General features: G+C 66.0%; 47 protein-coding genes and 1 pseudogene. 29 read left to right on the forward strand and 19 right to left on the reverse strand.

Translation table 11 applies throughout. The features are described from left to right. Positions 1 to 176 precede the first annotated feature (176 nt). Together ACLQ7E_RS00890 and ACLQ7E_RS00895 are read left to right on the forward strand one after the other, a co-directional pair. On the forward strand, positions 177 to 1,292 hold the full coding sequence (locus ACLQ7E_RS00890; RefSeq protein ID WP_411730640.1) for an ABC transporter permease: 1,116 nt from the start codon (positions 177 to 179) through the stop codon (positions 1,290 to 1,292). A 71-nt stretch (positions 1,293 to 1,363) separates the two neighbouring features. Beyond that, positions 1,364 to 2,092 (forward strand): ABC transporter ATP-binding protein, encoded by a 729-nt coding sequence (locus ACLQ7E_RS00895; RefSeq protein WP_411730641.1) that lies wholly within the window; start codon positions 1,364 to 1,366, stop codon positions 2,090 to 2,092. A gap of 35 nt (positions 2,093 to 2,127) precedes the next feature. Here ACLQ7E_RS00895 and ACLQ7E_RS00900 read toward each other — a convergent pair whose 3' ends face one another. Continuing rightward, positions 2,128 to 2,649, reverse strand: a complete 522-nt coding sequence (locus tag ACLQ7E_RS00900; protein WP_411730642.1) for a MarR family winged helix-turn-helix transcriptional regulator — start codon at positions 2,647 to 2,649, stop codon at positions 2,128 to 2,130. Positions 2,650 to 2,699: 50 nt separating this feature from the next. Next, on the reverse strand, positions 2,700 to 4,415 hold the full coding sequence (locus ACLQ7E_RS00905; protein WP_411730643.1) for an AMP-binding protein: 1,716 nt from the start codon (positions 4,413 to 4,415) through the stop codon (positions 2,700 to 2,702). 229 nt (positions 4,416 to 4,644) lie between these two features. On the opposite strand from ACLQ7E_RS00905, the gene ACLQ7E_RS00910 reads away from it, so the two are divergent. After that, on the forward strand, positions 4,645 to 5,787 hold the full coding sequence (locus tag ACLQ7E_RS00910; protein ID WP_411730684.1) for an acyl-CoA dehydrogenase family protein: 1,143 nt from the start codon (positions 4,645 to 4,647) through the stop codon (positions 5,785 to 5,787). Here ACLQ7E_RS00910 and ACLQ7E_RS00915 read toward each other — a convergent pair. Genes ACLQ7E_RS00915 through ACLQ7E_RS00925 form a run of 3 tightly spaced genes read right to left on the reverse strand, consistent with a single transcriptional unit; the run spans position 5,774 to position 7,827 of the window. Next, the gene (locus ACLQ7E_RS00915; RefSeq protein WP_411730644.1) at positions 5,774 to 6,472 is read right to left on the reverse strand and encodes a peptidyl-tRNA hydrolase; all 699 of its coding nucleotides are present in this window, start codon (positions 6,470 to 6,472) and stop codon (positions 5,774 to 5,776) included. The two genes, ACLQ7E_RS00910 and ACLQ7E_RS00915, sit on opposite strands and share 14 nt — an antisense overlap. A 30-nt stretch (positions 6,473 to 6,502) precedes the next feature. Beyond that, a complete protein-coding gene (gene nadE, locus ACLQ7E_RS00920) occupies positions 6,503 to 7,327 on the reverse strand; it encodes an ammonia-dependent NAD(+) synthetase (protein ID WP_411730645.1) in 825 nt (274 codons plus the stop codon). 47 nt (positions 7,328 to 7,374) lie between these two features. Then, complete coding sequence (locus tag ACLQ7E_RS00925) at positions 7,375 to 7,827, reverse strand: MarR family winged helix-turn-helix transcriptional regulator (protein ID WP_411730646.1); 453 nt, start codon at positions 7,825 to 7,827, stop codon at positions 7,375 to 7,377. 163 nt (positions 7,828 to 7,990) lie between these two features. Here ACLQ7E_RS00925 and pyrE point away from each other — a divergent pair, with 163 nt between their 5' ends. The 9 genes and pseudogenes from pyrE (at position 7,991) to ACLQ7E_RS00970 (ending at position 15,995) form a co-directional block, all read left to right on the forward strand. Continuing rightward, the gene (gene pyrE, locus ACLQ7E_RS00930; RefSeq protein ID WP_264270545.1) at positions 7,991 to 8,548 is read left to right on the forward strand and encodes an orotate phosphoribosyltransferase; all 558 of its coding nucleotides are present in this window, start codon (positions 7,991 to 7,993) and stop codon (positions 8,546 to 8,548) included. 300 nt (positions 8,549 to 8,848) lie between these two features. Further along, a complete protein-coding gene (locus tag ACLQ7E_RS00935) occupies positions 8,849 to 9,151 on the forward strand; it encodes an urease subunit gamma (protein WP_411730647.1) in 303 nt (100 codons plus the stop codon). Positions 9,152 to 9,168: 17 nt separating this feature from the next. After that, positions 9,169 to 9,510, forward strand: a pseudogene (locus ACLQ7E_RS00940) (urease subunit beta); the annotation flags it as partial. A 242-nt stretch (positions 9,511 to 9,752) separates the two neighbouring features. Continuing rightward, positions 9,753 to 11,465 (forward strand): urease subunit alpha, encoded by a 1,713-nt coding sequence (gene ureC, locus ACLQ7E_RS00945; protein ID WP_411730648.1) that lies wholly within the window; start codon positions 9,753 to 9,755, stop codon positions 11,463 to 11,465. A 29-nt stretch (positions 11,466 to 11,494) separates the two neighbouring features. Further along, entirely contained in the window at positions 11,495 to 11,968 is a 474-nt protein-coding gene (gene ureE, locus ACLQ7E_RS00950) for an urease accessory protein UreE (protein ID WP_411730649.1), read from the forward strand. Continuing rightward, positions 11,949 to 12,650, forward strand: coding sequence for an urease accessory protein UreF (locus ACLQ7E_RS00955; protein ID WP_411730650.1), 702 nt, complete (start codon positions 11,949 to 11,951; stop codon positions 12,648 to 12,650). Before ureE ends, ACLQ7E_RS00955 begins: the two co-directional genes overlap by 20 nt. A 47-nt stretch (positions 12,651 to 12,697) precedes the next feature. Further along, positions 12,698 to 13,312 (forward strand): urease accessory protein UreG, encoded by a 615-nt coding sequence (gene ureG, locus ACLQ7E_RS00960; protein WP_411730651.1) that lies wholly within the window; start codon positions 12,698 to 12,700, stop codon positions 13,310 to 13,312. Positions 13,313 to 13,331: 19 nt separating this feature from the next. Beyond that, positions 13,332 to 14,216, forward strand: coding sequence for an urease accessory protein UreD (locus ACLQ7E_RS00965; RefSeq protein ID WP_411730653.1), 885 nt, complete (start codon positions 13,332 to 13,334; stop codon positions 14,214 to 14,216). Between the two features lie 726 nt (positions 14,217 to 14,942). After that, complete coding sequence (locus tag ACLQ7E_RS00970) at positions 14,943 to 15,995, forward strand: ECF transporter S component (protein ID WP_411730654.1); 1,053 nt, start codon at positions 14,943 to 14,945, stop codon at positions 15,993 to 15,995. Between the two features lie 28 nt (positions 15,996 to 16,023). Here ACLQ7E_RS00970 and ACLQ7E_RS00975 read toward each other — a convergent pair whose 3' ends face one another. Genes ACLQ7E_RS00975 through ACLQ7E_RS00990 form a run of 4 tightly spaced genes read right to left on the reverse strand, consistent with a single transcriptional unit; the run spans position 16,024 to position 20,990 of the window. Then, entirely contained in the window at positions 16,024 to 16,728 is a 705-nt protein-coding gene (locus ACLQ7E_RS00975; protein WP_411730655.1) for an ABC transporter ATP-binding protein, read from the reverse strand. Further along, on the reverse strand, positions 16,725 to 18,362 hold the full coding sequence (locus ACLQ7E_RS00980) for an ABC transporter permease subunit (RefSeq protein WP_411730656.1): 1,638 nt from the start codon (positions 18,360 to 18,362) through the stop codon (positions 16,725 to 16,727). The genes ACLQ7E_RS00975 and ACLQ7E_RS00980 overlap by 4 nt, the downstream gene beginning before the upstream one ends. Then, the gene (locus ACLQ7E_RS00985; RefSeq protein WP_411730657.1) at positions 18,352 to 19,365 is read right to left on the reverse strand and encodes an ABC transporter permease; all 1,014 of its coding nucleotides are present in this window, start codon (positions 19,363 to 19,365) and stop codon (positions 18,352 to 18,354) included. Before ACLQ7E_RS00985 ends, ACLQ7E_RS00980 begins: the two co-directional genes overlap by 11 nt. After that, positions 19,362 to 20,990 (reverse strand): ABC transporter substrate-binding protein, encoded by a 1,629-nt coding sequence (locus tag ACLQ7E_RS00990; protein WP_411730658.1) that lies wholly within the window; start codon positions 20,988 to 20,990, stop codon positions 19,362 to 19,364. Before ACLQ7E_RS00990 ends, ACLQ7E_RS00985 begins: the two co-directional genes overlap by 4 nt. Before the next feature lie 155 nt (positions 20,991 to 21,145). Here ACLQ7E_RS00990 and ACLQ7E_RS00995 point away from each other — a divergent pair, with 155 nt between their 5' ends. Continuing rightward, complete coding sequence (locus tag ACLQ7E_RS00995; protein ID WP_411730659.1) at positions 21,146 to 21,499, forward strand: ArsR/SmtB family transcription factor; 354 nt, start codon at positions 21,146 to 21,148, stop codon at positions 21,497 to 21,499. Between the two features lie 100 nt (positions 21,500 to 21,599). Here ACLQ7E_RS00995 and ACLQ7E_RS01000 read toward each other — a convergent pair whose 3' ends face one another. Beyond that, positions 21,600 to 22,700, reverse strand: a complete 1,101-nt coding sequence (locus tag ACLQ7E_RS01000) for an NADH:flavin oxidoreductase/NADH oxidase (RefSeq protein WP_411730660.1) — start codon at positions 22,698 to 22,700, stop codon at positions 21,600 to 21,602. A gap of 113 nt (positions 22,701 to 22,813) precedes the next feature. Here ACLQ7E_RS01000 and ACLQ7E_RS01005 point away from each other — a divergent pair, with 113 nt between their 5' ends. Both ACLQ7E_RS01005 and ACLQ7E_RS01010 read left to right on the forward strand, forming a co-directional pair. Next, complete coding sequence (locus ACLQ7E_RS01005) at positions 22,814 to 23,119, forward strand: ArsR/SmtB family transcription factor (RefSeq protein WP_411730661.1); 306 nt, start codon at positions 22,814 to 22,816, stop codon at positions 23,117 to 23,119. A 511-nt stretch (positions 23,120 to 23,630) separates the two neighbouring features. Beyond that, a complete protein-coding gene (locus ACLQ7E_RS01010) occupies positions 23,631 to 24,848 on the forward strand; it encodes an IS30 family transposase (RefSeq protein WP_411730685.1) in 1,218 nt (405 codons plus the stop codon). An 84-nt stretch (positions 24,849 to 24,932) separates the two neighbouring features. Here the strand turns inward: ACLQ7E_RS01010 and ACLQ7E_RS01015 are convergent, their stop codons facing one another. The 4 genes from ACLQ7E_RS01015 to ACLQ7E_RS01030 form a co-directional block, all read right to left on the reverse strand. Beyond that, the gene (locus ACLQ7E_RS01015) at positions 24,933 to 27,311 is read right to left on the reverse strand and encodes a glycoside hydrolase family 3 N-terminal domain-containing protein (RefSeq protein ID WP_411730662.1); all 2,379 of its coding nucleotides are present in this window, start codon (positions 27,309 to 27,311) and stop codon (positions 24,933 to 24,935) included. 387 nt (positions 27,312 to 27,698) lie between these two features. After that, positions 27,699 to 29,009: a TRAP transporter large permease gene (locus ACLQ7E_RS01020; protein WP_411730663.1), complete on the reverse strand. Its 1,311-nt coding sequence runs from the start codon at positions 29,007 to 29,009 to the stop codon at positions 27,699 to 27,701. 2 nt (positions 29,010 to 29,011) lie between these two features. After that, on the reverse strand, positions 29,012 to 29,521 hold the full coding sequence (locus ACLQ7E_RS01025) for a TRAP transporter small permease (protein ID WP_411730664.1): 510 nt from the start codon (positions 29,519 to 29,521) through the stop codon (positions 29,012 to 29,014). Beyond that, complete coding sequence (locus ACLQ7E_RS01030) at positions 29,518 to 30,423, reverse strand: TRAP transporter substrate-binding protein (protein ID WP_411730665.1); 906 nt, start codon at positions 30,421 to 30,423, stop codon at positions 29,518 to 29,520. Before ACLQ7E_RS01030 ends, ACLQ7E_RS01025 begins: the two co-directional genes overlap by 4 nt. Positions 30,424 to 30,721: 298 nt before the next feature. On the opposite strand from ACLQ7E_RS01030, the gene ACLQ7E_RS01035 reads away from it, so the two are divergent. The 5 genes from ACLQ7E_RS01035 (at position 30,722) to ACLQ7E_RS01055 (ending at position 36,521) form a co-directional block, all read left to right on the forward strand. Further along, positions 30,722 to 31,738, forward strand: a complete 1,017-nt coding sequence (locus ACLQ7E_RS01035; protein ID WP_411730666.1) for a LacI family DNA-binding transcriptional regulator — start codon at positions 30,722 to 30,724, stop codon at positions 31,736 to 31,738. A gap of 82 nt (positions 31,739 to 31,820) precedes the next feature. Then, positions 31,821 to 33,230 carry a glucuronate isomerase gene (gene uxaC / locus ACLQ7E_RS01040; RefSeq protein ID WP_411730667.1) on the forward strand — a complete coding sequence of 470 codons (1,410 nt, stop codon included), beginning with the start codon at positions 31,821 to 31,823 and terminating at the stop codon, positions 33,228 to 33,230. After that, positions 33,227 to 34,681 carry a mannitol dehydrogenase family protein gene (locus tag ACLQ7E_RS01045; RefSeq protein WP_411730668.1) on the forward strand — a complete coding sequence of 485 codons (1,455 nt, stop codon included), beginning with the start codon at positions 33,227 to 33,229 and terminating at the stop codon, positions 34,679 to 34,681. The genes uxaC and ACLQ7E_RS01045 overlap by 4 nt, the downstream gene beginning before the upstream one ends. 56 nt (positions 34,682 to 34,737) lie before the next feature. Beyond that, positions 34,738 to 35,967, forward strand: coding sequence for a D-mannonate dehydratase ManD (gene manD, locus ACLQ7E_RS01050; RefSeq protein ID WP_264270566.1), 1,230 nt, complete (start codon positions 34,738 to 34,740; stop codon positions 35,965 to 35,967). Next, a complete protein-coding gene (locus tag ACLQ7E_RS01055; RefSeq protein ID WP_411730669.1) occupies positions 35,964 to 36,521 on the forward strand; it encodes a gluconokinase in 558 nt (185 codons plus the stop codon). Before manD ends, ACLQ7E_RS01055 begins: the two co-directional genes overlap by 4 nt. Before the next feature lie 91 nt (positions 36,522 to 36,612). On the opposite strand, the gene ACLQ7E_RS01060 is transcribed toward ACLQ7E_RS01055, so the two are convergent. Continuing rightward, on the reverse strand, positions 36,613 to 38,100 hold the full coding sequence (locus tag ACLQ7E_RS01060; RefSeq protein ID WP_411730670.1) for a mannitol dehydrogenase family protein: 1,488 nt from the start codon (positions 38,098 to 38,100) through the stop codon (positions 36,613 to 36,615). Between the two features lie 53 nt (positions 38,101 to 38,153). Further along, the gene (locus ACLQ7E_RS01065; protein ID WP_411730671.1) at positions 38,154 to 39,491 is read right to left on the reverse strand and encodes an MFS transporter; all 1,338 of its coding nucleotides are present in this window, start codon (positions 39,489 to 39,491) and stop codon (positions 38,154 to 38,156) included. A 134-nt stretch (positions 39,492 to 39,625) separates the two neighbouring features. Between ACLQ7E_RS01065 and ACLQ7E_RS01070 the strand changes: the two genes are divergently transcribed. The 3 genes from ACLQ7E_RS01070 (at position 39,626) to ACLQ7E_RS01080 (ending at position 43,204) form a co-directional block, all read left to right on the forward strand. After that, positions 39,626 to 40,456: a DeoR/GlpR family DNA-binding transcription regulator gene (locus ACLQ7E_RS01070; protein WP_411730672.1), complete on the forward strand. Its 831-nt coding sequence runs from the start codon at positions 39,626 to 39,628 to the stop codon at positions 40,454 to 40,456. A 14-nt stretch (positions 40,457 to 40,470) separates the two neighbouring features. Continuing rightward, positions 40,471 to 41,859, forward strand: coding sequence for a xylulokinase (gene xylB, locus ACLQ7E_RS01075; RefSeq protein WP_411730673.1), 1,389 nt, complete (start codon positions 40,471 to 40,473; stop codon positions 41,857 to 41,859). A 139-nt stretch (positions 41,860 to 41,998) separates the two neighbouring features. Continuing rightward, a complete protein-coding gene (locus ACLQ7E_RS01080) occupies positions 41,999 to 43,204 on the forward strand; it encodes an amidohydrolase family protein (RefSeq protein WP_411730674.1) in 1,206 nt (401 codons plus the stop codon). Positions 43,205 to 43,271: 67 nt separating this feature from the next. Here the strand turns inward: ACLQ7E_RS01080 and ACLQ7E_RS01085 are convergent, their stop codons facing one another. Further along, the gene (locus ACLQ7E_RS01085) at positions 43,272 to 44,066 is read right to left on the reverse strand and encodes an HAD-IIA family hydrolase (protein ID WP_411730686.1); all 795 of its coding nucleotides are present in this window, start codon (positions 44,064 to 44,066) and stop codon (positions 43,272 to 43,274) included. 135 nt (positions 44,067 to 44,201) lie between these two features. Beyond that, positions 44,202 to 45,209, reverse strand: coding sequence for a magnesium/cobalt transporter CorA (corA, locus tag ACLQ7E_RS01090; RefSeq protein ID WP_411730675.1), 1,008 nt, complete (start codon positions 45,207 to 45,209; stop codon positions 44,202 to 44,204). A 164-nt stretch (positions 45,210 to 45,373) separates the two neighbouring features. Here corA and ACLQ7E_RS01095 point away from each other — a divergent pair, with 164 nt between their 5' ends. The 6 genes from ACLQ7E_RS01095 (at position 45,374) to ACLQ7E_RS01120 (ending at position 53,755) form a co-directional block, all read left to right on the forward strand. Continuing rightward, complete coding sequence (locus tag ACLQ7E_RS01095) at positions 45,374 to 46,048, forward strand: TrmH family RNA methyltransferase (RefSeq protein WP_411730677.1); 675 nt, start codon at positions 45,374 to 45,376, stop codon at positions 46,046 to 46,048. 289 nt (positions 46,049 to 46,337) lie between these two features. Further along, positions 46,338 to 47,738 carry a peptidoglycan DD-metalloendopeptidase family protein gene (locus ACLQ7E_RS01100; protein WP_411730678.1) on the forward strand — a complete coding sequence of 467 codons (1,401 nt, stop codon included), beginning with the start codon at positions 46,338 to 46,340 and terminating at the stop codon, positions 47,736 to 47,738. Between the two features lie 369 nt (positions 47,739 to 48,107). Continuing rightward, positions 48,108 to 50,084, forward strand: coding sequence for a peptidoglycan DD-metalloendopeptidase family protein (locus ACLQ7E_RS01105; protein ID WP_411730679.1), 1,977 nt, complete (start codon positions 48,108 to 48,110; stop codon positions 50,082 to 50,084). A gap of 154 nt (positions 50,085 to 50,238) precedes the next feature. Continuing rightward, on the forward strand, positions 50,239 to 51,261 hold the full coding sequence (gene fbaA / locus ACLQ7E_RS01110; protein ID WP_411730680.1) for a class II fructose-bisphosphate aldolase: 1,023 nt from the start codon (positions 50,239 to 50,241) through the stop codon (positions 51,259 to 51,261). Positions 51,262 to 51,263: 2 nt separating this feature from the next. Continuing rightward, positions 51,264 to 51,683, forward strand: a complete 420-nt coding sequence (locus ACLQ7E_RS01115; protein ID WP_411730681.1) for a DUF3151 domain-containing protein — start codon at positions 51,264 to 51,266, stop codon at positions 51,681 to 51,683. A gap of 98 nt (positions 51,684 to 51,781) precedes the next feature. Beyond that, on the forward strand, positions 51,782 to 53,755 hold the full coding sequence (locus tag ACLQ7E_RS01120) for a serine/threonine-protein kinase (protein ID WP_411730682.1): 1,974 nt from the start codon (positions 51,782 to 51,784) through the stop codon (positions 53,753 to 53,755). 25 nt (positions 53,756 to 53,780) lie between these two features. Here ACLQ7E_RS01120 and ACLQ7E_RS01125 read toward each other — a convergent pair. After that, a partial coding sequence (locus tag ACLQ7E_RS01125) for an FtsK/SpoIIIE domain-containing protein (protein ID WP_411730683.1) occupies positions 53,781 to 56,499 on the reverse strand: 2,719 nt, incomplete at its 5' end.

Below are 56,499 nucleotides of genomic sequence, written 5' to 3' on the forward strand. Positions count from 1 at the left end.
CTGGGAGATGTGTTTATGAGACAGGCTTTTGGTGGAATCGACGGGATCAGGCGTAGCGGCCAATCGACCATATGATCGATGTGCACCGAGGCGGGGAACTGGAGGATGGGAGATAAGAAGGGGGAAATTGCCGGTGGCAATCGCCTCCCACCATCCACTGAAAGAGAACCCCGATCGTGTTCCTTGCAATCCGAGACATCCGCTTCGCCAGGGGCCGCTTTATTCTCATGGGCTCGGTGGTTGCGCTCATCACGCTGCTGCTGGTCATGCTCTCCGGGCTGACCGCGGGCCTGGGTGACCAGTCAACCTCCGCCTTGAAGAACCTCGGCTCCGAGGCCAAACCCGTTGACACGATTGCCTTCGGTGCCGCCAGCGGCAACGACCCCAAGGCCTCGTTCACCGAAAGCCAGGTCGCCGCTGACCAGGTTGCCGCTTGGCGCAATCGCCCGGGCGTAGCGTCGGCCGAGGCCGTCGGCATCACCCAGACCCGCTTGCAGGGCTCGGCCGCGGGGTCGGAAACCAGCACCGGAACCACCAACGTCGCGGTCTTCGGCATCCCGGCGGGCAGCTCCCTGGCACCGTTCCCGGTTGCCGAGGGAGAGGTCGTCATCGGTGAATCCGTGGCCGAGGACCTGTCGCTGAAGACCGGGGACACCGTCTCCATGGCCGGGGTCGACCTGAGTGTCGGCGCGATTGCCCCAGACAACTGGTATTCGCACACCTCGGTCGCCTACACGGACCTGGACTCCTGGACCCGGCTCGCCCACCTGGGTGACGTCACCCAAGCCGGAACCGTCATCGCCATCACCAACCAGGATGGGGTCGCCGTTGACACCGACGCGGCGAATACCGCCGCCGCGACCGTCAGCACCACCCGCACCGGCTCGTACGCCGCACTGGGGTCCTACAAGAGCGAAAACGGCTCGCTGCTGATGATGCAGGGCTTCCTCTACGGGATCTCGGCCCTGGTGATCCTGGCCTTCCTCACGGTCTGGACCGTGCAACGCACCCGCGACATCGCCGTGCTCAAGGCCCTGGGCGGATCCGGCGGCTACGTGCTGGGGGACGCCATCACCCAGGCCAGCATCGTGCTGTTGCTCGGTGCCGGGATCGGCGGCGGCATCGGCATCCTCGGCGGCTCCCTCGCCGCCAATGCGGCACCTTTCCTGCTCAGCCCCGCCACCACACTGCTGCCCATCCTCGGGGTGGTCGTGCTCGGCCTGGCCGGGGCGGCGCTCGCCGTCTCCCGGGTGACCAAGGTCGATCCTCTCATCGCCCTGGGCGGCAACTAGCCCCGGGCCAAGGCGCCGTCCGCCCCACTTCCCCTCAGCCGTTACACCCACCCTCCCCGCAAAGGATTTCCATGACCACCCCTGCCGCCGGCACGACCGCCGCAACCGCCAACATGCCCCTGCAATTGATCGACCTCACCTTGGAATACCCGGACGGGCAGGGCACCATCAAGGCCCTGGACGCAGTCAACCTGGGTGTCGGTGCCGGCCAGATGCTCTCGCTGATCGGCCCCTCGGGGTCGGGCAAGTCCTCCCTGCTGGCCGCCGCTGCAACCTTGATCCGCCCCACCAGCGGGCTGGTCATCATCGACGGAACCACCGCCAGTGATCTGAACGATGCCCAGATGACCGCCCTGCGCCGGGAGAAGGTCGGCATCATCTTCCAACAGCCCAACCTGCTGGCCTCGCTGACAGCGGTCGAGCAACTCATGATCTCCGACCACCTGCGTGGCAAGCCGTTGAAGCCCGCCAAGACGCGGGCCCTGGAACTGCTGGAAATCGTGGGTTTGTCCGAAAGTGCCAAGAAGCGCCCGCACCAGCTCTCCGGCGGCCAACGCCAGCGCGTGAACATCGCCCGCGCCCTGATGGGGGAGCCGAAGGTGTTGCTGGTCGACGAACCCACCGCGGCGCTGGACAACGCGCGCAGCGAATCAATCGTGCGGCTGTTGGCCCAGGTGACCAAGGAGTTCTCGGTGGCCACCGTGATGGTCACGCACGACACCGAGTTCATCTCGCTCACCGATTCGGTCGCCGCGATGCGCGACGGCGTGCTTGGGCTTCCGGAACTCGTTGGGGTCTAACCGGCCAGGGGCGGGGGGCGGAGTCCCGCTCCCTACTAGGAAGTCGACTCGTCCCCGGAGAAGTCCCCGGCGTCGCGGCGGAACTTGCTGAAGATCCGGATCAGCGTGGCGACGTCGCGGTCCGAGAAGCCGGAGTCGGCAAAGACCTGGGCGTTGAGCTCAAGGGTGGCTGCTGCCGCCAGTTCGCGGCCCTGCGGGGACAGGGCAATGAGCGTGGTGCGCTTGTCGGTCGGATGCTTGGTGCGGGCCACCAGCCCGGCGCCCTCCAGCCGGTCGACGGCGTTGGTCACCGAGGTGGCATGGACCTGCAGCAACGCGCTGGCCCGATTCATGGCCAGCGCTCCGTCGCGGGCAAAGCTGAGCAACGCGAGCATCTCGTAGCGGGCGAAGGTGAGTCCGAATGGTTTGAGCACCGTTTCCGCGCGCTGCAAAAGGATCTGTTGCGTCCGCATCAGGGCGGTGATCGCGGCCATGGGCTCGGCGACTTCCTCCCACCCGTGGCGTTCCCAATTGCGTTGCGCTTCCAAGATCGGGTCGCGGGGTAATGGCTGGCTCAATTTTCCCTCCGGATAGAACTCGTGCCCTAGCTTATCCAAGCCTCCGGGGCTCAGGATTTCAAGGACGGGAAATCGTCGTCGCTGTACTCGACCCCTTGGACCTGGAGCCCCGCAGTTGCCTCGTGGCGTGCCACTTCGTTGTTCCGCAGTTCCACCCGCCGGATCTTCCCGGAAATGGTCTTGGGAAGCTCGGAGAATTCAAGACGGCGGATCCGCTTGAAGGGTGCCAGATGCTCCCGGCAGTAGCCCAGGATGCTTTCGGCCAGCTCCGCAGAGGGCTCGTGGCCCGCGGCTATGACCACAAAGGCCTTGGGGACCGACAGCCTGAGCGCATCGGGGGAGGGCACCACGGCGGCCTCGGCCACGGCGGGGTGCTGGATCAACACCGACTCCAACTCAAAGGGACTGAGCTTGTAGTCGCTGGACTTGAACACGTCATCCCCGCGACCCACATAGGTGATGACTCCCTGCTCGTCCATCTCGGCCATGTCGCCGGTGTGGTAAACGCCGTCACGGAAGGCGTCGGTGGTCTTTTCGGCATCGCCGTAGTACGACTTCATCAACCCCAGCGGGCGTGGATCCAGTCGCAGGCAGATTTCCCCCTCGCGGCCGGCCTCCCCCGTGGCGGGGTCAAGGAGGACCACGTCGTAACCGGGCATGGGGCGGCCCATGGCACCGATCTTGATGGGCATCCCCGGCGGGTTGGCGATCTGCACCGTGGTTTCGGTCTGCCCAAAGCCGTCGCGGATCGTTTGCCCCCAGGCGCGGCTGACCTGGTCGATGACCTCGGCGTTTAGCGGCTCGCCGGCCGAGACCAGCTTGGCCGGAGGGTTCTTCAAAGCCGTCAGGTCGGCCTGGATGAGCAGGCGCCACACCGTGGGAGGGGCGCAGAAGCTGGTGACGGATTCGGCATCCATCTGGGCCATGAGCGCCTTGGCATCGAAGCGTTCGTAGTTGTAGAGGAAGACGGTTGCCTCGGCAATCCATGGGGTGAAGAAGTTGCTCCAGGCGTGCTTGGCCCAACCCGGGGAAGCGACATTCAGATGCACGTCGCCGGGCTCCAGGCCGATCCAGAACATCGTGCTCAGGTGCCCGACCGGATACGAGGTATGCGTATGTTCCACCAGCTTGGCCTTGGACGTGGTGCCGGAGGTGAAGTACAGCAGCAGGGTCTCATCGGCCTTTGTCGGAACCTCGGGAACAAAATCCATGGGGTGACCGATGCTCTCGGTGTAGTCCACGCCGGCCTCCGGTGCGTCGCCGTCGACGTGGATCACCGTGTAGTCGCCCGCGACCCGGTCGAACTTTTGGGTGTCGCCGCGCCCGGCCAGGGCCCAGCGTGCCCCGCCCCGTTCAACCCGGTCCTGCAGGTCCACGTGGGTCATCTGCGTGGTGGTGGGGATCACGACCATGCCCAGCTTGATGCCGGCGAGCATGATTTCCCAGAGTTCCACCCGGTTGCCGAGCATGACGATCATTTTCTCGCCGCGCTTCATGCCGATCGCGCGCATCCAATTGGCGACTTGGTTGGAGCGGGCTGAGAGTTCGGCCCAGGTGCGGCGAGTGGACGAGCCGTCCTTTTCGACAATGATCAGGGCATTGGCCTCGGCACGCAGCGGGTCCTTGGCCACCTGGTCGAACCAGTCGAGACCGAAGTTAAACTCCGTGAACTCGGGCCACCGGAATTCCTTGCGGGCGCCGGTGTAGTCGGTGCGCAGTTCAAGGAGCCGGTCGCGTGCTGCACGGAATTCTTCGGTAACGGTCATTGCCGTCCTTTCGCCCGGACCCCAATTAGTAGGAAGCCCTAGTGATTTGAATCACTTGCAAATATACTTGGATATCCAAGGGTTTGGAAGGGCTCACCATCAACGAGCCAAACATTTCAACGGACAAGGAGTCACCCCTCTCATGCCATTGAGTGAGAACCAGGCAACAATCGCCGAAACCGGCACCAAGGGAGGCCTCCGGGGCCTGCCGTTTCCGGACGTCGACCTCATGCACATTTGGCAGCTCCTAGAGCCGTCCGAACACCGGCGCTTGCGGGACATCCGCTCATTCCTGCAGGACCGCGTGCGCCCCGAATCTCTCGAATACTGGAACCGCGAGGAATTCCCGCACCACCTTTTGCCGGAGATGGCGGCGCACGGTCTCGGCGGAATCCAGCTGGATGGAAGCAGCGAACTGTTCAAGGGTCTGGTCTACGTCGAGGCAGCTCGCGCCGATGTTTCACTCTCGGCCCTCGTTGGAATCCACAACGAGCTCATTGTCGGCATGATCCAGGAACTGGGATCGGCCGAACAACAGAAGAAGTGGCTGCCCGCGCTGACCCAATTCACGGCGCTGGGCGCCTTTGCCCTGACCGAGCCCGATCACGGCTCCGATATTGCCGGAGGGCTTGCCACCACGGCCACCCGGGAGGGCAACGAATGGGTCATCAACGGGGCCAAGCGCTGGATCGGTGCGGCCACCATGGCCGACTTCTCCCTGGTGTGGGCCCGCGACACCGAAGACCACGCGATCAAGGCATTCATCGTCGAGTCGGATCGCCCCGGATTCAGCACAACCAAGATCGCCAACAAGATCGGTTTGCGGGTCATGCAAAATGCCGACATCCGGATGGATGAGGTCCGCGTTCCCGAATCCAACAGGTTGCCCGGAGCCAAGAACTTCGCTGCAGCCAATGAATTGCTCAAGCACTCGCGTGCCTGGGTGGGGTGGCAGGCGGCGGGCGTGCAGCTGGGGATCTTCGACATAGCAAGGGACTACGCCCTGGCACGCACGCAATTCGGTGCGCCCATTGCCGGGTTTCAGTTGGTGCAGTTGCCGCTGGCCGAGATCCTGGGCAATGCCATGGCGAGTCTTTCACTCATGGCGGACCTGGCCAGGATCCAGGGGACAGGGGATCTTGAAATGGTCCAGGCCGCCATGGCCAAGTCGACCACCACCCGCCTGGCACGCGAGTCCGCGGCCAAGGGACGTGCCATTTTGGGAGGCAACGGCGTCACCAGCGACTACGAGATGGCCAAACTTTTTGGGGACGTTGAAATCCTTTACACCTACGAAGGCACGTACGAAATCAATTCATTGATCGTCGGCCGGGCCGTCACCGGCGTCTCGGCGTTCGTCAACCAACACTGACGAATGCGGTTGCGGAGCCCGGGGTGATTTCGGTGCGCCCGGCATCATGGATCACCGGGCCGTGGGCCGTGCGTGCGTTCTTCCTGAACATCTTGGCGTCAAGTCGTTCAATGGAAAGCAGGCAGCCTGCCGCACGCCAGGCATCAAGCTCTTCCGGTTTTCCCTCCAGCACCCAGGCAAACAATGCATGCGCCGCCTGGGCGGCGGACTTCCCGGTGCTCATCCCCAATGAATCGTTCAGCGCAATGCGAACCGTCGTCGGATCCATGGGCTCGCCAGGCGGCAGGGTCGTTCCGGAGACCTGGAGTTTGGCAAGGCGCTTGGGCAGCGAGTCCGCCTGCATCGGGGCAAAGCCCATGGCCCGTGCGGTCCCGATCTGTGCAAGTGTGTGGCCGGGGAATTCCGCGGCGACCTTGTCGAACATCTTGGCGTCGGCGCGGCGGACACTCTTGGCAAACGCGCCCTGCGCCCAGGGCCGCCAGTACGGGTGGCGCGGATTGGACAGCAGCGCGCTGACCGAGGCCAACGCCGCCACTGCAATGCCCTCGTCCTCGGGGCAGGGTTCCTCGCGGTCCACCAGCAAGATGATCGGCTGCACCAGCTCGCCGGTCGGTTCCGGGAATTCCTCGACAGGAGTTTCTGGCGCGTCGGTATTCGGGGATGGTTCGTTCAGGGTGCTTTCCACGGGATCCAGCCTAAGCGGTATCGGAATCGATCAGGCCTTCCACCACGTGTCAAAGATGGTGACAGGGGTGGTGCGCTTGTGGCGCGTACGCAGGAACTTGCCCTCGATCAGGGCTGCGGCTGCCTCCGGGATCTCGTGGCCTTCCAGGTAGGCGTCGATGTTCTCGTAGGTGATGCCCAGCTCGTCCTCGTCGGTGCGCAGCGGCTGGCCGTCGAGCAAGTCGGCCGTGGGGACCTTTTCCCACAATTGCCTCGGGGAACCCAGATGCCGCAGCAGCTCGCGGTTCTGGCGCTTGTTCAGTCCGAAGAGCGGAAGGAGATCCGCCCCGCCGTCCCCGAACTTGGTGAAGAAGCCAGTGACCGATTCGGCGCCGTGGTCGGTGCCGATGACCAAAAGGTTCTCCTCACCGGCCAGCGTGTACTGGGCGATCATGCGCATGCGCGCCTTGATATTGCCCTTGTTGAAATCCGAGATTGGTGTGCCCACGGCCTTGTGGAATGCGGCTTCGAGTCCATCGACGCCCGCCTTCACGTTGAAGGTCCGCTCCACGTCGGCGGCCACGAAATCCAGGGCGGCCTGGGCATCGTCCTCGTCGAGCTGGGTTCCGTACGGAAGACGCACGGCAACGAATTTGGCTTCGGTTCCTGCTGCGCGGAGCTCCTCGACGGCAAGCTGGGCCAGGCGCCCGGCCAGCGTGGAGTCCAACCCTCCGGAGATGCCAAGCACAAACCCGTTGGTGTGCGTGGCGGTGAGGTACTCCTTGAGGAAGTCAATGCGGGCACGGACCTCCGCGGCGGGGTCGATCCGGGGCTTGACACCCATTTCCTTGATGATGGCAGCCTGTAGTTCGCGCATGCCCCAAGCCTAACCTGTCACCGGGACGGGACCGCGTGGGGATTGCCCTATGCGTCGGCCGGCGGCTTGTGGGGATCCCAGCCAAGGTTGGTGGCCATCTTCTGCAGTGAATCGACGGTGGTGGAATACTCCTCGGAGCTGATCCCCGCGCTGGATTCCTCGCGCATCGCATCGACGATCTCGGTCAGGCGATCCAGCGACACCGCACCCCGCTCGGTGAGGGTAAAGGTGTGGCCTTCCTCGGCAACCCAGCCCGATTCAACGAGTTCGGATAGGTGCTCGGACGGGCTGGTGGGCTCGTCCTCGGCCTGGACCTCCCCGAAGAAGGGAGCCAAGGCTGCCGTGAGCTCGCCTCCGGTGGCAGGGCCGCGCGAGAGGACATTGAGTAATTGCCACTGTCGGCGCGTGACGCCGTGCTCTTCGAGGGAGTTGGCGAACTGCTCGGAAATGAGCGAGTCAACCAATTTAAGCCAGTAACCCAAAGGGCGAGAATCGGTCATGACCCCACCCTAACCCGGGGACCACCTGCCTGTCTGTAGCCGGGTCGGCCGCGCGCCGGGAGAGGGCCGGGTGCGGGTCGGCCGTGTGGCCGATGCCGGCTTCCCGATGACACAAAGCCGCTGTGATCGCAGGGAGGGCGTTGGCCAAACTAGAATTGAACCCATGACCAACACTGCCGCGCGCACCCGCCTGCTCGAACTCATCAAGGAACTCGCCGTGGTCCACGGCAAGGTCATCCTTTCCTCCGGCAAGGAGGCAGACTACTACATCGACTTACGCCGCATCACCCTGCACCACGAGGCCGCACCGCTGGTCGGCTCGGTCATGCTGGAAATGCTCGACGAGGCAGGCATTGAATTCACCAATGCCGGCGGATTGACCATGGGTGCTGACCCGGTGGGCACCGCGCTCATGCACGCGGCCGGCCACGCCGGACGCTCGATCGACGCTTTCGTGGTGCGCAAGGCACAGAAGTCCTACGGCATGGGCCGCCAGGTCGAAGGCCCTTCGGTCGAGGGCCGCAACGTCGTGGTTCTTGAAGATACCTCCACCACCGGCGGCTCCGCACTGACCGCCGTCGAGGGCGTGCGCAAGGCCGGCGGCAATGTCGTAGCAGTTGCAGTGATCGTTGACCGCGACACCGGGTCGAAGGAACGCATAGAGGCCGAGGCCGGAGTGCCGTACCTCTACGCCTTCGGCAAGGACGAGCTGGGCCTCTAGAAAGACCCGAAGCCGCAAGGCAAAACCAAGGCGTCCCGCCGGTTTCACCTACAGTGAAATCCGCGGGGCGTTTTGTTTTCCCCGAAGTCAGGTGTGGATTTGGAAGGTCATGAGGTCACCCCGCGCGGCCGCGAAACCACCTGCGGAGCGAGGTGCAGCGGTGCAGTCGAATGTCGCAAGTAGTTGCCGGTTTTCTTCTGCTATTCTTGCCCTATCCACGGACCTCCCGGCGCATCTTCCCGCCGGTTGCAGATAACGGGTGGCGTATTTTATTACCGCTGTTGAGAACTGGAGCCCTAGATGCATTTGACCCCGCGTGAGCACGAAAAACTCATGGTGGTTGTTGCCGCCGACCTGGCGCGCAGACGCCAGGCCCGCGGACTGCTGCTCAACCATCCCGAATCCGTGGCCATCCTTGCCTATGAACTCATTGAAGGTGCACGGGACGGGCGCACGGTGGCGGACCTAATGAGTTACGGAACCACCATCCTGACCCGCGAGCAGGTCATGGAGGGAGTTGCTGACATGATCTCGGATGTGCAGGTCGAAGCGACATTTCCCGACGGCACCAAGCTTGTCACCGTCCACAACCCGATTCGCTAGGCAAGGGAGAGAAGAAAATGAAACCGGGAGAATACATCCTGCGTGACGAACCCGTGCTCTGCAATTCGGAGCTCGAAACCCGAATCCTGAATCTGGTGAACCACGGCGACCGCCCCATCCAGGTCGGATCGCACTACCATTTTGCCGAGGTCAACCCTCAGCTGGACCTGGACCGGGTGGCCGCCCGCGGTTTCCGCCTGGACATCCCCGCCGGCACCGCCGTGCGCTTCGAGCCGGGCGACGCACGCACCGTGCACCTGGTCGAATTCGCCGGTCGCCGGCACGTCTATGGATTCCAGGACCGCGTCAACGGGCCCGTCGGCGAGACCATCCCCGCCAAGGAAACCGAGGCCATCGGCGGCTCCGCAGGCATCAACCCGGTCACAGAAGCCGAACTGGTCGCCGACTACGACATCGACCTGCCCAACCTGGGCCGCGAGTCCAAGGGCTTCCACACCGACTTCGGCGTTGACCCGGTCGACGAATCCCTGCCGCCGCACCCGGACGAGGTTCGCCGCGCCACCAAGGACAGCGACGAAGCCGCGACCGACGATACGGGCGAAGAAACCGTGAACGAGGATCCTGAAGCAGGGGGCACCAAATGAGCTTCGAGATGAGCCGCAAGCACTATGCGGAAATGTACGGTCCCACCACGGGCGACGCCATTCGCCTGGCAGACACCGAGTTGCTGGCCGAGATCGAGAAGGATTACACCAACTACGGCGACGAGGTCGTCTTCGGCGGCGGCAAGGTCATCCGCGACGGCATGGGCCAAAACGGCCAAATGACCCGCGACCAGGACATCCCCGACACCGTCATCACCAACGTGGTGGTGCTGGACTACACCGGGATCTACAAGGCCGACGTCGCATTGCGCGACGGCCACATTTTCAAGATCGGCAAGGCGGGCAACCCGGACATCACCAACGGGGTGAACATCACCATCGGCGCGGCAACCGACATCATCGCGGGCGAACACAAGATCCTCACCGCCGGCGCCATCGACACCCACGTGCACTTCGTGAGCCCCGACCAGATCCCCGTGGCGCTGGCCTCCGGCGTCACCACCATGATCGGCGGCGGCGCCGGCCCCTCGGACGCCTCCAAGGCCACCACCGTGACCCCCGGCCCCTGGCACATTTCCCGGATGCTGCAGGCCGTGGAAAACCTGCCGATGAACATCGGGTTCCTGGGCAAGGGCCACGCCAGCGCGCGCGGACCACTGGCCGAGCAGATCCGTGCCGGCGCCATCGGACTGAAGATCCACGAGGACTGGGGCGCAACCCACTCCTCGATCGACAACTCGCTGAAGATCGCCGACGAATTCGACGTGCAGGTCGCCATCCACGCCGACACCCTGAACGAGTGCGGCTTCGTGGAGGACACCATCGCGGCCATCGACGGCCGCGTCATCCACACCTTCCACACCGAAGGCGCAGGTGGCGGCCACGCCCCCGACATCATCCGCATGGCGGGCCTGCCCAACGTGCTGCCGGCCTCCACCAACCCCACCCTGCCTTACACGATCAACACCGTGGACGAGCACCTGGACATGCTCATGGTGGCCCACCACCTCAACGCGGACATCCCCGAGGATGTTGCCTTCGCCGACTCGCGCATCCGCGCCGAGACCATTGCGGCCGAGGACGTCCTGCACGACATGGGCGTGTTCTCCATGACCTCCTCCGACTCCCAGGCCATGGGCCGGGTCGGGGAGACCGTGCTGCGCACCTGGCAGGTAGCCGACGCCATGAAGCGCCAGCGCGGCAAGCTCCCGGAGGACCTCGAGGTGGGGGACAACTTCCGGATCAAGCGCTACGTCTCGAAGTACACCATCAACCCGGCCATCGCCCACGGCATTGCCGACACCATCGGCAGCATCGAGGAAGGCAAGTTCGCCGACCTGGTGCTCTGGGACCCGGCGTTCTTTGGCGTCAAGCCTGACATGGTCATCAAGGGCGGGTTGATCGTCCAGTCGCTGATGGGGGACTCCAATGGCTCGATCCCCACGCCGCAGCCGCGCACGCTGCGCGCCAACTTCGGAGCGCTGGGCACCGCGGTGCATTCCTCCTCCATCACCTTCCTGTCCCAGGCCGCGATCGAGGAGGGCGTGCCCGAACGCCTGCGGCTGCGCAAGGTCATCCGGCCGGTGTCCGGGATCCGCTCGCTGAAAAAGGCCGACCTGAAGTTCAACGGGGAAACCCCCGACATCCAGGTCGACCCGCAGACCTACCAGGTCACCGTCGACGGGGTGCTGGCGACCTGCGAGCCCTCGAGCGTGCTGCCCATGGCCCAGCGCTACTTTCTCTTTTAAACCGACGGCGAGCATTTCAAAGGAGTTCCATGATCATCGAGCAGCTTTCGGGCAACAAACGCGATGTTCCCGAGGCCGAGCTGGCGCAACTGCACGAGGAAAAAGTCGTGCTGCCCTCCGCCGCCCTGGTCAAGCGCATCCAGCGCGTCACCACCGACCACGGCCGGGAGCTGGGCATCCGCCTGGCACCCGGACCCGACCTTCAGGACGGCGACATCCTGCTGCGCAACGAGAAGGAAATCATCACCGTGTCGGTGCTTCCCACCGACGTGTTGGTCATTGCCCCGGGGTCCATCTTCGAGATGGGGCAGGTGGCACACGCCCTGGGCAACCGCCACCTGCAGGCCCAGTTCTTCGACACCGATTCCGGCTACGGCGCGGCGGTGATGGTGGTGCAATACGACCACACCGTGGAGGACTTCCTCAAGCACCACAACACGCCGTACCAGCGCCAGGAACGCGTGATGCCAGTGCCGTTCCGCCATGCCGAACACACCCACTAGGCCCGCGGCGGGCCACCTGCTCACGCTGCTGCAACTGACCGACTCGGCGCTGCCCACCGGCGCCTTCAGCCATTCGCTGGGGCTGGAAAGCTACCTTGACACCCGGGCCGTGCACGACGAGGCCAGCTTCACGTTATGGCTTGAGAAGTTCCTTTCCCAGTCGCTGGCCTACACCGACGGGTTGGCGGTCCGCCTGGCCCACGAGGCAGCCGGGGGTGCGGAGCTGGCCCGGATCGATGCGCTTCTCCATGCCGCGGCGGTGCCGCGGCAGATCCGCGAGGCCGGGGTGAAGATGGGCGCGCGCATGCTGCACGTGGCCACCAGCGTTTTCCCCACCGACGAGCTCGAGGACTACCGGGAGCAGGTGGCCTCCGGGACCTGTTTCGGGCACCCTGGTATTGCCTTTGCCCTGGGGGCGCGCGGAGCCGGGGCCCCGTGCGCCGACACCGTGGCAGCCTACCTGTTCTCCACCGTGACCTCGCTGACGCAGAACGCGATCCGCGGGATCCCCATCGGGCAGAACGCCGGGCAGCGGGTGCTGCGGGCCATGCACGCCCCGGTGCTGGCCGCCGTGGAGGCGATCTTCGAGCTGGACCTTCAGGACCTGGGGGCGGCGGCCCCGGGCCTGGAAATTGCGCAGATGCGCCACGAACACCTGCGCGCCCGCATGTTCATGTCCTAACGGGGCAACGGACACGCGGCGCGAGAAACCTACGACTAGAGGAGTGCATGATGGAACCGATTTGCATTGGCATCGGCGGACCCGTGGGAGCGGGCAAGACCCAGCTGATCGAACGGATCACCCGCAGGCTGAACGACGAGGTGTCGATGGCCGCGATCACCAACGACATCTACACCATTGAGGACGCCAAGATCCTTGCCGCCAACTCCGTGCTGCCATTGGATCGGATCATTGGCATCGAGACCGGAGGCTGCCCGCACACCGCCATCCGCGAGGACACCTCGATGAACTCGGCGGCGATCGAGGAACTGAAGGCGAAGCACCCGGATCTGCAGGTCATCTTCGTCGAATCCGGGGGAGACAACCTCTCCGCCACGTTCTCCCCGGAGCTCGTGGACTTCTCCATCTACATCATCGACGTGGCCCAGGGGGAGAAGATCCCGCGCAAGGCCGGCCAGGGCATGATCAAGTCGGACCTGTTCATCATCAACAAGACCGACCTGGCCCCGTATGTGGGCGCAGACCTGTCGGTCATGGCGCGGGACTCCAAGGAATTCCGAGGCGAGAAGCCCTTCTGCTTCACCAACCTCAAGACCGACGAGGGCCTGGACACCGTCATCGAGTGGCTCAAGCACGAGGTACTGATGCTGGATTTGGGCTAGGGAGGGGATGGCACCGACCATGGCCGAGCAGCCAGCCATCCAAGAGCTGGGCCCCTCGCCCTTCGCCGGGACCAGGCTCGTGGGCGAACTGCGCCTGCGCATCGGCACGCGCGCCGGCAAGGCTATCGCCACCCGGCAGTACCACGCCGGTGCCCTGCGGATCCTGCGCCCGCACTACCTCGATGACACCGCCCAGGTCTGCTACACCATCGTTAACCCCGGCGGTGGGTACCTGGGCGGGGACAGCTACGGCATCGAGGTCTCGGTGGACGAGGACACCTCGCTGCTGCTGACCACGCAGTCGGCCACCAAGGTGTACAAGACCCCCGGCACCCACGCACGCCAAGACATGGTGGTGCGCCTGGGCAAGGGCGCCGTGCTCGAATATGTGCCCGACCAGCTCATCGCCTACCGCGGGGCCAGTTACCGGCAGTTCACCACGGTGGACATGCACAAGGATTCCAGCCTGCTCTTCTGTGAGGTACTCACCCCGGGGTGGAGCCCGGACGGGAAGCTCTTCCGCTACGACGAGGTGCGGCTGCGCACCGAGGTTTGCGTGGACGGGCGCCTGGCGGTGCTGGACAACCTGCTGGTGAGACCGGGGGCGGACTCGCTGGATTCACTGCTCTTCCTGCAGGACTATACGCATGTGGGAATGCTGCTGGCCATCGATGCGAACATCGCCAGCGGCGACGTCGAGCGAATCCGCGAGCTGGCGTACCGGATCGGGGAGGCCCAGCGCACGCCGGTGCACCTGGGCATCAGCCAGGTGCCGGGCCCGGGGGTTGCGGTGCGGGCGCTGTCGAACTCCACCGAGGCCATCAATGCTGTCCTGATGGCGTTGGTGGACGATCTTCGCCACCACCTGCGGGGCCAAAAGCCGCTGAACCTGCGGAAGTATTAGGGCGTTGTCCCCACCGGGGTTCCTGCCGGAGGCCTGGCATCACGCCATCGGCGGCAGCCCGAACCCCTGGCGGTCGGTCCTGCATGGGGTCTTCGACTCGTGCCCGCCGTCCGTGCGCAGATTCGACAGCAGACCGGCCTCTGTGCTCGGCACGCCCCCAAGTTTGGTCGTGCCGAGTACACAGGAGACGGTCGCGAAACCGTCTTGGGTCTGCACCCGGGCCGCTGCGATCCGGGCAGTGTTCATACACTCGCCGTCGACCGGTGCTCCCGGGTGTATCGTGCTGCTCTTCCGGGTATCAGATTCCAAGTGAGGAATGTATTGAAACGCCGGCGATGTGATGATGCGGGTCGGGTACGGCGGGCCAAGGCCGACCGCAAGAACCCGAACGGCTATTGCGGTTCCCGGTCAGGGCCCCGCATAATTCGTTGTTCTTTCTGGCAGTAACCCCTCGCTGTTCCACGGGTGCAATGAAAAGAGTCGAAGATTGGGACGCTTCGCTCCCGGTCTCCGGGTGAACAAAACGTAGCGCTCGGGCGACGTCCAATAATCAAGATAGCTGACGCGACAAGCGAAAAGACAAGGTTGGCGAGTTCTCGAACAACCCCGAACAAAGCCGAATATTCCGAACGGCCCGTAACGACCTTCCTGGTGGGCCCGCGGGGTGCCTATGATTCAGGTGGGGCCTTGTGCGGCATGCGCGCGGCAGTAGTTGAAGAGGACTGAATGATTGACCAACCTCGTGCTGCGGAGCGACCTGGGTGTTCGTATGACGAAATCGCCCAGGGCTTGCAGCAATTGCGCTTCGCCGGCGGCGATATTTCCTATGCCGAGATAGTTCGTCGAATTGCGACCCACAGGGAACGTGAAGGTGTGGACGCCACTAATGCCCGACCCGCACGCACGACTGTCTATGACGCCTTCCGAACGGGGCGGGCGCGAGTCAACCCCCAACTTGTCGGCGAAATCGCCCGCGTTCTCGGAGCGTCCGAAGTTGAGGTTGCCCAGTGGGAAGAGCGCTGCCTTCAGGCCAGGCGGAATCCGCAAGCGGCCCCTGCCCCGATACTGGAAGCTTCGCCCGGACCGGCCGTCCCGCAGCCCATTGTGGTTGATGCGGCGGCTCCGGCAAGACGCCGAAAACTCATACTTGTTCTGGCATGTATTTGTTTGAACGTACTCGGCTTCACCTTGGTGGCCACGTTGGGACTGCCACTTTATTTCGACATGGTGGGCACAGCCATAGCCGCAATCGCGCTTGGTCCCTGGGCGGGCGTGGCCGTGGGGCTGTCCACCAACGCGATTGGCTTGGCCATCACCGACTCTTCGTCAATTGCCTTTGCGCTGGTCAACATCGCCGGTGCGTTGGTGTGGGGATATGGAGCGCGGCGCCTTCGACTGTGCCAGACCTTTCCCAGGTACTTGTTGCTCAATGTCCTCGTTGCACTTAGCTGTTCGCTGGTCGCAACGGCCTTGCTGGTTCTGCTGTTCAATGGTGGAACCGGCCACGCATCGGAGACGACAACCCGGAACCTCACGGAGATGGGTAATTCCTTGTCCCTGGCCGTCCTGGGATCAAACGTGGTTCATTCGTTGGCCGACAAACTGCTGACTGGTTTTGTCGTTCTTGGTGCGTTGGGCGCGGTTCGGCGATGGATCGAGGTTCCGTTCTACGAAACGTTGAGCGCCGATGTGATGCTCCATTTGAAAGCGGTTGGCGATCCTGTCCGCGGTTCCGGGCCTGGACCCATCGGTGGACCGCTCGTCTATCGGTCCAGGTAGCAGACCCCCGGCCGGGGGCTCCCAGGTCTTAGGCTCGAGCGACGATACTTCCGGCGTGGTTGACCCGTGCAAGATCCACCAGCGTGTGGGCAACCCTGGACAGTGCGGCGCGGTCGTGCGAGGCGATGAGGACGGCGGCCCCGTCGGCGGCGCGGTCGGCCAACAGCCGCAGGATGGACGCGGTGGTTCGCGCGTCCAACTGTGCCGTGGGTTCGTCGCAGATGAGCACCGCGGGGTCAAGGGCAAGGGCGCGGGCCAGCATGGCCCGCTGGAGCTGTCCGTCCGAGACCTGGTGCGGGTAGTGGTGCAGGAGCGCCGGATCCAATTGCACCAGCTCGGCCAACTCGGCCACCCGTTCCGAATAGCGCTGCGGGCGGGGGCGAAGCGCGCCATCGCGGAAGGCCAGCGGAGCACAGATCAAGGAGTCAAGCCGCAGGCGCGGATCGGCGGCCGCACGCGGGGACTGCAGCACCACGCCCACACAATGGCGCAGCTGGTGCGGAACCGGGGAGCCGGGTGCAAATGCCTGCCCATTGATGAGCACGGTCCCCGAATCCGCGGGCGCCATCAATGCGGCAATCCGCAGCAATGTTGATTTGCCGGTCCCCGAGGGCGCGCCAAGCCCCACGAGTTCCCCCGCGCCAACCCCGAGGCTCACCCCGTCCAGCAGGTTCCCCGAGTCCGGCGCGGTGCCGGGGTGGGTGAAGGAGACATCCATCATTTCCAGGCTCATGCCAGCGCTCCCAACAGCGAACCGGTCGCCGGATGAACCGGGTTGGCGAGCACGTCCCCGGCCGGACCCGATTCAACGATCCGTCCGTCCTCCACCACCGCGATGTGGTCGGCGATGCGGCGGGCCAGGCGGATATCGTGGGTGACCATGATGACCGTGGTGCCCGCCGCGGCCTGGGCACGCAAGAGTTCCTCCATGAGGTCCACCGTGTGGGCATCAAGCGCGCTGGTGGGCTCGTCCACCAGCAGGATCCGGGCCCCGGCGGCAATACCCAGGCCGAGCACTACACGCTGGGCCTGGCCGCCGGACAGCTCGTGGGGGTAGCGCGCGGCCAACGACCCGTCGATGGCCGCAGCCCCGAACGCCTCGATGACGTCGGTGGGGGATGCGGGCCGTCCTGCAGCCCTGAGCGTTTGCCGCATTTGTGCGGCCACCGTCCGCACGGGGTTCAGCGCGGTGCCGGCCGAGCCCGGAACCAAGACGGTTTCGGTGCCCCGCGCTGCTCCAAGCCCCTCTTGGTCGAGCGTCCGCCCGTTGACGTTGATGTTTCCCGTGAAACGGGCACCGGCAGGCAATAGCCCGGTCAGGGTACGCAAAAGCAGGGACTTGCCCGCGCCGGAGGTGCCAAGGATGACATTGATGCACCCGGGATCGGCCCGGTAATCGATCCCCTTGAGCACCGATGAACATGCATCGGGATCGGTGGTTGAGGGGAGCCAGAGGTTCAGGTCCGCAGCCATGATTGCCGCGGTGTCGCCGGGGGCCGCAAGATCCACGGAAGTGGAAGGAGTGGCCGGCGCGGTGCCGCTGCCCTTCCTGAAGAACCGGGCCGGTCGGTCGCGCAACCGCCTGGTTCCAGCAGTGTCCGCCAGGGAAAGGGTGGACCAACTCAGCAGCACCAGCAGCCCGGCGGGGAACACCAACAGCCACCAGGCTCCCACTAACATTCCGCCGCGGGCATCCTCCAGCAGCAGGCCGAGCGATGCGGCCTCCGGAGGCAACCCCACGCCCAGGAAGGAGAGTGCGCTTTCGTGCCAAATGGCATGCGGCAGCGCCAACACCAGGGCAATGGCAGCCTGCGGGGCAACCGCCGGGACCAGGTGGGTAAACCAGATGAACCCTGTCCCCGCGCCCGAGGCCTTGGCCAGCCGGACGTAGTCGGTGCTGCGTTCGCTGACCAGCCGCGAGCGCACGATCCGCGCCACCTGCGTCCAGTGTGTCAACGCAATGGACAGCACAATCGCCCACCAATGGCCGCGCCACAACGCCACGACCACGACCGCCAGCAACAGGTGCGGCAAGGCGTTGGTGGCATCCACCAGGCGCATGGCAATGCGGTCGACAAGCCCTCCGCGCCAGGCGGCCAACAACCCCACGCCCACACCCAGCACTGTTGAAAACACCGAGGCGCCCAACGCCAAAAGCAAGGATGTCCGAAGCGCCTGGGCGGAACGGATCCACACATCCCTGCCCAATTGGTCGGTTCCAAAGAAGTGGTCGGCCGAGGGGGCCCGCAGCACCGCACCCAGATCCACCGCGCGTGGATCCAGTGGCTGCAGCCAGGGCACCAACACGGCATAGAGTACGGCCAGGACCAGCAGGAGCACCGGAAGCGGGCGGGGCCTAAACATCATTCACCCGCGGATCAAGCACAAGATAACAGGCATCGGCCAGCGCGGAACCGGCAAAGACCGCCGTGCAGGTCAGGGCCGTGACGGCCGCCAGAAGCGGGAAATCGCCCGCAGTTGCAGAGGCAACCGTTGCGGATGCCAATCCAGGCCAGGAAAACACGGCTTCGATGAGCAAGGCACCGGTGACCAGCTCGCCCAACCTGGAACCCACCACGGTCATGAACGGCAGCAGGGCCACCGGAAGCACGTGGGTGCGCAGCACGGTGAATTCGCCCAGTCCGCGTCCGCGCGCTGCCAACACCGCATCGGACTGAAGGGCCTCGAGCACAGAGGCCCGCAGGTTCAGCACCAGCCAGGGCAGCAGGGTCACCGCCAGCACGCCCACCGGCAGTACCAGGTGCAGGGCAAGGCCCGACGGTGTGGGGTCCGCGCCACCCGCGGCAGCACCGCCGGCAGGCAGGCCCAGGCCAATCGCGAAAACGGCGATGGCCACCAACCCCAGGACAAAGGGCGGGACGGCCTGGGCAATGTGGACAAGACCCAGCGCCATGGCGTCAATGGGCGAGCCCGGGTGCCGGGCGGCTCCCACGGCCAACGCCACGGACAGCCCAATGGCCACGAGCAAGCCCAGCCCGGCCAGCAATGCGGTGTATGGAAGCCGTTCGGAGACCACCTGGGCCACCGGTTGCCCATAGAGGCGCGAGACTCCCCAGTCCCCATGCAGCGCACCGCCAACCCAGCGACCCCAGATCGCGTACCAGGCATCGTTGAGACCCAATTCCCGGGCCAACGTTTCCCTTTGGGCGCCGGTGGCGTGTTCATAGTGCGAGCCCATGTACATGGCCAACGGGTTGAAGGGTGCGAGGGACGCAAGCCAAAAGACCGCGGCGGTGATCCCCGCCGTGGCAGGAACCCCCACGAACGCGCGCCGCCCCAGCAGGGACAAGGCCTCGCCGGTACGGGAACGCCGCGGTGCCAGGTTCCCTGCCGAACCGCGCGGACTCATGGCTTCGGAACCCATTGGCCGATCTTGACCCACGGGCCCCACGCAGTGCCGTGGTCGTGGGGTTCAAGCAGCGTCCCGGTGCCCTGCCAGTGATCGGTGACGGAGGTGCGCTGGACGTAGGTGTGGTCGATGAAGGCCAGCAGGACCATGGAAGGTTCGCTGACGTAGAGGCGCTGTACCTCGCGGTATGCGGCGGCCCGCTTCGCGGGGTCCAAAGTGGTGCGTCCGGTTTCCAGGGCCTGGTCCATGGCCGGATCGGCGAACCTGCTCGGGTTGTCGTAGTAGGCGCCGGTCGCCGGGTAGGAGGAATGCAGCATCTTGTACAGCTGGGTGTCCACGTCGTATGGGGTGTCGCCGCCGCCCAGCATGATTGCATCGGTGCCCACCCGCGGCTCGGCCTGGTCGAACGTGGCGGCCTCGACCGACACGTCAATGCCGAGCTGCTTCATCTGGGCCGAGAATGCCAGGGAGAGGTCCCGTCGCAGCTGGTCCCCGGGGTTGTACATGAGCGTGAATGCGGCAGGCATCCCGTCCTTGGACCGCATTGAATCGTCCCCCGCAACCCACCCGGACGCATCCAGGAGCGCCGCGGCACGCCGGGCGTCGTGGGCGAAGACGGCAGACGGGTTGAACGCGCCGCCGTACTCGGCCGCCACGAAGGTGTGCGCCGGGCGCCCGGATCCGGCCAGGACGCCGTCGATCAGCAACTGCCGGTCCACCGCAAGATTCAGTGCCAGGCGCACCTTCGGGTCACCGGTCAGCGGGTTGTCCGCCGGCAGGGAGAGGCCGCGCCAGTCGGCGGAAGTGGCCTTCACCAGCTCGAAGTCGGGGTTGGTGGAAAGGCCTGCCGCCAGGCGCGGGGGCAGGACGGTGCCGTCGAATTCCCCGGCCCGCATGCGCTGGGCCCGTGCGTTGTCATCGGGCGCCGCCTCGTAGGTGACGCGCTTGGGCGCGACCTCGCCGCCGCGGAAATCCGGGTTGGCGGCAAGGACCAGTCGCGAGGGGCCGATCGAATCCACCAGGTAGGGGCCGGTGCCGACGGGGGAGCGGTTCAGTGACGAGTCCTCCACGCGCTCACCGGGCACAATGGCTTCGGCCGGGGCAATGCCGATGAGCATGGCCGTCTTGAAGGAAACCTGGGATTCGCGCAGCGTGAACTGAACGGTGTGTGAATCCAGTGCCTTTACCTCCGCGACGTTGGAAAGCGTGCCCAGGATGGGAGAGGCGCTCGCCGGGTCCATGATGGCCTGGAAGCTGGCCACGACATCCGCCGCGTCAAAGGTGGTTCCGTCGCTGAACCTGGCGTCTTGGCGCAATTCGATCTTCCACGTGCGCGCGTCCTTGGAGACGGTGGGTTCGGCCGCGGCCAACAACGGCACGATCCGCGGCAATGCGTCCGGCGAACCCTCGAGCGTAAACAGGGATTCGTTGATCTTGCCCGTGCCGTTGTTGTCGAATCCGGCCAGCGGATTCAGCGTCTCGGGCAGGGCGGCGGTCAGCAGTGCCAGGGACGAGTCCGGCGACTCGGCATCGCCTGTCGCCGGCGCCGCGGATGAGCAGCCCGTGCCGGCCAATAGAATGGAACAGAGAAGGACCAGCGGCATCAGGCGTTGTGGATTGCGCACTTTCGGGGTTTTGGCCTTTCGCTGTGCCACCGGGCGTGTGATGGGGGTGTTGTTGCCCCTACTGTACATCTGTCTCATTGGACAGATGACGAGGCGGGGGAAGAGGCCCGGTGAGATCAGGCGCCAATCATTGGCACGGAAGGGGATGGAAGCGAATGCCGGAAACGGAACACAGCAAGATCGGGGCCGACGCCGTGGCCCGGTCCGAGGAAAACCTGCCCGAATGGATCGACGTCTTCGCCCTGTGTGCCGATGCCACGCGGATGCGGATCCTCATTGCCATGCACGCGGCCCCGGACTCCTCGGTGGGCCAGCTGGCGACCGCCGCGGCGCTGGGCGCCAACACCGTCACCCAGGCGCTGGCCACATTGCACAAGGCCGGCGTGGTGAGCGTGCGTGCCGACGGCCGCTACCGCCGCTGGACCCTGACCCATCCCGAAGTCCACCGGCTGCTGCACCAGATGCAGGCGCCGCATTCGCCGTTGCATCCCGAGCACCCGGACCACTAGCGGCTTCTCGGAACGGGGGGCCGGGTCCGGTCTCCACAACGGAATGCCCTGAAACAAAAAAGGTGCAGCCGGTTCCCCCGGCTGCACCTTTTGCCGCTCGCTACACGGCGTAGTCGTATTGCTTGATGAAGCGGCCCTCGGCGCCCAGGGCAGCGGCGGCGTTGTTGGCCCAGGACGCATCGCGCAAGAGCGCGCGCCCCAGGAACACCGCGTCGGCCGAGCCGTCGGCAATGAGCCCGTTGGCCTGGAGGGGGTCGGTGATCCGACCCACCGCGGCCACTGCCGGCCCACCGTCACCGACTGAGTTTCTGATGGCTGCCGCATTCGATGTCTGGTAATCGACGGTGTGCGGGATGTTGGCCGGAACGATCCCGCCGGAGGATGCATCGACGAGGTCGACCCCGCGCTCATGTGCCCAGCCGGCCAGGGTCGTTGAATCCTCGAGGGTCCAGGCGGCACGCCCGTCGCCCGCGTCCTCGGCGACCCAGTCGGTCGACGAGATCCGCAGGAACACCGGCTTGTCCGCCGGCCAGACCGCGCGGACCGCGTCGATGGCCTCCAGGACAATGCGGGCCCGGTTTTCCAGGGACCCGCCGTAGGAGTCCGTGCGTGTGTTGCTCAGCGGGGACAGGAAGGAATGGAGCAGGTATCCGTGGGCGGCGTGCACCTCCACGACCTCGTATCCTGCTTCCAGGGCGCGCCGTGCCGCAGATCCCCAGGCCTGGACCACGTCTTCGATGTCGTCCGGGGTCATCGCGCCGGGCACGGGCAGGTCAGGGAATTCCACGGCGCTCGGGGCCAGGGTGTCCCATCCACCCTCGGCCGGAGGCACCGGGCCGCCGCCGAGCCACGGGCGCTCGATGGAGGCCTTGCGTCCGGCGTGGGCGAGCTGCAACCCTGCCACGGCGCCGGCGGAGGTGATGGCCTTGACCAGTCGGCGGTGCGCCGCGACCTGGCCGTCGTTCCAGATGCCCAGATCGAAGGGGGAGATGCGTCCCTCGGGCTTGACGCCGGTGGCCTCGACCAGCACCAGTCCGACCCCGCCCGCGGCCCGCGACGCGTAGTGCGCCAGGTGGAAGTCGTTGGGTTCGCCGACCGACTGGCCGGAGGGGAGTGCCGAGTAGGTGCACATGGGCGACATCCAGGCGCGGTTGGGGAACGTGGTGCCGCGGATCGTGAAGGGCTCGAACAGCTGGGTCATGTGGTGGGCTCCTCTGGATTGGTACGATGGGTTACGTACTATGCAATGAATGCTAGTCCGATAAACGTCGTACTACCAACCAATGCGTCACCGAGAGAAGGATCGAAAGCACAATGCGAACCCTTGAGCACCCGGAGCCGGGTGTGTTGCGCCTGGAAACGGTGCTCGCCGCGTTGGCCGATCCGGTGCGCCTGGTCATTGTTCGGCAGCTGGCAAACGGCTGCGAGGACCAGGCCTGCATTGCCTTCGAGTTGCCGGTGACCAAGTCGACCTCGACCCACCACTTTCGGGTGCTTCGGGAGGCGGGGGTCATTACCCAGCATTATCGCGGCACAGCCATCTTGAACAACCTGCGGGATAAGACGCTCAACGAGCGTTTCCCGGGGTTGCTGGATGCCATCTTGCGTGCCGACGCCTAGCCAATAGGGCCTTCCGGGCCCGTGCCGGTCGGCCGCAAAGCGGAAGGCACCCGCCCCGAATGGGCGGATTCTAGCGGTCGTTGCAACACCCAGATCTTTGGGAGTTGCAACGACCGTGCCGTCTTTAACGAAGAAACCACCAACCGACAAGAATCCTTCAACCCCCCGGAAGTACTCCTCCGAGGATCGCGAGCGATTCCTGGTGGTCCTGGACCGGACCGGGAACGTGGCCGCGGCGGCCACCGAGCTCGGGTTCAATTCCAACAAGTGCTACCAATGGGCCCGCGAACTCACCCCGGATTCCACGTCGCCGGCCAGGGGCGCCAGGGGCAAGAAGAAGACCAAATACACCCAGGAACAAAAGGACGGATTCTTCACCGCCCTGGACCGGCTGGGGAGCGTGTCGGCGGCAGCCCGCGAGGCCGGCATCCCCGTGGGAACCTGCTTCCAATGGGCACGCAAGGCCGGAATGACGACGCTGGTGTCGCACGCAGGGAAACGGGAGGAATACCTGCGGCTGCGCAACGCCGGGGCGACCCAGAAGGAGGCGGCAGCGGCGGCGGGGGCAAACGTGCGCACCTGCCGGGACTGGGAGAACGGGATTCGAATGTCCCACGGCCGACGCATTTACCCGGACGGACGGGTCATCGACTACAAACAACGGGTGACTACTAACAATTCGGTCGACGGCTTGGCCTTCGCAACCCCGTTCCCGGGACTTGCCGCGCTGGAGAAACCGATCAGCGACCGCTACCTCTCCCTGCCCGAACGCGAGCGGATCCGCGACCTGCTCGCGGCCGGCACCTCGATGCGTGCCATCGCCAAGACCCTGGGCCGGCCGGTCTCCACTGTCAGCCGGGAGATCGCCCGCAACACCGGCCCCAACGGCTACCAGCCATACGCCGCGCACCGCGCCGCGGCCCAACGCCGGCCACGTCCCAAGACCAGCAGGCTCGCCTGCGAGGGAACCTTGCGAACATACGTCGGGGCCAAGTTGCTCCTAGGCTGGTCCCCGGAGCAAATCAGCAACCGGCTGAGGAAAATGCTCCCCGACAGGCCGGAGCTGCGCGTGTGCCACGAAACGATCTACCAGGCCCTTTACTTGCAGGCCCGCGGCGGCCTCAAGCGCGAGGTCGCCGCAGCCCTGCGCACCGGCCGCGCCCGCCGCAAGACCCGCCGCGACCCCGAGACGCGCACCAGCCGGTTCCGGGACCCGATGGTCAACATCTCCGAACGCCCGCCCGAGATCGAGGACCGCGCCGTCCCCGGGCACTGGGAAGGGGACCTGATCACCGGGATGCAAAACAAGACCGCGATCGCGACCCTGGTCGAGCGGAGCACCCGCTACGTCATGCTCGTCCACCTCGAGGGCGACCACACCGCCGCCACCGTCCGCGACGGGCTCATCAAGACCATGGGCGGGCTACCCGAACGGCTGAGGGGATCCCTGACCTGGGACCAAGGCGCAGAGATGGCCACGCACAAGGCCTTCTCCATGGCAACGGACATGGACGTCTACTTCTGCGACCCTGCAAGCCCCTGGCAACGCGGATCCAACGAGAACACCAACGGCCTGCTGCGCCAATACTTCCCCAAAGGCACCGACCTCTCGGTCCATAGCCCGGAAGAGCTCGAACGGGTCTCCCGCCTGCTCAACGGACGCCCACGCAAAACGCTCGGCTGGGATACCCCAACCGAGCGCCTGCGTGAACTACTGTTGGCAGCCTAGCCACCAGGTGTTGCAACGACCCCTAGAATCCAAGAATGACGGGTGGGTGCCTTCACTTATGGGGTCAGCGCCGTGGCGTGGGGATCAATATCCCAGGCCGAAGCCGAACGGGTAGAGCTCTCCGTCCGTGGTCTCCTCATAGCCCGGCAGGTCGCTGTACTGCTCGCGAATTGCCTCGGCCGTTCCGGCCAGCGCGAACGGCATCCGCCCCTGTGGGGCAACCTTGCCCGAAAGGATGTCGAGCAGGGCGGTGTCGTTCATCCCGAAGCCGGCCACGATGGCACCGGCGTCGCGCAGGCCGCTGGCCTCGTCCATGACGAACGGCTGGCGGAAGTACACGTGCAGGACAACCTTGCTGGGATCCTCCACCTCGCTCATGACCTGCTTGATGGTGTTCAGCGACGGGGTGATCTTCCACGACTCGGATTCGGCCATGGACGTGAAGTCCAGGATGCTTGATTCCCACGGCAGCGACCCGCCGAAGCGCAGTCCGTCATCGGTGCACGTCGGAGCGCCCTGGGTGACGCAAGCGTCGGCGGCACCGTAGGGGCTTTGCCCGTCGAGCCCTGCAACGCCGTCGAGCGTGACGGGGTTGATGTGTTCGGGGTTCATGCCGGAGGCGGGGTCGTTGCTGACGTAGGAGCCGGTGTTCGAGTTGTTCACCGTGATGTTGATCAGGGCGACGTCGCTGTCCGCGGCGCTGGGCCGGGCGGCCGGGTCCGTGGTGTTGCCGTTGGTCACGTTGTAGCCGTACTTGGAGACCTTTTCGGCGGAGATGTCTCCCAGGATGTAGACGTCGGACTCGGGCTTCAGCGGCAGGACCTTGCTGCCCTCGGCGGTTTCCTTGTTCTGCAACAGGACGGCGGACTTGCGCTGCAGGTCCAGGCCCACCTCGCGGTTTGCCGCGCTGCCGACCACGTCGTTCGCGGCGGCCGTGTCAACGTACGGGTTTTCGAACAGGCCCATGCTGAACATCGGTTCGGTCAGCCGCGTGGCGGCGAGCGTGATGCGCTCCTCGGTCAGCAGACCTGAATCGACCAGGTCGGTGATCGTCTTGACGTCGTGGAATCCGGAGAGGGTGTCGGTGCCGCCGTTGATGGCAGCTGCAACGCGCTCGGGAATGGTCTTGTCCTCCAGACCCCAGGCGCGGTCGTTGATGATGCCGGTGTCCGAGTTGACGTAGCCCTTGAATCCGAGCTCGTCGCGCAAAAGGTCATTGACGATCTGCTTGGAGAAGGCCATGCCGGTCTGGTCGTAGGTGACGCCGTTGTGCGTGACCTCCACCGGGGCGCCGTAGTACGGCATGATCGAGGAGACTCCGGCCTTGATGGCCGCTTCGAAGGGCTTGAGGTGTTCGCCGAAGGCGCCGCCCGGGTAGACCTGGGTCTTGCCGAAGGAATAGTGGGCATCCAGGCCCAGTTCCTGCGGTCCGCCGCCCGGGAAGTGCTTCATGGTCAGCGCAACGGAAGTGTCCGGGCTCAGCGAGGAGCCCTCGTCGTCGAGCGGACCCTGCAGGGACTGAACCAGCGTGGTCATGATGTTGGAGTTCAAGTCCGCGTCTTCGGTGAACGTCTCATGTGCGCGGTACCAGCGCGGCTCGGTGGAGAGGTCGGCCATGTAGCCGTACATCCCGCGAAGCCCGATGGACTCCCATTCATCGCCCATGACACCGGCGAAGTCCTCGACGACCGACATGTCTCCGGCGGTCGGCGCCTGCCCGGTGCGCACTGCCTCCTCGCCCAATGCCGCCGCGGCGATGCCGGCCTCCTTCGGGAAGGCGGTGAATGCCCCGGCCGATTCGTTGATGCCGGCGCGCGCGTTCGGGTCGATGTGGTTGCGGGCGTTGGACTTGTAGAGCATCGGGATGCCCAGGCGGGTGGCCTCGCCGAGTTCCTGGACCGAGTTCATGTACGTGGCAGCTTCCTGCGGCGTCAGGGACGTGCTGGCCTGGAAGCCTCCGCCGGAAGCGCCGCAGACGGCCTTGTCTTCGCTCGTGACGGTGTTGCGGAAGATGAAGCGGTGCATCTTCTGGTCGTTGATGTAGCCTGTCGCCGCCGGGTCAAGGGTGCCGCGCACCTTCGTGTCCGGGTCGCAGGAGGCGTTGAGCGTATCGATCAGCATGAGGCCGGACTTCTCCTCCAGCGTCATCAGCGACACCAGGTTCGCCGCGCGCTCGCCGGCGGGCAACCGCCAGTCCTCATAGGCGTCCAGCGTGCCGTTGGCATTGAGGTCCTTGAACGTGCGGCCCTTGACCGTGATGGTGTCCTTGACGCGGACACCGAGCGTCGGCGGCTTACCGTGGTTGCCTTCATTCTTATCGACCGCGGCGGGGGCGCTCTTGGCCGCGCCCTCCTGCGGCGGCAGCGCGCTTGCGGACGTTGCGCCCAGGGTCAGTATCAGGGGCAGGGCCAGGGCTGCCGCGGTGCGGCGCCGCTTCGAAGGTGGCGGGAACAATCGAGTCATGGTGAGCTCTCCGTTGAGTCAGGGTACGAGTTTCAATGGCGGGGCGATTGTGATGTCCACCATAGGATGCAGCTCAACTGTGACGCCAATCACTCGGATAATGCACGTGGTTGCCATATATTGCCTTCGTTTCACAAGGGTGCCGCGCGCTAGAAGCGCCAATCGGAGCCGGACTCCCCACATCCAAATGGTGTGTCAGCGCCGTTGATCCCCATACCCGGATCCAGGGAAAACCGCCGGGCGAACGGCACCCAGGAATGCCCGGCATCCGTGCGGATTCTTGCGTCATCTCCTACGCAATTCCTCGCTTAAACGAGCGATGCGGTGCCGGAACCAGTGAATGGTTCCGGCACCGCATCTCGCCGATGGTGCTTGAAGTGCTTGCCGCTACTCGGCCAGGAGCCCCAGCACGTCAGGCAGCCACATGGAGAGCTGCGGGATGAACGTGACGACAAAGAGCATGGCAACCAGGGCCAGGAAGAACGGCACCAATGCCTTGATGACGGGTTCGGCACGCAGGCCCGCCACGCGGGCACCCACGAAGAGCACGTTGCCCACCGGCGGGGTGATCGTGCCCAGGCACAGGTTGAAGGTGACCATGATGCCGAAGTGGATCGGATCAACGCCGAAGGTGGTGACGATCGGCAGGAAGATCGGCACGAAGATCAGGATCGCCGGGGTCGGGTCCATAAAGGTGCCGACGATCAGCAGGATCACCATGATCAGGATGAGGATCAGCGTCGGTGAATCCGTCAGGCCAAGCAGCCCGGAGGAAATGGCGCCCGGGATGCCGGAGAAGGCCATGACCCAAGCCATGATCGTGGATACGCCCACGAGCAGCATGACGATGGCGGTGGTCAGCGTCGCGTCGATGAGGATCCGCGGCAGGTCACCGACCTTGATGGCCTTGTAGATGAAGCCCAGGATCAGGCAGTAAACCACGGCGATGGCCGCGGACTCGGTCGGGGTGAAGACGCCCGCGAGGATACCGCCAATGACGATGACGATCATCAGGATCGAGGGCACCGCACGCCAGATGGTCAGCAGTGCCACCGGCAGGGAGACCTTGGTGTGGTTTTTCAGCTCCGGGCGCTTGCGCACGTAGAGCCAAACCACCAACATGCAGGCGAGGGCCCACAGGATGCCCGGGATGTAGCCGGCCACGAAGAGCGTGGCAATCGAGGTGCTGGAAACCAGCGAGTACACGATCAGGGTATTCGACGGCGGAATCAGCATGCCCGAGGGGGCCGAGGCGATGTTGACGGCCGCGGAGAAGTTCCTGTCGTAGCCTTCCTTGCGCTGGCGCGGGCCAATGACACCGCCGACCGCGGCGGCCGAGGCGACTGCCGCACCGGAAACCGAGCCAAAGAGGGCGTTGGCCACGACGTTGGTCTGGGCCAGGGAGCCGGGGGTGCGGCCTACCAGGACCTTGGCCGCATCGATGAGGCGTCCGGCGATGCCGCCGTTGTTCATCAGCACGCCGGCCAGGATGAAGAACGGGATCGCGAGCAGGGTGAAGGAGTTGATGCCGGTGAACATCCGCTGTGCGGAGACGAAGGAGGCCTTTTCCAGGCCGATCACTGCGGCCACGGCCAGGAAGGCGGAAATGCCGACGGCAACGGCAATCGGGACGCGTGCCAGCAAGAGCACGGCGATGCCGACGATCAGGACAATTCCTGCTACAAGTGCTGCATCCATAGCTAGATCGCCTCCCGGATTTCTTCGTCGTTGTCGTTGGGCAGGCCGCGTCCGTGCAGCGCCTCAACCAGGTGGTAAATCGCGTAGAACGCTGTCATGAGCCCGGAGATCGGCAGGGCCAGGTACATGGCGCCGATGTTCAACGGAAGCCCGGAGATCTTCTGGCTCCAGGTCATGTCCACGCCGCGGAGACCGCCCCACACCAGCACGAACACCGCGAAGAGCAGGATGATGACCTGGACGAAGACCTCGGTGGTGCGCTTCTCATTGATTTTCAGCGCGCGGACCAGGAAGTCCACGGCAATGTGCCCGCGGTCGGAAAAGACGTAGGCGGAACCGAAGAGAGCCAGCCAGACAAAGAGGTACTGGGCCAGGGACGTGGTCCAGGTGGCAGGGGCGTGCATGACCTGGCGGCTAAAGACCTGCCAGCAGACCACCAGCACGAGGGCGCTGAATAGGATGACACACAGCCACTTCAGCGTGACGTCAAGAACGGATTTGACGGCGTTCACTTTCCGGCCTCCTTGATGTTGTCGTAGAGCTCGTGGGCCGTCTCGCTCTTGAGGGCTCCTTCGACCACCGGGGCCAGGGCCTTGCGGAATGCCTCTTCGTCGACGTCGTTGAACTTCGTCCCGGAGGCGGTGGCCTTGTCGATGGAGCTTTGCGTATTGGTCAGCCAGAGCAAGACATGCTCGTCAACGGTCTTTTGCCATTCGGCTTTGAGGATCTCGCGGTCCTGAGGGTTCATCTTCGCCATGAGTTCGGAGTTGATGAGCATATAGTCAAGGCCCACCAGGTGGCGGGTGCGGGCAACGTACTTGGCCACCTCATTGTGCTTCTGGGTGAGGTAGGAAACCTCGTTGTTTTCGGCGCCGTCAAGCACGCCGGACTGCATCGCGGTGTAGACCTCGCCGTACGACATCGGGGTTGCGGAGGCGCCCATGGCGTTGACCATCGCAATGTGGATGTCAGATTCCTGGACCCGGATCTTCATGCCGGCCAAGTCGGCCGGCTTCTGGATGGGACCTTCGGCGGTATAGAGGTTGCGGTCGCCCTGGGTGAGTCCGCCAAGCACCGTGAGGTTCTTGGATTCCTCGAGCGAGGAGAACAGCTCGCCGACGATTCCTGGGTTCCGCAGCACGGAGATCTGGTGCTCGATGCTGTTGAAGACCGTGGGCAGGTTCAGCGTGGCGAATTCGGGGTTCAGGTTTTCCAGCTGGGTGCCCGAGGCGATGGCCATGTCGACCGAGCCGTCGGAGACCAGCTGGATGACTTCCTGCTGGGCGCCGAGGGTCTCGTTGGGGTAGACCTTGATGTCCCAGCGGCCGTCGGTGGCCTGCTTCAGGCGTTCGCCGAAGCCGGTCAGGGCAATGTATGAGGGGTGGGTCTCTGATTGGTTGAGGGAAAGAACCATGGTCTTTCCCTCTTCTGCGGTCCCCGAGACGCCAGCGGTGCATGCACTTAAGCCAAGTACGGCTGCTGATGCCAGGGCGACGACTCGCAATATGCGAAGATTCATCTCTGGAGCTACTTTCCGGCCGACGAGGGGGCCACGTTGCCCCTTCGCCCTTGCGAAGCGATGCCTGCAAGGGCACCTCCCGGCCACATTGACGGTTGCATTGATGATGTACGCCACAATGCACGGCGACCCAATTGTTGCCACTAGTTGCCACGGACTTTCAAGTATCGGTCGGGCGCGCAAGGATAGGAGGGTGAGCCCCCAACCCGAAGAACCCCGTCCGGCAACGATCTACGATGTCGCGCGCATCGTGGGGGTTTCCGCGTCCACCGTTTCGCGGGCCTTCGCGCGCCCCGGCAGGGTCAGCTTTGCCACGGCGGAACGCATCCGCAAGGTCGCTGACGAAATCGGCTACCAGTCGGTGAGCGTGCGCCGTCCGATGGCCCAGGGGCGAAGTCGGCGCGGGACCATTGCCCTGGTGGTGGCCGACATTTCCAACCCGGTCTACTTCGAGATGATCCGCGGCGCCGAAGAGGAAGCCGCCCTGAACGGCTACACCATGCTCCTGGCCCACACCCGGGAATCCGGTGTCATTGAACGCGAGGCCATTGAGCGGTCCATGGATATCGTGGACGGGATCGTGCTCAGCAGTTCGCGCATGTCCGACGCCGCGATCCGGGCCATGGCCAAGCAAAAACCCACGGTGGTGATGAACCGCGGGGTCAAGGGCGTGGCCAGCGTGATCACCGACAATGTGCGCGGGGTGCGCCGGGCCATTGAGCACTTCAAGGAACTGGGACACCAGGAGATTTCCTACCTGGCCGGCCCCGAGGCCTCGTGGGCCGACTCAATGCGCTGGGGAGCCGTGAAGCAGGCGGGCCTGGAGCTCGACGTGCGGATCACCAAGGTCGAATCCGCAGCTCCCACCATGGACGGCGGGGCGCGCGCCGCGGACAAGGTCGCCACGGGAAAGGCCACCGCAGTGTTGGCCTACAACGACCAACTGGCCCTCGGGCTGATGCGCAGGCTGCAGGCCAACGGCTTTGGCATTCCCGAGGATTTCTCGATCATCGGCTTCGACAACTCCTCGGGCGCCTCGTTGATCGTCCCGGGGCTTTCCAGCGTTGCCGCGCCCCTGCATGCCCTGGGCGCCACGGCGGTGCGCAGCCTCCTGGCGATTTCTCGGGGCGCCGTTTCCACGCACGAACAGGCCGTGGTGCTTCCGACCCGGCTGGTGCTGCGCGGCTCCACCGCACGCCCCCGCGGCTAGGGAAAAATCAGGCCGCCGGACTAGTGGTGCAACTCATGGCAACTTGTTGCCAATACCCGCCAAAGATACGGACGATCAATACATGCCTTCCTCGATTGCGAACCACGCCGATCGGCTCCTGCCCGCAGACCCCGGTGTCCGCGAGATAGCCCGGTCGCTCCACAAAGACGTGGAAAACCTGCCCATCATTTCTCCGCATGGCCACGTGGACGCGGCGATGATCGCCAATGACACCCCGTTCCCGGATCCCACCGCCATGCTGCTGAGCCCGGACCACTACGTGACCCGCCTGCTGCACGCCAACGGCGTCCTGCTGGAGCAGCTGCGCGTCGGCGGCACCTCCGAGGTCAGCGCCCTGGATGCCTGGCGCACATTCTGTGCGAACTGGAAGGCCTTTGACGGCACCGCTTCGGGGTATTGGCTGCGCCAGGAATTCGTCGACGTCTTCGGCATCGACGACCTTGACATCCGCGAGGAAACCGCCGAGGCGACCTTCAATGCGCTGCAGGCCAAGATCGACGAGCCCGGCTTCCGCCCCCGCGCGCTGATGGACTCCTTCAACATCGAGGTCATGGCCACCACGGATGACCCGCTGGATGACCTGGCCGCACACCGCGCGCTGGCCGAGGACGCGTCCTTCACCTCCCGGGTGCTGCCGACCTTCCGCCCCGACGCCTACATCAAGTTCTGGGGCGCCGACTTCGCCGCCAAGGCCGACGCGCTGATCCAGGCCGCCGGCCAGGGGGCCACCGGCTACGACGGCTACATGGCCGCGATGGCCAACCGCCGTGCGTACTTCGTCGAGCACGGGGCAGTGTCCTCGGACCACGGCTCGCATTCGGCGGCAACGTTGAAGCTGGACCGCGACGAGGCGTCCGCGCTCTTTGCCAAGGGCATGGCAGGCACCGCCTCCACCGCCGAGGCCTTCGCCTTCGAGGCGCACATGATGTACCAACAGGCGGCCATGGCCGTGCAGGACGGCCTGGTCATGACCATGCACCCCGGAGTGCACCGCAACACCCACTCCGCCACGCTGAAGTCCTTCGGCCCCGATACCGGGCACGACATCCCGTTCGCCGTGGACTTCGCCACCGGCCTGCAGCCGCTGCTCAACGACTTCGGCACCGCCAAGGGCTTCCACTTCATCCCCTTCACCATCGACGAAACCGTGTTCTCCCGCGAGATCGCTCCGTTGGCAGGGTTCTACCCGTCGGTGTTCATCGGGGCCCCCTGGTGGTTCCTCGATGCTCCGGATGCCATGATGCGCTTCCGCTCCGCCGTCACCGAGACCGCCGGCTTCTCCCGGTCCTCGGGCTTCATCGACGACACCCGCGCCTTCTGTTCCATCCCGGCACGGCACGACGCCTCACGCCGAGTCGAGGCCTCCTTCCTGGCCCGGCTGGTCGCCGAGCACCGCGTCACCGAGGAACGCGCCCACGAGATCATCGTTGACATCGTCGACGCCGCACCGCGCCGGGCGTTCAAGCTGTGAACGCCGGAACCGTGTCGACCCGGGAGCTGAACCGCACCACCCACCCGGCCGCCAAGGCCGAGGTCCGCATCGTGCACATCGGCCTCGGCGCCTTCCACCGCGCCCACCAGGCCTGGTACACCGCCAAGGCCGGCGACGGCTGGGGCATTGCCGCCTTCACCGGACGCAGCGCCACCGCAGCCACGGAGCTCGCCGCCCAGGACGGACTGTTCACGCTGATCCGGCGCGAGGCCAAGGCCGACACCTTCGAGGTCATCGAATCCATCGTGGAGGCACACGACGGAAACGACATGGCGGCCCTGACCACCCTGCTGGCCAGCCCGTCCACCGCGATCCTCACCCTGACCATCACCGAGGCGGGCTACAAGATGGCGGCCGGCGCCGGCGAGCCGACACTGGACCTGGAGGACACGGCGGTGCAGGCCGACCTGTCGGTGCTGCGCGAACGCTACGACGTCGGGCTCTTCGCCAACTCCGCGGCGGACTTCGGGCAGCTGAAGCTCTCCACCGCTGCGGCGCGGATCCTGGTCGGCCTTGCCGCACGCCGTTCCGGCGACGGCTGGCCGCTGGCCATCGTCTCCTGCGACAACCTGCCGGGCAATGGCGCCGTCACCCGCGCCGGCATCCTCGGCTTCGCGCAGGCCATCGACACCGAACTGGCCCGCTGGATCGATGCAAACGTGTCGTTCGTCGACACCTCCATCGACCGCATCACCCCGCGGACCACCGACGCCGACCGCGCCACCGTGGCGGCCGAGACCGGCTTCCGCGACGTGTCCCCGGTGGTCACCGAGCCGTTTTCCTCTTGGGTGCTCTCCGGCGAATTCCCGGCCGGACGTCCCGCCTGGGAAAAGGCCGGTGCGCAGTTCGTTGCCGACCTGGAGGCCTTCGAACGCCGCAAGCTGTGGCTGCTCAACGGCGCCCACACGCTGATGTCCTTTGCCGGGCAGCTGCGCGGGCACGCGACCGTTGCGCAGGCCCTGGCCGACCCGGCCGTTTCCGGTTGGGTCGAGGAATTCTGGGATGCCGCCTCCGCACACCTCACCGAGCCGGAACTCAACGTCCCCGAATACCGCCAGGCATTGCGCGAACGTTTCGAAAACCCGCGCATCGCCCACTACCTGGCCCAGATCGCCACGGACGGATCGATCAAGCTTGCCGCACGGGCGCTGCCCGTGTTCCGTGCCGAGCGGGGAGCCGGGCGCAACGGCGCCCCGGCACTTCGCCTGCTGGCCGCCTGGTGCGACCAATTGGCCGCACAACATGCCTCCGGCACGGCCGTGGCCGATGCGAACGCGGCGGCACTCGAATCGGTCCTGGCCGACGCCTCCCTCGGTGCCGGAACCCCGCAGCAGACCGCGGCACTGGTGTCCGTGGTCGATGCGGAATTGTCCGGGGACACCGACACCGTCGCCTCGATCCACGCCCTGCGCGGCCACTTCACCGAATAACTTTCCTCCCCGTCACTATCGGTGCACCGTTGCATCGCGCATTTGAAAGGATTGCCATGAAAATCATCAAGGCAGAAGTATTTGTGACCAGCCCGTCACGCAACTTTGTGACCCTTAAGGTCACCACCGAATCCGGCCTGGTCGGCATCGGTGACGCAACCGTGAACGGCCGCGAACTTGCAGTCGCGTCCTACCTCAAGGACCACGTCGCGCAGCTGCTCATCGGCAAGGATGCGCACCGCATCGAGGACACCTGGCAGTTCCTCTACCGCTCCTCCTACTGGCGCCGCGGGCCGATCACCATGGCCGCGATCGCCGCCGTGGACATGGCCCTGTGGGACATCAAGGGCAAGGCCGCCAACATGCCGGTCTACCAGCTGCTGGGCGGCGCCTCGCGCAACGGCCTGCGCGCCTATGGCCACGCCTCGGGAACCGACACCGAGCAGCTCTTCGACTCGATCCGCGAGCACCTGGAACTGGGCTACAAGTCCATCCGTGTGCAGACCGCCGTCCCGGGCATCAAGGCCGTCTACGGCGTTGCCGCCCAGACCCAGGCCTCGGGCGAACGCTACGACTACGAGCCCGCAGGCCGCGGCGCATTCCCGCAGGAAGAGGACTGGGACACCCGTGCCTACCTGCGCCACCTGCCGACCGTCTTCGAGGCAGTGCGCAACGAATTCGGCCCGGAAATCCCGCTGCTGCACGACGGCCACCACCGCATGACCCCGATCCAGGCCGCCAAGCTGGGCAAGTCGCTGGAGCCCTACGACCTGTTCTGGCTCGAGGACTGCACCCCGGGCGAGAACCAGGAAGCGCTGCGCCTGGTGCGCCAGCACACCACCACCCCGATCGCCATCGGCGAGGTCTTCAACACGATCTACGACTTCCAGTCGCTGATCAAGGAACAGCTCATCGACTACGTGCGTGCAGCCTCCACCCACTTCGGCGGCATCTCGCCGCTGAAGAAGGTCATGGACTACGCCGCCCAGTACCAGGTCAAGTCCGGCTTCCACGGCCCGACCGACATCTCCCCGGTGGGCTTCGCCGCCCAGCTGCACGTGGGCCTGGCCATCCACAACTACGGCATCCAGGAATACATGCAGCACTCGGACGCCACCAACACGGTCTTCGAGCAGTCCATGACCTTCAAGGACGGCTACCTGCACCCGGGCGACAAGCCGGGCCTGGGCGTCGAGTTCAACGAGGAAGCCGCGTTGTCCTACCCGTACCAGCAGGCCTACCTGCCCTACAACCGTCTCATCGACGGCACCGTCCACGACTGGTGAGCACGAAGACCATGGAAGCCGTTGCACACAGTGTGGAAACGTTGAAGTCCACCATGCTGCACCGGGTCATCGTCATGGGTGTCTCCGGCTGCGGCAAGTCCACCGTGGGCGAGCTGCTGGGCGCGGAACTTGGGGCGGGGTTCCTCGACGGGGATTCCCTGCACCCGCAGGCCAACATCGACAAGATGGCTGCCGGGCACCCGTTGAACGACGAGGACCGCGAACCGTGGCTGCGCGAGGTGGGCGAACGCCTCGGCTTGGCCGAATCCGGGTCGATGGTCATTGCCTGCTCGGCCCTGAAGCGGAAGTATCGCGACCTGATTCGGGCCCAGGCCCCGGGCACGGTGTTCATCCACCTGCACGGCACGGTCGAACTGCTCACCGAACGCATGGGCGCCCGCCCCGGGCACTTCATGCCGGTGGGCCTGCTCGAATCCCAGCTGGCCACGCTTGAGCTGCTGGAGACGGACGAGGCAGGTGTGGTGCTGGACATCGCCGCCACGCCGGCTCAGCTGGCGCAGGAAGCCGCCGCCTGGTTGGACGCGCGCGCCTGATTGCATACGATGATGCCCGGCCCCCAGGGATTTTCTTCCTGGGGGCCGGGCATCGTCGTATTCTGTGCCCCCGAGCGGGGCACAGGGCAAACTACTTGGCGGCCGGCTGGCCCGCCATGATCGACTCGAGCGTGGCCAGCGCCCCGTGTTTGTGCAGCGAGGCCAGCGCCGCACGGTACGGTGCGGCAAATGCCTCGTCATCGACGATGTCGCCGAAGAGCTCTCGCTGCTCGATGAACGCCGTCGGGTTCTCGCGGTTCCTGGCGGCCACGGTGCGCAATTCATCGGCGAGTCGGTCAACGACGGTGATCCCGCGGCCCTGCTCGTCCACTCCCTCGGCGTAGCGGGCCCAGCTGGCCACGATCGCGGCACAGAGCTCGACCGGGCGGCCCGCCGAGAGGTTCTCGCGGACCACCGGGATCAGCCACTTCGGAATGCGGTCCGAGGACTCGGCGCACAAGCGTGCCACCGTGTCTGCCACGTATTCGTTGCTGTAGCGCTCTATGAGCTTGCGCTTGTACGCATCCAGGTCCACTCCCGGCAGCGGGGCCAGGGTGGGGGTCGCCTCCTCGTCCATGTAGCGCAGCAGGAAGTTGGCGAACAGCGGGTTGCGGGCCACCTCGTGCACCGCCCGGTAGCCGGACAGGTGCCCGAAGTAGCACAGGCCCTGGTGGGTGGCGTTAAGCAGGCGCAGCTTCATCAACTCGTACGGAACCACATCCTGCACCAACTGCACCCCCGCATCCTCGAAGGGCGGGCGTCCGGCGACGAACTTGTCCTCCAGCACCCACTGGGTGAAGTCCTCGCAGACCACCGGCCAGACGTCGTCGATGCCGTAGGTTTGGGCCACCTCCGCGCGGTCGGCATCGGTGGTGACGGGGGTGATCCGGTCGACCATGGAGTTGGGAAATGGCACGTTTGTCTCGACCCAGGTGCCGAACTCGGCGTCCAGCGCGCTGGCGAAGGCGCCGAACATCTTGTGCGCGACCTCGCCGTTGCCCTGGATGTTGTCGCAGCTCATGACTGTGAAAGGGGCGATGCCGCGCTCGCGGCGCAGCTTCAGCCCGGCGCTGATCAGCCCGAAGGTGGTGCGCGGGGTGGCCGGATCGGCCAGGTCCTTCTTGACGGCGGGATTTTCCAGGTCGAATTCCCCGGTGACGGGGTGAACGTTGTAGCCGCCCTCAGTCACGGTGAGCGAGACGATGCGGACGCCCGGGTCGGCCAGTGCCTCGATGGCTGCGGCCGGGTCGTCTGGGGCGAAGACGTAATCGACGATGGACCCGATGACGCGGACCTCGCGGGTGCCGTCGGGATTCTTGACCACCAAGGTGTAGAGCCCGTCGCTGGCCGCCAATGCGTCGCGCATCCTGGCGTCAGAGGGCATCACGCCCATGCCGCGGATGCCCCAGTCAAGCGCCTTGCCCTGGTTCATCAGCGCGTCCAGGTACATGGCCTGATGGGCGCGGTGGAAGCCCCCGACACCGAAGTGGATGATGCCGGCACGCACCGCGGAACGGTCGTAGCCGGGGATGGACACGGGGGATGCAATATGCGCGAGGGCCGAATTGTTCAGTTCCATGGCGGGGTTCGGGGCTCCTTGGATCGAAATGAGAGGTGGGGGGGGTAGGTCTTTTACGCCAGGCGTTCCGCGGCCGGCAGCGGAACGCCGTTGAAACCGGGCTGGGTGCCACGCAGGGCATGGGACATGAGCGCGGCCACCAGGTAGAGGATTGCAAAGAGGTAGACCATGCCGGCGGCGCCGAGCACCGAGTAGAGCAGGGCGACCAGCAGCGGGCCGGCGAACACAGCTGCACCGATTCCCAGGTTGTAGGAGGCCATGGCCGCCCCCGGGTTCTTCGGTGCCAGGGACACCGCGATTGCCGAGAGGGGGACAAACCCGGCAAGCCCGACGCCAAAGACCGCGCCGACGAGCAGGGTCAGGCCGTAGGCCGATTCCCAGCCCCGGGAAATTGCGAAGGCGGGAACCACGTAAAGCCCGAGCATGGAGACGGCGCAGAGCACCGCACCGAACCAGGTCACCGTCTTGCTCCAGCCCAGCCTGTCGCCAAGGGCGCCGAAGAACAGGTTGCAGGGGATGTTGACCGCGTAGATGACGGTGGTCAGGATCAGGAACTGGCCGATGCTCCAGCCGAATTGGTCGGTGAAGAGCGCGGGGAAGAAGATGGCCATGCCATAGGTGGGGATCGAGTTGATGGTGCGGGTGAGCATGACCATCAGGGCCTTGCGGTTGGTCCGCAACAGGGTGAATCCGAAGACCAGCGTCTTGAAGACCTCGTCGGAGTTGGCCACCAGCGGGCCGCGTCCTGTCTTCTCCTTCACGCCGACCAGGGCCACCGCGGCGCCGACGACGACCAGCCCCAGGGAGATCCAAAGCGTCCCGTAGTAGTCAAGGCCGAAGAGGTCGAGGGAGGCGGTGGCGGTCAGGGCGCCGAGGGTGGGAAGGCCCGCGCTGAAGGCGACGTAGAACCACCCGATGGCCACGGCCAGGCGCTTGGCGTTGGCGGTGGCGCTGATCCAGACCAGGAATCCGTAGGCGAAGAATGGGTAGCCGAAGCCGCGCAGCCCGTAGGCGATGAAGATCAGCGCCACGCTGGAGGCGTTCAGGGCAACCGCCAGGAAGAGGATCTCGAAGGCCACCCAGATGCCGGCGCCGATGAACATCACGCGGCGAGGGCCCCAGAGATCCGAAAGCGAGGCGGAAAGGAAGGCCGCGATGGCCACCGCGATGCCATAGACGGTGACCAGCGTCCCGGCCATGGGGATGGAGAATCCGTGTTCGGCGGTGAGGAACGGGGTGAGGATGTTGGTCTCCACGCCGTCGCCGATCATGAAGAGCATCAGCCCGACGAATCCCCAGAGCAGTGGCCGTGGCAGGCCCATGCGTTCGAGGATGCCCTCGCGGGAACCAATCGCACCGTTGTGCGTTCTTGGTTGCGCTTTCACGGTCATGTCGCTCCTTTGCGTCCTGCACCTCGTCGTGGTGATCGCACCAATCTAACATCAAACAAGACAAAGATCACAAGAAATCTGTTAAGTTATGCAGTCGTCTTGCACTTTTTGTTTCACACGGTGACGGATCTATCATGAATATTGTGACTATTGAAGAGTTTGGTGTGGGGGCGACGGCTGACCCCGGGCGCTCCGGCCTGCCCCCGGAAACGCGCCGCGACGAGGTCACGCAATTCGTTGCCAGGGCCCAGAACGTCAAGGTCGAGGAACTGGCCGAGCACTTCGGCGTCAGCGCAATGACCATCCACCGGGACCTCGAGATCCTTTCCAAGGACGGCCGCCTCGAGCGCGTCCGCGGGGGAGCGCGCGCCATCACCAGCCGCATGGCCGAACGCGATGTGAGGCTGCGCCGGCACATGAACGCCGCGACCAAGGATTCCCTGGCCCGGGCCGCCGCCGCGCTGATCCCCGCAGGCGCCGTGGTGGGACTGGACGATTCGACAACCGTCGGTGCGATGGGTGCCTACCTTGCCGCGCGCCACCCCTCCACAGTGATCACCCATTCGCTGCCACTGATGAATGTCGTAGCCGGCCAGCCAAATATCGCACTGGTGGGCCTGGGCGGCCAGTACTACCCGGAAACCGACTCGTTCCTCGGCTCCGTCGTGGTCGAACAACTGCACCGAATCACAGCCGATGTGGTCTTCGTGTCCACGACCGCGGTGAAAAACGGCGCACTGTTCCACCCCGACGCCGAGGCCGCGCTGACCAAGCGCGCCATGATCTCCATGGCCGCCCGCAAGGTGCTGCTGGTGGACAGCTCGAAGTTCGAGTCCACCGGCCTCTACCACGTGATGGACGTGGAGGACTTTGACGATGTCGTCATCGACGATGCGTTGCCCGAACACCACCGCGCCCGGCTGCGTGAGCTCGGTGTCACCGTCCATGTCGCCACGGCACAGTAACGAAGGGGCCTTCGATGGGTTCGCAGTACGTTCTGGGAATTGATTCATCCACCCAATCCTGCAAGGCGGTCCTGGTGCGTGCCGAGACCGGCGAGGTCATCGACCAGCGCCGCCAACCGCACCCCGAGGGCACCCAGGTGGACCCCGCCCGCTGGCTCGATGCCATGGAAGCCAGCACGCGAGGACTCCTTGAACGGGCGGATGCGGTCGCCGTTGCCGGGCAACAGCACGGCATGGTGGCCCTGGACGAGGAGGGGGATCCGGTTAGGGACGCGATGTTGTGGAACGACACTTCCTCCGCCAAGCAGGCCAGGGACCTGATCGCCGAACTCGGCGGTCCGCAGGGCTGTGCCGACGCGGTGGGCTCGGTCATGGTGGCCTCGCTGACAGCCTCCAAGCTGCGCTGGATGCAAGAGAACGAGCCGGAAAATGCCCTTCGCACGCGCCATGTGCTGCTACCCCACGACTACCTCACCTGGCAGCTCGGCGGGCGCGACGAGATGACCACCGACCATGGCGATGCCTCAGGCACCGGCTACTACTCGACATCAAGCAGGCAATTCCTGCCGGGCCTCGCTGCCGCGGCCCTGGGCCACGACGTGGGTCTGCCGAGGCTGGCCGAACCCGGCGAAATCGTCGGAACCACCCGCAGCGGGGCCATGATCGCCGCTGGCACCGGGGACAACATGGCCGCGGCCCTTGGCCTGGATCTGGGGCCGGGCGACGTCTGTGTCTCCATCGGCACCTCCGGGGTTGCTTCCGCGGTGGTCAATGAGAGCGTGCACGACGGCAGCGGCATGGTCACCGGGTTTGTCGACGCCACCGGGCGCTACCTGCCGCTGGCCTGCACGCTGAACGGCGCGCCGGTGCTGGACTTCGGCGCCCGCATGCTGGGGGTCGACCATGCGGAGTTCACCCGGCTGGCACTGGGTGCCGAAGCCGGCGCATCCTCCGCGGTGCTGTTGCCCTACCTGGGAGGGGAACGCACCCCGAACCGGCCCAAGGCAAGCGGACTGATGCACGGACTTCGGGCCACCACCAGCCGCGAGGAATTTGCGCGCGCCATCGTCGAGGGCCTGTTGTGCTCCATGAAGGACGCCGTCCAGGCCCTGGAAAGCGCCACCGGCGTCGCCACCGGACGGATCCTGCTCATTGGAGGCGGGGCGCAGTCCGAGGCCGTGCGCCGCATCGCCCCGGAGGTCTTCGGGCTGGCCGTGGATGTTCCCGCCACGGCCGAATACGTTGCCCTGGGCGCGGCACGCCAGGCGGCATGGGCGCTGAGCGGCGCGGCAGCGCCTCCCGCATGGGAGCCGGTGGATTCGAAGCGATACGAGGCGGCGCACCGGCCGGAAATCTACGAACGCTATGCAGGGGTTCGGGACGCCACGGCGGGCTGGGAGTAGCACCCGCGCCATCCCCCCGTGCGACCCGGCAACAGCGCAACGCCATTCCGCCTGCCTTCCCGCGCCCATGCGGCATGGAAGAGTGGGAACTGTGCTGCCGGATGAACAGGACAGGCGGCCGGAAAAGGGGAAATGCACAGTGCTCATCAGCAACGTACGGCCATGGGGGCAGGACGCGGTGGACCTCGAGATCGCCGACGGACTGGTCAGCGGCATTGCCCCGCACAACACGCAGCTTCCCGTGGCCGTGGGAATCGATGGCCGGGGACGATTGGCACTTCCCGCGTTCTCGGATGTCCATGTGCACCTTGATTCGACCCGGATCGGGTTGCCCTTCCGCGAACACACCGGGGCGCCGGGGGTGTGGGGCATGATGCTCAATGACCGCAACAATTGGCGCAACGCTGAGGTTCCCCTGCGCGAGAGGGTCGCTGGAACCCTTGAGCGGATGATTGCCCACGGCACCACCCGGGTGCGCAGCTACGCCCAGATCGATGCCGACTGCAAGCTGGAGAAGTTCGAGGCGGTGCTGGCCGCCAAGGAAAAATTTGCCAACAGCGCCGACGTGCAGATCATGGCATTCCCGCAGGCAGGGCTGCTGCTTGAACCGGGAACGGTGCCCTATCTGGAAGAATCCCTGAAGCTCGGTGCCACCGTCATGGGCGGCATCGACCCCTGCCAGCTGGACCGGGACCCGGTGCGGCACCTGGACATCGTCTTCGCCCTGGCCGAAAAATACCAGGTGGACATCGACATCCATCTCCACGAGCCGGGCCATCTGGCACATTTCAGCACCGAGCTCATCATGGAACGTACCCGGGCTCTGGGCATGGAGGGGCGGGTGACGCTCTCGCACGCCTATGAACTGGGCAACGTCTCGGAGGCTGCCACCGCCCGAGTCATGGAAGCCATGAGTGCCCTGGATATTTCCTGGGCAACGGTTGCCCCGGCCACCTCCGGCAAGCAATTTAACCTGGCGGAGATGACCGAAGCCGGCATCCGGGTCGGGCTGGGCGAGGACGGCCAACGAGACTACTGGAGCCCCTACGGGGACTGCGACCTGCTCTCACGCACCTGGCAGTTGGCCTTCACCCACGGGTTGCGGCAGGACGAATTGATCGAACATGCCGCGGCCATTGCCACCTGGGGCGGGGCCAGCATCATGGACCGCGGCCTCACCCGCTTGCGCTCGACAAGCGACCGCCCCGGCCTGGCCGTGGGGGACCGTGCCGACATCGTGCTGCTCGCGGGTGAAACCGTGACAAGTGCCGTCATGGACCGAGGCGCCGACCGCACCGTCATCCACGATGGTCGACTCGTGGCGGACCAGCTGGAACTCCTCTAGCCGCCAGATCCCTTAACGCATGGTGGCCGTCCCCGAAGGGCACGGCCACCGCCAAGGGAGATATAGCTCAGTCTTCGTGCGGCCCTGAGGCGGGTCCCGCGTCGTTGGTGCCGCGTCCCTCGCGAAGCTCGGCGAGGATGTCGGCGACGGAATCATGTTCCAGATCCGGGCGGAACGGGAACGAGGCCACGTCGCCGGGCTTGGTGATCCCGGTGTGGACCAGGATCGTCAGCAGCCCGGCTTCCATGCCCGCAACGATGTCGGTGTCCATGCGGTCCCCGATCATCGCGGTGGTTTCCGAATGAGCATCGATCCGGTTCAGGGCCGAACGGAACATCATCGGGTTCGGCTTGCCGACCACGTACGGGGCGCGGCCGGTGGCCTGGGTGATCAGTGCCGCCACGGAACCGGTGGCCGGAAGCAGGCCCTCGGGCGAGGGGCCCGTGACATCCGGGTTGGTGGTGATGAATCGGGCGCCGGCGGCGATCAGGCGAATGGCCTTGGTGATGGCCTCGAACGAGTACGTGCGGGTCTCACCCAACACCACGTATTCGGGGTCCTGGTCGGTCAGGATGAATCCGGCATCGTGCAGGGCGGTGGTCAGCCCTGCCTCGCCGATCACGAAGGCGCGACCGCCCGGACGCTGGCGGCGCAGGAACTCCGCCGTTGCCATGGCCGAGGTCCAGATGTTGGCCTCGGGGACGTCCAGCCCGGAGGAGAGCAGGCGGGCGCGCAAATCCCGCGGGGTGTAGATGGAGTTGTTGGTCAGCACCAGGAAGCGCTTGCCGGTGGAGACCCAATGCGCGATCATGTCGGCGGCGCCCGGGATGGCCTGGTTTTCGTGGACCAGTACCCCGTCCATGTCCGTGAGCCAGCATTCAATGTCATGGACGTTGCGTGGTTCATGCGTAGACACGTGTGGGTGTTCCTTTCGAGAGGTTACCTGCTGCCACCAGTCTTTCAGGTTTCCCTGCATTGCACGTGGCCCACGGGCGGCCTAAAGCCAATTGTTTTTCTTGAAGATGGCAAACAGTCCCACGCCGAGGGCAGCCATCAGCCCGACCGCGGCCGGATAGCCAAAAGTGAGGTCCAGTTCGGGCATGTGTGTGAAGTTCATGCCGTAGACGCCGGTGACCAGGCTCGGGGCAAAAAGAATGGCCGCCCATGCCGAGATCTTTTTCATCTGCTCGTTTTGCGCCAGTCCCGCCTCGGTGGCCCGCTGCGCGGCCAAGGTCGAGGACAGTGAGAGCGCGTTGGTCAGCAACGCGCGAAAGGAGGTGATGCGCTCGGTGAGCCGGATCGCGTGGTCCTGGACGTCGATGAGTTTGCGATCCAATTCCAGTGCGTCGTCCTCGGAGATGTCGCTGAGCCTGAAGTCCCTGCGCAAACGGGTGAGGACGTCCTCCAGCGGCGCGAGCGCGCGCTGGAATTCAATGACCTCCCTGGACAGCTCGTAGATGCGCCGCGAGACATTCGGCGTCCCGGAGAAGAGCTGGTCCTCGATTTCGTCAATATCGTTGCTCAAGCCAGCAAACACCGGCTCGTATTCGTCAACGACCTGGTCAACGACCGCGTAGAGGACGGCTTCGGGGCCGATGGCCAACAGCTCGGATTCCTCTTCGAGGCGGTGGCGCACCAGCGCCAACTTGGGAGACTCGGCATGGCGGACCGTCACCACGAAGTCGGCGCCGACGTAGACGTGCAATTCCCCGAACTCGACCTTTTCGGACTCATCGATGTAGCGGGCCGGGCGGAGCACCACAAAGAGGTGGTCGCCGTAGTGCTCCAGCTTGGGACGCTGGTGGCCGGCGAGCGTATCTTCCACCGCCAGTTCGTGCAGGCCCAGTTCCTCGGAGACCTCCCGCATTTCCGCCTGGTCCGGACGGTAGAGCCCCAGCCAGGCCATGCCGCCGGATTCCTTCATGGATTCGAACGTGGAGCTGAGGTCCGGGGGATGGATCGCGCGCTTGCCCTTGACGTAAATCGCATTGTCGATGATGGGCATGTACCCCTCCTTGCGTGCCGGGCCGGGGGAAATTCCCGGCGGACCAATCGTGCCATAGGTTAGTTTGCCATCAACCGGCCGGATGATGGTGCGAGCGCAGCCGTCCGACCTGTGGTTTCGCGGCCCGAATCCGGCGCGTGGGCAATGGCGACTACCCTTGAGGGGTGACTTCCGCCGTTGATTCCCCTGCACCAGAGCCCACCGAGTACGATCCCGTCCACGAGGAACGCCCCGAGGTGGGCGTCGGCCCGTGGGAGGGAGAGTATCCCTCCGGCGACCACTTCGATGCCGAGCTGCTGGAGCACGGGGACCGGCGCAACGTGGCGGACAAGTACCGCTACTGGTCCATGGAAGCGATTGTCGCCCACCTCGATGAGCGCCGCCACGACTTCCACATTGCCATCGAGAACTGGCAGCACGACATGAACATCGGCACCGTGGTGCGCACCGCCAACGCCTTCCTGGCCAAGGAAGTGCACATCATTGGCCGCAGGCGCTGGAACAAACGCGGAGCAATGGTCACCGACCGCTACCAGCATGTGCGCCACCACCCGACCGTCGAGGATTTCGTTGCCTGGGCCAAGTCAGAGGGACTGGCGATCATCGGGATCGACATCTTCCCGGATTCCCAGAAACTGGAAACCTATGAACTGCCACGCAATTGCGTGCTGGTCTTCGGCCAGGAGGGGCCGGGCCTCAGCGAGGAAGTCCACCAAAGCGCCGAGGCGACGTTGTCGATCGAGCAGTTCGGTTCCACCCGTTCCATCAATGCCGCTTCGGCCGCCGGAATCGCCATGCACGCGTGGATCCGGCGGCATGTTTTCGACCAGTCGGTCTAGTCGACGGTAGCCGTCCGGCCAGAAAGCCAAACGTATGGCGAATATCCCTTCTTTCCCCGCCGTCGTTCCGTTAACGTGAATACTGGGCGCATGGTCCCGCGCGGTGAGCTTGTGCAGTCACCGTTCCCAACGCGGGAACGACGCCGAACTCGCGCGCCGGGAATGGCCATGGTGTCAGCACGTGGAACGGAGAGATCCGCTGGTGAAGAAGCATCACGTCAATCACCCGCTTCCGATGCCCTGGCCTCGAGCGGCACGCAAACAGCCGACGGCAGGCAAGGCGGCCGCCGTGGGGATTGCGGTCGTTGCCGCATTTGCAATTTCCAGCACGCCGACCCTTGCCGGTCGCCAGGTCGACTCCATTCCCGTGGCCTTTTCCCCGCTGGCGATCGACACGGCCGCCTACAGCCGGCCGGTCGAGGTCTCGCTGCTGAGCGGGGTCGACGCCATAGCTTGGGACATGGAAAACATCACCAGCGCCGCGGCGGGCGTACCGGTTGCCGACGCCTCGGACCCCGGCTCGGCACTGGGCTTCATCGGGACACCAGGGCAGCTTGCCGGCCATCTCGTGGGACAAAACGTGGGGGCTTTGGGTGTTCTGCCCGGAGGGATCCAGCTGATTCACCCGGTCTCCTCCAGACACATCACCAGCCCCTACGGTTGGCGGAACAACCCGACAGGACCGGGCACCCAGATCCACATCGGACAGGACTACGCAATTCCCTGCGGTTCCCCGGTGTATGCGACAGCGGCCGGGCTCGTCGTCCAATCGGCCTGGGCGGGGCACTCGGGCATGCGTGTCACCATCGACCACGGCTCCTCGGTGCGGACCGGCTACAGCCACAACTCAAGGCTCATCGCCAAGGTGGGCGACAGGGTCAGCCAGGGACAACTCATTGCGCTCAGCGGCACCACCGGCAACTCGACCGGTTGCCACGTGCACTTCGAAGTGATCATCAACGGCCGGTGGAACGACCCCAGGAACTTCCTGCCCATCATCCCCGGCCAACCGAACCCGAAAATCGACTCGCGCCGCACCACCATCGCGGCCGAACCGATCCGCAACTCGGGGGAGCCTCGGAACGAGAGCAAAAACGGGCACGACATCGAGGTGGAGCTGCCCGAGCCGACCAAGGCACCGCCGTCGCAAACGGCACGCGCGAGCGAAACACCCACTGCGAAGCCAAGCGAAGGGGCCACGCCAGACAAGGAGCCCACACCAACGCCGAAACCGTCGCAGACTCCACCCCCAACACCGAAGCCAAGCGCCAAGCCCTCGCCCACGTCGCCCTCGCCCACTTCGCCCTCACCCGCGGGGTCTCCGACACCAGAAACGAGCCCGACGCCAGAGCCGAGTGAAGAATCAACACCCCCGATCGGGTCCTCCCCGACCACCACGGCACCGACCGTTGCGCCGTCCAGTGAACCGAGCGAGTCGCCGACCAGTGCTCTGACCCAGTCTCCGACCGCCTCGTTGACCGAGTCAGCTGAATCGGAGTCCGTCACTCCGGCCACCGAACCGAGTGACTCACCAACCAGTACTTTGACCGAGCTGCCGACCACCAGGCTGGCCGAGTCACTCGAATCGGGGTCCGTCACTCCGGCCACGGAATCGCCAAGCGGCACGCCGACCAAGGACGACCGCACGGCGCCACGGTCCTCGTCCGTAACCGCCGCGAAGTCCTCGTAGCCTTTCCACTTGGCAAGCGCCCAAACGCATATGTCCCGGCGGGGCAGGTGGTTTTCGGGGACCAAAGGCCGACCAGGAATCGCTGCATAATCTGCCGGTGGTCGCAGGCCCACAGGGGTAGTCCCGACTCAACTTGAGAACGAAAAATCGCTCCGCCGAAGTTAATTGCCATGACTTGCAAATATCTCTTTATTCCTGGCCGTCCGTGCGTTAAGGTGATGCCTAAGTGTTCAGTTGCTTGGGGTGACACGGACAACTCGCTGGTTCATAGCCAGAAAACCGACCTCATTTTTGGCTGCGCAAAAACTTCATGGTGACTCAAACAGGGGGCTGTTACCGATGAAAAAACATCAAGTTAATCGGGGTCGTGTGTCGAGCAAGCTCGGCAATGCAAAAACCAAGATTCCACAAATTTCTGCGTTGGGCCTTGCCGTGGCCGCGGCCGTGGCAATTTCCGGCGCACCGGGACTGGGCCTTGCCCAGGACCAACTCGCACCACAACCCGCCGGGGGAGTGAGTTACCAGGCCTCTGCCTATGTGCAACCGGTCAGGGTCTCGTTGTTCAGCGGCGTCGACGCAATCTCGTCGCAATCGCTGGGCGTCACCAGCACCGGTTCGGGGGACGGTGGCTTTGTGCCTTCGTACCTGACGCATGCGGGCTTCGCGCCGAGCATCGCCACGCAACAACATGCCGTGGGCGCCCTCGGGGGCCAACGGGTGGGCGTGCTTGGGGCACTGCCCGGAAACATCCAACTCATGCATCCGGTCGCATCCTTGCATATCACCAGCCCGTACGGCTGGCGGAACAACCCGACAGGGCCCGGCAGGCAGATCCATGTCGGGCAGGACTACGCAGTTCCTTGCGGGTCCCCGGTGTATGCGTCCGCGGACGGAGAGGTCATCCAATCGGCCTGGGCCGGGCACTCGGGCATGCGCGTCACCATTGACCATGGTTCCTCGGTGCGCACCGGTTACAGCCACAACTCAAGGCTCATCGCCAAGGTGGGCGACACCGTTCGGCAAGGCCAACTCATTGCGCTCAGCGGCACCACCGGCAACTCGACCGGTTGCCACGTGCACTTTGAAGTGATCATCGACGGACGCTGGAACGATCCACGAAACTTCCTGCCTCCGGTCGCGGGCCAACCGAACCCGATGATCGATTCGCGGCACACCACCATCGCGGCGGAACCGATCCGCAACACGGGGGCTCCTCGCGCCTATGGGTCCGGCACTGAGGATGTCCCGGACCATTGGGTTTCGGTGCCGAGGTCTTACGTCTCAAGCGCGGCGCCAAGCAGGCACGTGCCCAGCGCCAAGCCGAAGGCCGAGCCGCAGACGCAGCACAGGCCCGTGGCGGAGCCAAAGCCCGCGCCCGAGGTCAAAGAACAACCCAGCACCAAACCGGCGCCGAGCCGCAAGCCGACGCCGCCGCCAAGTGCTTCGCCAAAGCCTGTGCCAAAGCCCTCGCCGACCAAGTCGAACCCGGCACCGACCAAGCCGCCGACGACCAAGACCCCGGCGCCAACGGCTCCGTTGCCGGACAACCAGGAAGAGTCGCCGAATACGACGAGCCCGGACCAGAGCGAGTCGCCGACGACCACGGCACCGGATCCCACCACGATCCCGGAGCCCAACGAGGTCCCGCCACTGACGGTGCCGTTGCCGGAACCCGACGTTGACGAGCCTCCGACCGATCCTGCGGATCAGCCGACGGTCCCGGACAACGGGCCGGAATCGCCCGTGGCCGTAGCGCCCCAGGCACCCGAGGCCAATGACGGTGAGCCGGCGGAGGAGCCCAATGCCGATGTGCCGACCACGGATGCAGGCAACAGCAACCCCGCCCAGCCGGAATCCGAGAACCAGTCTCTTGGGGTTCAAAAGGCGCCGACCGTGCAGGGCCCAAAGGTGTTGCCGGAAGCCCAACCGAAGGTCGTTGAAGCTGCGCCGGCACCGGCCGCTCAGCCAAAAGCGGCTCCTGCCCCGGCACCAGAGGCAGTTGCCAAGCCGAAGCCCATAGCGGTTCCGGCACCGAAGGCGGTGGCTCCGAAGCATGTGGTGGCCAAGCCAAAGCACGTTGCGGTTCCGGCACCGAAGGCGGTGGCTCCGAAGAGGCTGGTGGCCAAGCCGAAGCACGTTGCGGTTCCGGCACCCAAGGCACCGGTTGCCAAGGCACCGGTCGCCAAGGCGCCGCCGGCGCCCGCCAAGAAGGTGGCAGCACCCGCCCCGGTCAAGAAGGTCGTGGTTGCCAAGCCCAAGGTCGTGGAGCCGGCTCCGAAGCTCGCGGCGGCAACCACGGGCCAAACGCCCGCCGCTCCGGGCGGTGCGGTGGACAAGGATCAGTAGGTAGCATGCCAAGGGCGCCGTGAACCGGCGCCCTTGGCATGTCGTCCTTCGGGGCCTTGCGTCATCCCGTAAGCGATCCAGCACACATGTAGATAGGATGGAGGCAGCCAACGAGGTCTACTCCCCACAATTCCTTATCTACACAGGAGTCAGTATGCCCATCGCAACCCCGGAACAGTACAACGCCATGATTGATTCTGCGAAGGCCGGCGGCTACGCCTTCCCCGCAGTCAACGTGACGTCGTCGCAAACCCTGAACGCTGCCATTCGCGGCTTCGCGGAAGCCGAATCCGACGGAATCATCCAGGTGTCCACCGGTGGCGCAGCCTACTGGTCGGGTGCCTCAGTCAAGAACATGGTCACCGGTTCGCTGGCCTTCGCCGCCTTCGCGCGCGAGGTAGCCAAGAGCTACGGCGTGAACATCGCCCTGCACACCGACCACTGCCCGGCCGACAAGCTCGACGATTTCGTGCTGCCTCTGCTGGCCGCCTCGGAAGCCGAGGTCGCCGCCGGCCGCAACCCGTACTTCAACTCGCACATGTGGGACGGCTCCGCTGAGACCCTTGAAGAGAACCTGCGCATCGCCGCCGAGCTGCTGCCGCGCACCGCTGCTGCCAAGCAGATCCTCGAGGTCGAGATCGGCGCCGTGGGCGGCGAAGAGGACGGCGTGGAGAACGCCATCAACGACAAGCTGTACTCCACCGTCGAAGACGCCATGGCCACCATCGAGGCCCTGGGCGCCGGCGAAAACGGCCGCTACATCACGGCACTGACCTTCGGCAACGTGCACGGCGTGTACAAGCCGGGCAACGTGAAGCTGCGCCCGGAGATCCTGAAGGACATCCAGGAGCAGGTCGGAGCCAAGCTCGGCAAGGCCAACCCGTTCGACCTGGTCTTCCACGGCGGCTCGGGTTCCTCCGACAAGGAGATCGCCGACGCGGTGTCCTACGGCGTCATCAAGATGAACATCGACACCGACACCCAATACGCCTTCACCCGCCCGGTTGCAGGCCACATGCTCGCGAACTACGACGGTGTGCTGAAGATCGACGGCGAGGTCGGCAACAAGAAGACCTACGACCCGCGCGTCTGGGGTGCCGCCGCCGAGGCTTCGATGGCCGCCCGCATCGTCGAGGCTGCAAGCCAGCTCGGTTCCGCCGGAAAGGCACTGAAGTAAACATGGCAGATCTTGGAGCAAACCTGCTCGGCATCCCGGCAACCCTGTTGCCGGAGGAAACCGAGGTCAAGGCGCGGCTGGAAGCCGGGGACGAAGCGGTTGACATTGCCGCTGCCTTCCCGGCATCCTCGCTGGGCTGGGCACTGCTGGCCAACGAGGCACACGGCGAGGGCCATTTCGTTGAGTCCTACGCCTACTCCCGCGTGGGCTACCACCGCGGACTTGACGCCTTGCGCAAGGCCGGCTGGCGCGGCCAGGGCCCGGTGCCCTGGGCACACGAGCCCAACCGCGGCTTCCTGCGTTCGCTCTACGCGCTGCAGCGTGCAGCCGCAGCCATCGGCGAGGCCGAGGAAGTCGACCGCATTGGCCGCTTCCTCAACGATTCTGACCCGCTCGCGGCCGCAGCGCTCGAAGCCGAGTAATCCCGCCGGGCCCTTGTGGGCCCGGCTGGCAATTGTTCGTGTCGACCTTTGGTCCGGCACGAACAATTGCTGCTTAACCAAGGAGCAGACAAAGAAGAATGGCAAACGTGCAGCCCGGTGACGCGCTCGGCGCGTCCTACCGTTTCGTCGAGCCCCTCGGTTCCGGTGCGGTCGGCGAGGTTTGGCGGGTCAGCGCGCTCTCGGGCGGCCCCGACCTCGCGGCCAAGGTGCTGCGCCCGGAACACGCGCACGACCCCGCCCTCGTCGAACGCTTCGTGAAGGAACGCTCGGTGCTGCTGGGGTTGCGGCACCCGAACATCGTCGCGGTCAGGGACCTCGTGGTCGAGGGCGAACGGCTCGCCATCCTCATGGACCTGGTGCCGGGCGGGTCGCTGCGCGACCTGCTCGAGGAGTGCCGCACGCTGCCCGCCGCCGACGCCCTGGCCATCTGCGCCGAGATGCTGGACGCGCTCGCGTACGCGCACACCCGCAACACGACGCACCGGGACATCAAGCCCGACAACGTGCTGCTCGCCGAGCCCTGGAAACCGGGACTCGCCGGAGCCGTTCGGGTCTCCGACTTCGGCATCGCCTCGGTCATGCACGAAAGGGCCAGGCACACCACCGGCATGGTGGGCACCCCCGCCTACATGCCGCCCGAACTGCTCAGCTCCGGCGAGGTTGGGCCCGCCGCGGACCTCTACGCCACCGGAATCATGCTCTATGAGCTGCTCTCCGGGCGGACCCCGTTCGCCGGAACCGGCACCGACTTCACGCTCGCCTACCGCCACGTGACCACTCTTCCGCCGCGGCTTCCGGTGCCCGACGCAGTGTGGGAGGCGGTTGCATCGCTGCTGGGCAAGGACCCGCGCCAACGGCCCGGCGCGCCCGAGGCCGCCGCACTGCTGCGCGGCCTGGCGGCCAGGTTCTCCGACCTGTCGGCCTTGCCGGTTGCCGCCGAACCCGAGGCGTTTGCGCCCCTCGAGCGTCCGGCGACGGTGCTGCGCGGTGCTGCGGCACAGCCGGAACCCGGGACGGCACCGGTTCCCCAATCCGGTTCCCCTGCCTCCGCGCTCCCCGAACTTGGTCCGGCGGGCCAGCACACCGTGGTGCGGTCGATGCCCCGGCCCGAGTTGCGCCCGCGTCCCCAGCCGGCGCCCGCCCCGGCACGCGCCGGCTGGCGGCCGGCCTGGCTGCACGGCAAGGCCATCGCCCTGATCGCCGGCGGGGTCGTGGTTGCCATTGCCATTGTCGTCGGGGCCACGGCGCTGGCGAAGCCCGACGCCCCGGCCGCGGCGCCGGCCGCCGATTCCACCGCGAGCCAACAGGACGCCCCGCTGCCCAGCGGGCTGTCGGTCAGCCGCAGCGCCCAATACGATGCGCAGGCTCACGAAGTGCGGCTGACCATCACCTATGCGGCGCAGAAGGCGCCGCTGGCCGGGCCCTTCCTCGAGGTGCTGCCGGGTGCCTCCGCATCCGCCTCCTGCCCGCCGGCGACGTGGGAGAAGCTCGAGGCAACACGCAACCAGCCGAGCCTGACCGGCATCTCCGAGGCGTGCGGCTGGAGCCTTGCCGGGATCACGGTTCCGGCCAAGGGCAGCGTGGAAGCCAGCGCGAAGATCCCGGTGGAACTGGTGGGCGAGGACGCCCTGGAGCAATGGCTTGACGGCGCGGCAGCCGCAACCACCGCTGCGGTGTCGGACCCCGCGGCCGGCGGTTCGGCGTACCCGGTGCAGCGGCTGCGGGACGTCCTGGTCGTGACCCCGGCCCGCACGGTGAGCCAGACCGCGCTTCCTGTCACCCTGGTGCCGGTGTGGCCGGGCGGGCCTGACGTGCTGAACCCGCTGTACACCTCCCCGTCCAAGGGCAAGGCCTCGGCGATGCTCGCCGCGGTGGCAGGGGGCGAGGAGGGGGTGCGGTTCTCCGACGGCTGCTCAGGTTCCCTGGCTGTCTCCGCCGACGGGCTCGTGGTCACCGCGCTGTCGGTCTCCCCGAGCTGCATCCTGCGGGCAGGGGTCGGGAACTTCACCGACCTGGCCAGCGACCCGTTCGGCATCACCACCCGCGAATAACCGCAGGCCTGGTTCGGCGCAGGACTCAAGCGCCGCTTGCTGCGCCCGGGCCCATGGACTGGATGAAGGTCGGCGTGCCGCCGACGCAGAGGTAGCCGCGGCCCGGGGTCACGGCCACCGGCGCGCGGCGCGGCAGGGTCACGCCGAGCAACTCGCCGTCGTAGTCGGCGTCCGGGACCAGCAGCACGCCGCAGCGCGACTTGCGCAGCGTCTTGGTCCAGTGCGCGTACAGGCCCCGCAGGTCGGCCGAGCGGCCCGCGGCGATCACGCAGACCTGCCGCCCGGAGGACAACAGGTTGGCCAGGGACTGGTCGGAATCCTCGAAGCGCTCCGCGTCGTCGATGAGCAGCACCACCGGTCCGCGCTCGAGCCGGATCGAGGCCAGCAGCGCCGGCAGGTCCTCCGGCCCCACTGCCACCCGGTCCAGGTCGGCGGTCGCCAGCGGGGAACGCCTGTCGCAGGCTCCCCAGACTGCAACCGGTTGCCCGCTGGCAGCGGCCGAGGCGCGAATCGACTCGGCCAGGGCCAGCAGCAGCGTCGACTTGCCCGAGCGCGCGGGCCCGGAGACGAGCACGTGCTCGCCCTCGTAGACCTCCAGCACCCCCGGGGCCAGGTCCTCCTCGCGCAACCCGACAGGGAAGCGCCACGGCTCGCCGTCCAGCTGCGCCGGCACGCCGAGCTCGGCGACGGTGAGCTCCTCGGGCAGCCTGCCGATGGCTGCGGGCTTGGGCTCCGCGTCGGGCCAGCGCGCCGTTACGGTTTGCACTGCGGTGGCCAGGTCGGTGGCGGGGGTGGCGATGTGCATCTGCCGCAGCGACCCTGCATCCACGCAGCGCCCGGGGACCGCTGCGGGGATGTTGCTGCCGCGCACGCCCAGGGCCGAGTAGTCGTAGGGGTCGGCCAGCCGGTAGAGCCACTTCTGGGTGGTGACCTCGTCGATGGCCGAGGGCACCGCCTTGGCGCGGGTGGTGGCCACGGCAAAGTACAGGCCCAGGGCAGGGCCGTCGGCGTAGGCCCGGTTCAGGGCGTCCAGCAGGCCCTGCCCGTCGTAGTCCTGGAACTCGTCGCGCAGCGTGGCCAGGCCGTCGATGAGCACCAGCGTCTCCCGGCGCAGCCCCGGATCGGCACGGCGGCGCGCCAGTTCGGTGCGCAGGTGCCGCAGGAAGCGGGCCTGCTGCTCCCGGGCGCCGGGGCCGGTGCCGACGTACGCGCACGTGTGCGGCAGGGAAGCCAGCGGGGCCAGGGCGCGGGAGCCGGTGTCAAGCACCAGCAGGTCAAGCTCCCGGGGGTCCTTGGCGGCGGCAGCGGCCAGGGCGAGGGATGCCAGTGTGGTGCTGGTGCCGGATCCGGCGATGCCCAGCAGCAGCAGGTTGCCCTGGGCAAGGTCCCAGCCTGCAGGGGACTGGCGCTGGCGCTCCGGCTCGTCCTTCAACGCAACCTCGATGCACCGCCCGCGCACCGAACCCACGAGAGGAAGCGCGGATGCCCGATGGTCCGGCGCGTTGCCGGTGCCGGGGCCTTCGGCGGTGAAGCCGGCCAGCGGGACGCGCTCGCCCAGTGCAACGGGCCAGACGGGCCGCGGAACCCCGAAGCCCGCCGCCTCGTGGGCCTGGGTGATGGCGTCGATGAGTTCGTCGAGGTCGCTGGCGTCCGACTCGGCGCCCGGGGCAGGTGCCCGCGGCGGCACCGGGATCCCGAAGTGCCCGATCTCATCGAGCACCAGTTCGGCGGAATCCTGCCGCGACGCGCGCCCGGTGACAAGCGCGGTCTGCACCGGGGTGATCTCGTCCTGGCCCAGCTTGATGTAGGCCCGCCCGGTTTGCGCGCGGGTGATGCCGGCGGCCAGGGGCACGCCGATGACGTTGGAGGAATCGTCGCGGCTTTGCACGCGCAGGGCCACGCGCAGGTTGGTGTTGGCCAGGATGTCGTCGTTGACCACACCGGCGGGGCGCTGCGTCGCCAGGATCATGTGCACGCCCAGGGTGCGCCCGACCGCGGCGACGGAGACCAGCGAGGAGAGCACCTCGGGGAAGTCCTTGGCGAGCATTGCGAACTCGTCGACCACCAGCAGCAGCCGCGGCATGGGCTGGGCGGGGTTGGTGGCCAGGTAGGCGTCGAGGTTGTCGACGTCCTCGCCTGCGGCGGCGAAGATCCGCTGGCGGCGGGCCATCTCCGCCTCGAGGGAGCGCAGCGCCCTGTCCGCCAGCTGCTCGTCGAGGTTGGAGATGGTGCCGATGGTGTGCGGCAGGGCCTCGCACGCGGCGAACGCGGCGCCGCCCTTGAAGTCGATGAGGATGAAGTTCAGCCGGGTCGCGTCGTTGCGCGCCGCGAGCCCGGCGACCAGCGAGCGCAGGAATTCGCTCTTGCCCGAACCGGTGGTGCCGCCGACCAGCCCGTGCGGCCCGTCCTTGACCAGGTCCAGGGACATTGGCCCGGATTCGGAGGTGCCGATCGGGGCGGAGAAGCCCTTGGCCTTCGCCCACGCCGCGCGGATCGACTCCGCGTCGGGGGAGGGCATGCCCGGCAGCTCGGGCAGGCGCACCAGGGAGGGCAGCGCGGCGCCGGGCACCACCAGCTCCGGGTCGTCGAAGCGTGCCAGGTCCATGGCACAGCGCTCGGCCGTCGGAATGCCGATGCCTGCCAGCACCACGTCGCCCACGTGCGTGAGCCCGCCGAGGTCGTGGACCGCCGCCGCGGCGGCGGCCCCCCCCGTGGTGTCGGCGGTGTCTTTTTCACAACTCCGA

The organism is Paeniglutamicibacter sp. (assembly GCF_046714615.1).
Classification (GTDB): Bacteria; Actinomycetota; Actinomycetes; order Actinomycetales; family Micrococcaceae; genus Paeniglutamicibacter.

What these genes read in the sequence shown, in the direction of transcription:
- ACLQ7E_RS00895 (WP_411730641.1), top strand. Translation starts at nt 1,364, where the DNA reads ATGACCACCCCTGCCGCCGGCACGACCGCCGCAACCGCCAACATGCCC.
- ACLQ7E_RS00905 (WP_411730643.1), bottom strand. Translation starts at nt 4,415, where the DNA reads ATGACCGTTACCGAAGAATTCCGTGCAGCACGCGACCGGCTCCTTGAA.
- ACLQ7E_RS00910 (WP_411730684.1), top strand. Translation starts at nt 4,645, where the DNA reads ATGCACATTTGGCAGCTCCTAGAGCCGTCCGAACACCGGCGCTTGCGG.
- nadE (WP_411730645.1), bottom strand. Translation starts at nt 7,327, where the DNA reads ATGCGCGAACTACAGGCTGCCATCATCAAGGAAATGGGTGTCAAGCCC.
- ACLQ7E_RS00925 (WP_411730646.1), bottom strand. Translation starts at nt 7,827, where the DNA reads ATGACCGATTCTCGCCCTTTGGGTTACTGGCTTAAATTGGTTGACTCG.
- pyrE (WP_264270545.1), top strand. Translation starts at nt 7,991, where the DNA reads ATGACCAACACTGCCGCGCGCACCCGCCTGCTCGAACTCATCAAGGAA.
- ACLQ7E_RS00935 (WP_411730647.1), top strand. Translation starts at nt 8,849, where the DNA reads ATGCATTTGACCCCGCGTGAGCACGAAAAACTCATGGTGGTTGTTGCC.
- ureC (WP_411730648.1), top strand. Translation starts at nt 9,753, where the DNA reads ATGAGCTTCGAGATGAGCCGCAAGCACTATGCGGAAATGTACGGTCCC.
- ureE (WP_411730649.1), top strand. Translation starts at nt 11,495, where the DNA reads ATGATCATCGAGCAGCTTTCGGGCAACAAACGCGATGTTCCCGAGGCC.
- ACLQ7E_RS00955 (WP_411730650.1), top strand. Translation starts at nt 11,949, where the DNA reads ATGCCGAACACACCCACTAGGCCCGCGGCGGGCCACCTGCTCACGCTG.
- ureG (WP_411730651.1), top strand. Translation starts at nt 12,698, where the DNA reads ATGATGGAACCGATTTGCATTGGCATCGGCGGACCCGTGGGAGCGGGC.
- ACLQ7E_RS00965 (WP_411730653.1), top strand. Translation starts at nt 13,332, where the DNA reads ATGGCCGAGCAGCCAGCCATCCAAGAGCTGGGCCCCTCGCCCTTCGCC.
- ACLQ7E_RS00970 (WP_411730654.1), top strand. Translation starts at nt 14,943, where the DNA reads ATGATTGACCAACCTCGTGCTGCGGAGCGACCTGGGTGTTCGTATGAC.
- ACLQ7E_RS00975 (WP_411730655.1), bottom strand. Translation starts at nt 16,728, where the DNA reads ATGAGCCTGGAAATGATGGATGTCTCCTTCACCCACCCCGGCACCGCG.
- ACLQ7E_RS00980 (WP_411730656.1), bottom strand. Translation starts at nt 18,362, where the DNA reads ATGATGTTTAGGCCCCGCCCGCTTCCGGTGCTCCTGCTGGTCCTGGCC.
- ACLQ7E_RS00985 (WP_411730657.1), bottom strand. Translation starts at nt 19,365, where the DNA reads ATGAGTCCGCGCGGTTCGGCAGGGAACCTGGCACCGCGGCGTTCCCGT.
- ACLQ7E_RS00995 (WP_411730659.1), top strand. Translation starts at nt 21,146, where the DNA reads ATGCCGGAAACGGAACACAGCAAGATCGGGGCCGACGCCGTGGCCCGG.
- ACLQ7E_RS01000 (WP_411730660.1), bottom strand. Translation starts at nt 22,700, where the DNA reads ATGACCCAGCTGTTCGAGCCCTTCACGATCCGCGGCACCACGTTCCCC.
- ACLQ7E_RS01005 (WP_411730661.1), top strand. Translation starts at nt 22,814, where the DNA reads ATGCGAACCCTTGAGCACCCGGAGCCGGGTGTGTTGCGCCTGGAAACG.
- ACLQ7E_RS01015 (WP_411730662.1), bottom strand. Translation starts at nt 27,311, where the DNA reads ATGACTCGATTGTTCCCGCCACCTTCGAAGCGGCGCCGCACCGCGGCA.
- ACLQ7E_RS01020 (WP_411730663.1), bottom strand. Translation starts at nt 29,009, where the DNA reads ATGGATGCAGCACTTGTAGCAGGAATTGTCCTGATCGTCGGCATCGCC.
- ACLQ7E_RS01030 (WP_411730665.1), bottom strand. Translation starts at nt 30,423, where the DNA reads ATGGTTCTTTCCCTCAACCAATCAGAGACCCACCCCTCATACATTGCC.
- uxaC (WP_411730667.1), top strand. Translation starts at nt 31,821, where the DNA reads ATGCCTTCCTCGATTGCGAACCACGCCGATCGGCTCCTGCCCGCAGAC.
- manD (WP_264270566.1), top strand. Translation starts at nt 34,738, where the DNA reads ATGAAAATCATCAAGGCAGAAGTATTTGTGACCAGCCCGTCACGCAAC.
- ACLQ7E_RS01060 (WP_411730670.1), bottom strand. Translation starts at nt 38,100, where the DNA reads ATGGAACTGAACAATTCGGCCCTCGCGCATATTGCATCCCCCGTGTCC.
- ACLQ7E_RS01065 (WP_411730671.1), bottom strand. Translation starts at nt 39,491, where the DNA reads ATGACCGTGAAAGCGCAACCAAGAACGCACAACGGTGCGATTGGTTCC.
- ACLQ7E_RS01070 (WP_411730672.1), top strand. Translation starts at nt 39,626, where the DNA reads ATGAATATTGTGACTATTGAAGAGTTTGGTGTGGGGGCGACGGCTGAC.
- xylB (WP_411730673.1), top strand. Translation starts at nt 40,471, where the DNA reads ATGGGTTCGCAGTACGTTCTGGGAATTGATTCATCCACCCAATCCTGC.
- ACLQ7E_RS01085 (WP_411730686.1), bottom strand. Translation starts at nt 44,066, where the DNA reads ATGGACGGGGTACTGGTCCACGAAAACCAGGCCATCCCGGGCGCCGCC.
- corA (WP_411730675.1), bottom strand. Translation starts at nt 45,209, where the DNA reads ATGCCCATCATCGACAATGCGATTTACGTCAAGGGCAAGCGCGCGATC.
- fbaA (WP_411730680.1), top strand. Translation starts at nt 50,239, where the DNA reads ATGCCCATCGCAACCCCGGAACAGTACAACGCCATGATTGATTCTGCG.
- ACLQ7E_RS01115 (WP_411730681.1), top strand. Translation starts at nt 51,264, where the DNA reads ATGGCAGATCTTGGAGCAAACCTGCTCGGCATCCCGGCAACCCTGTTG.
- ACLQ7E_RS01120 (WP_411730682.1), top strand. Translation starts at nt 51,782, where the DNA reads ATGGCAAACGTGCAGCCCGGTGACGCGCTCGGCGCGTCCTACCGTTTC.